Here is a 56117-nt window from a genome sequence, read left to right as displayed (position 1 = left end):
TGATCATCCTGACCACATTCGCAAGACCGGGGTATTTCGAAAGGGCCAAAAAAGCGAATGTACGCGGGTATTTATTGAAAGACAGCCCGAGTGAAACGCTGGCCAATTCAATCCGTCAGATTATGAAGGGCAAGCGCATTTATTCTCCGGAATTGATAGATATTGCCTTTGAATCCGAAAATCCTCTGACTCCCCGCGAGATGGAGATCATCCAGCTGCTCGGGGAAGGGAAGAAAACGAAAGCGATTGCAAAAGAACTCCATTTATCAGACGGGACGATCCGGAACTATGTGTCGAATACTCTGGATAAACTTGAAGTGGACAACAGAATTGAAGCGATAACGAAAGCCCGGGAAAAAGGATGGCTGAAATGAAAACAGATTCAGACCGTCTGATGATTTTTGCATAAAAATCAATGGGTACTGCTACAATGGTGAAGAGGTGGTTAGATGATGACATCAGAATCGAGTGTATCCATCCGGAATGTTTCAAAAAGTTTTGGGAGAAAAGCAATATTGAAAAATATTGACCTGGAAATACAAAAAGGGGAGATCTTTGGTCTTCTCGGCCCTTCCGGTGCCGGAAAAACGACACTGGTCAGGGAACTGGCAGGACTCGACAGCCCCACTGAAGGTGAAAATTACGTATTCGGAGAAAAGATGCCGAGTCTTAAATTGATGAAGAGGATCGGCTATATGGCCCAGGCGGACGCACTGTATGAAGACCTTTCGGCAGAGGAGAATCTGAAGTTTTTTTCAAGCCTCTACGGAATGAAGGGGAAGCATCAAAACGAGCGCATAAACGAGCTCATGGAGCTGATGGGCCTCTCAGATCATCTGAGTGAGAGGGTCGGACATTTTTCAGGCGGGATGAAAAGGCGGCTGTCACTTGTCATTTCACTCCTTCATGAGCCGGAAATGCTTATTCTGGATGAACCGACCGTAGGTATTGATCCGATACTCAGAAAAAGTATATGGAACTTCTTTTATGATTTGAATAAAAAAGGCACGACGATAATAATAACGACCCACGTCATGGATGAGGCGGCGAAATGCAGCAGGCTTGCCTTGATGCAGAGGGGAATCATTGTGGCGTCCGGGACACCTGAAAGTCTGAAGAAAGAAACGGATACCGAAACTCTGGAACAGGCGTTTCTTGTATATGGGGGAGATTAGTATGAAGGTGTTTGCATTATCAAAACGGATTTTGCAACAGCTGATCCGGGATAAACGGACGCTGGCTCTGCTTATATTTGCACCAATCCTGGTGCTGACGATGCTTTACCTCGTTTTCGACGGTGAAGAGTATGTACCTGAAATCGGTCTGGTGAACATACCGGAACCAGTCACTGAAAAAATGGAAATGTCGGATGCCGGGGTTACAGAGTATCAGAACGAGGTTGAGGCATACCACGGCGTGGCTTCCGGAAGGCTTGACGGATATATCAAAATCGAAGGCGGAGAACCGCTTGTATTCCTTGAAGGCAGTGATCCGGGAGTAAACAGTGAGGTCATCAAATGGGTCCAGAGCGCATTGGCCGGTCTCGAAGAAAACGGTAAAGTCGCAGATCTTGAGCTGGATTATTTATACGGTTCGGAAGATATCGGCACTTTTGACTATTACGGTCCTGTTCTGCTGGGATTCTTCATCTTTTTCTTCGTTTTCCTGACTGCCGGCGTTTCTTTCATCAGAGAGCGTACAACCGGTACGCTGGAGAGGCTCCTCTCAACGCCCATAAGAAAATGGGAAATCGTAATGGGCTACCTGATCGGATTTGCACTGTTTACAGTTCTTCAGTCGGCCATCATTGCATGGTACGCCATATATATACTCGATATGCTGATGGTGGGTGTGTTCATAGATGTACTGTGGATTATACTGGCGCTGGCACTGACTGCGCTCACGCTTGGCATACTTGTTTCGTCATTTGCAAATAATGAATTCCAGATGATCCAGTTCATCCCCATCGTCGTCGTTCCGCAGATTTTCTTCTCCGGACTGTTCAATCTGGATACGATATCAGATCTGCTGAGCTGGATCGGACCACTTACTCCACTTTACTATGCAGCGGAATCACTCCGGGATGTCATGATCCGGGGATACGGATGGAGTGATATTTATATGAATCTTCTCATCCTCCTGCTGTTCTCATTGATATTCATAGTGCTGAATATTCTTGTGCTCCGTAAATACCGGAAGATATGAATTGAAGTCAGGCTCGCATATATGTGAGCCTGACTTTTCTGTATTGAATTTAAGAACACTTTATTTGACTGAAAATTCAGACTCAATTATGATGGATTTAAAGTGGAATTTAAATGAATCTACTATATGATACCGGTTTTAATGATTTAAACAATATATTTGCAGAAAGGCCATCGAGCCCGGATGAGGCTGCTAATATCATTGCTTTTTCAAAAGGGAGAATGTTTATGAGCAAAGTGAATTTGGAAGTTGCTAAGAAGATCATTGCAGGTGCTGAAGAGGAAGCTTCAAATATCGGGGTGCAAATGGTGATTTCTGTATTGGATGAAGGAGGGAATCTGATCGCAACACACCGTATGGATGATGCGTGGCTCGCGAGTATTGATATCGCACAGAACAAAGCCTGGACTTCTGTTGCTTTGAAGATGCCGACATCGAATCTTGAAGAGGCACAGTGCCGAATGCTGAACTTTACGGGTTGAACACAACGAACCAGGGACGCATCGTCGTCTTTGGAGGCGGATTCCCGCTCGAGAGTGACGGAAAAGTCGTCGACGCTGTCGGAGTGAGCGGCAGCAGTGTCGAAAATGATGTGAAAGTTGCTGAAGCAGGCGTAAACGCATTTAACCAGATTAATTCATAATAAGCAGTGGGTTACACTGCGAGGAGGGGTACTATGGAAGGAAATCGTGGTGTTGTTTATACAGGAGCCGGCAGCGTTGAAGTACAGGATATTGAATACCCGGACTTGATTTTAAAAGATGGTCCCGGAGTGCCAAAGAGCAACGTCGGACGTAAGTGTGAGCACGGCGTAATACTTAAAGTGATTACGACGAATATTTGCGGGAGTGACCAGCATATGGTCCGGGGCCGTACGACTGCACCTGAAGGTCTTGTGCTGGGCCATGAAATTACGGGTGAGGTCATAGAAGTCGGAAGAGATGTGGAATTTGTCAAAAAAGGGGATATCGCATCTGTTCCATTCAACATCGCATGCGGACGCTGTGAGATGTGCCGAGAGCAAAAAACGCACATCTGTACGAACGTCAACCCGGAAAGACCCGGAGCGGCATATGGTTACGTGGATATGGGCGGCTGGGTAGGCGGCCAGTCAGAATATGTGATGGTTCCATATGCAGATTTCCAGCTGCTTGTGTTCCCTGATAAAGAGATCGCGATGGAAAAGATTCTGGATCTTACCATGCTGTCCGACATATTCCCGACAGGGTATCATGGTGCCTATACTGCGGGTGTCAGAACAGGATCCACAGTATACGTGGCAGGTGCGGGGCCGGTCGGTCTGGCAGCAGCCCATTCAGCACAATTGCTCGGTGCATCCCGCGTAATTGTGGGGGACATGAAGGCGGAGAGACTGAAACAGGCTGAGAGTTTCGGCTGTGAGACAGTGGATCTGACCAGACACGACAGGCTGGGTGAACAGATTGAACAGATTTTAGGTGTCCCTGAAGTCGACAGTTCGATCGACGCGGTCGGCTTCGAAGCATCCGGTCACGGCAAGGACGGCGGAGAACAGCCGGCAGCGGTATTGAACACGATCATGGATGTCACACGGGCAGGCGGCAGCCTGGGCATACCGGGCCTCTATGTCACAGAAGACCCGGGCGCATCGGATAAGGATGCGCAGGTCGGCTCGCTTAAAGTGAGATTCGGACAGGGCTGGGCAAAAGCGCACAACTTCGCAACAGGACAGACACCGGCGATGAAGTATAACAGAGATCTGATGAAATCCATTCTTTCCGGCAATGCGCAGATTGCAAAAGCGGTGAACGCAACTGTCATCAATCTGGATCAAGCACCGGATGGATACAAAGATTTCGACAGCGGTGTCGCAAAGAAATTTGTCATCGATCCCCATGGCATGCTTAAATGATCCGGATGATTTAAGCGTCTGAACTCTGATTTGTTATCTATATGTATATTGAACGGCCCCCTGTCAATCAGACAGGGGGCCGTTCAGAGTTGGAGAGGGGAAGTCATTTTTCGCCCCAATCAGCTTCCGAGGATGTATAGTCCCATACTCGAGAACAGCAGCACAGCACCCATGATCAAAGGGATGAGGGCTGTCATTTTGTACGCACTGTTGTCATTCATCATCCAGCGCTCCGGTTTAGCGGGATCATAATGGACATCAACGGTATCTCCAATTTCATAACCTACCTTATATGTAATCCTGTCTCCTTTCGCAACCCGTGTACTTTTGACGGCGGCGTTACGGCGTTTATATACAACGCCATCCACTTCATACTCCACTAATGGTGCCGGCAGGCCGCTGTCCCCGCTTAATGAGCGGCCTGTGACGACACCCTGGGTCAGGGCAGTGCATTTCTGCTTTTTACGGACCACTAGAATATAATAAAAGCATGCCCCGAGAAATAATATGGACAGTGCCGCTCCGCCCAGCAGTAATGCTAAAAAAGTCATTTCATTTTCCATGTCCTGAACCTCCGGAACTATATATTTTAACGATAGACTAATTATAGTATATATCAGGAGGGTTTAACCGAATGTTTTAGGAGAAGTTTATACCGGGAGTATTCAGTCTGTAAGCCACTCTGAAAATGACAGCAGATCGGGAAAATATTCATCTGCTTTTATCTTCTGCTTTCCATCATGGGTGATGAATACCGTCTTTGTTCCCGCATTTCTGCCGGCTTCGATATCGGGCTCCCGGTCGCCGGCCATGTAGCTTGAAGAAAGATCGATGGCATGTTTTTCCGCCAGATCGAGAAGCATGCCGGGTTTTGGTTTGCGGCAGCGGCAGCCGGATTGCGGCATGTGCGGGCAGTACGCAATATCATTTATATATGCCCCGCAATCCGCCAGCTGTTTTTCCATCTCCCGATGAACGTCACGAAGCGCTTCTTCTGTCATATATCCAAGGCCGACACCACCCTGATTTGTAACGACGAACACTTTCCAGCCTGCTTCATTGAGTTTTCTGATCCCTTCGCCTGCTCCGGGAAGGAGATGGAAATCCTCAGCCGTATTCACGAATTTCACCCTTTTGCTCAACACTTCATTGATAACGCCGTCACGGTCCAGAAATACTGCCTTATCCATCATACAGCCCCCTTTGGAACTTATGATACATCAAACCGGGACTCAATAATAAAAGAAAGCATTAATGCCGTTAATATTTCATCTGAGGGGTAAAGGGAAGAATAAAGGAAAACATAAACAATGATGGAAACAGGAGGAGTTTCAATGATCATAGCTCTTATTACACTGATCATACTTATACTGATCAATGCTTTTTTTGCCGCTTCGGAAATTGCACTGATCGGACTGAATGACAATAAAGTGAAAAAACAGGCCAACGACGGCAACAAGAAAGCAATACTTTTAAATAACCTCATTTCAGAGCCGAGCCGCTTCCTGAGCACGATCCAGGTGGGAATTACACTTGCGGGTTTTCTGGCAAGTGCATTCGCAGCCGATTTCTTTGCAGGTCCGCTTGCCGCCTTGCTGACTGATCTGGGTGTGCCGTTCTCTGCATCTGTACTTGAGACAGTGGCGCTGGTGGCAATCACTCTCATACTTTCTTATTTTACACTTGTATTCGGGGAACTGGTGCCAAAACAGCTTGCTCTGCAGAAAGCGGAAAGTATTTCAAATGTTGTGGCGGGGCCGCTGACAATATTGTTCAAAATCACCCTGCCTGTTGTTAAGCTTCTGACATTCTCCACAAACAGTGTCGTACGTCTCTTTGGAATTGATCCCAATGCCCGGAATGATGAGGCATCGGAAGAGGATATAAGGATGCTGGTCGAACTCGGCGGAGAGAAAGGGAATATTCAGCAGGCGGAGAGTATGATGATAAAAAATATTTTTGAATTGGATGATACGAGAGTGACCAGCATCAGCACTCACAGAACAGACATAGCAGCCATACCGCTTGATGCGGGTTTAGATGAAGTGATCTCCATTGTGAATCAGGAAAAGTATACGAGATTTCCGGTCTATGATGGGGATATTGATAACATCACCGGGATTCTGCGTTCCAAAGATCTGCTGGAACTTATGGAAGGCAGCGGACAAAAGGAGTTCGATCTCTCAAAATTATGCCATGAACCATTCTTCACTTCGGAAAGCCGAAGTATCGATCTTCTTCTCAGAGATATGCAGAAAAACAACGCCCACATCGCCATCATCCTTGATGAATACGGCGGGACAGAAGGACTGGTCACCATCGAAGATATTATAGAAGAAGTTGTCGGGGAAATATTATCGGAACATAACAATACAGACAAAGAAGAGAGGATTCAAAAAATATCGTCAGGTGAATATCGTATAAAAGGCACCATCCATCTGCTGGATGTGGAGGACTTTTTCGAAAAAGAGCTGCCGGTTGAGGAATATGAGACATTGAACGGCTTTATGATTGATCAGCTCGGGTATTTCCCCGAAACAGGGGAGCAGCCGGAACTCACATATAATAATCTTCATTTTAAAGTGGAACACTCAGGGGACAGGCCTATTGAAACGGTTCTGGTCTCAGTGGTGGATGGAGAAAAGTAGGCAGGAGTTTGTGAATTAAAGAGCCGGAATATAAAGGCCCGGATTCACAATTACGGTGGATCCGGGCCTTTATTAGGCATCAGTTCAAAAGCCAATATCCTGCATTTAGATACAAAGCAAAAAGCGTCCAGAGCAGATAAGGCAGCAGCAGCCAGAATGAAATTTTGCTGATCTTCTTAAACCGGCGCATCATCACAATGATTAAAACAATCAGAATCAGGATTTCAACCGCTGCAATGCCTCTTAAAGCAAGGGAAAAGAAGAGGAATGTCCATGCATAGTTGAAAAGCAGCTGGATGACATAAATTGTCCTGATATTCGGCATCTTTTCTTCTTTTGTAACAAAATAGTGTGCCAGTCCCATGAGGCCGTAGAGTATGGGCCAGACGACAGAAAAGGTGATGCCTGGCGGGTTCAGGGGCGGAGCAGTTAAACTGTCATAAATTGCGCCCGAGTTTGAGGCAGACATATAACCAATCAGAGATCCCAGGACAACAGGGATTAAAATATTCAATAAAAGTTTCAGAATCATTCACTCCTTACTTTTCATAAATATCAATTGTTCAGGGCGTATATTTCACGCGCCATGGATTCAAGTGTGTATATTACAGGAATCTGAGTGGTGATATTGGCATTTTCAAACCATTCTTCCGTAACGTAGTAGGAAATGTTCACATCCGATATTTTTGCGATGGTGGAGTGCTTGTGATTTGTAATGCTGATGATCGTGCTCCCCTCCTGCTTGAGCTGGTTGAGATGAGTGACGGTGAAATTATTTTCGCCCGAGACAGAGAGAGCTATCGTCACACTGTTATTCCGCAGGTTCGAGTGCACGGGAAAGTAAGGGTCCTTGATGTACATGGAGAACTTGCCGAGACTCGAAAAATATCTTGCGCCATATTCAGCAAGTATTCCGGAGCTGCCGATGCCGATGAAGATCACAGTGTCCGCGTCGTCTATAAGAGAAGCTGCGCTTTTTATTCTTTCGTCGATGTCCCCTTTTAAAGTGCGTTCAAAAAATTCCGAAACAGTGTACTGCGCATTTTTAAGGTCTGTCGTCTTTTCTTCCATGTGCATCTTGAGCCTGACTTTGAATTCGGAAAAACCTTCACACCCCGTCTTCCTGCAAAAACGCAGAATGGTTGAAGTGGACATATGAGTTTCCGCGGCTAGTTCCCGTATTCTCATATATGCGACCTTTTCCCTGTTTTTAACGATGTAGTTGTATAAAGAAGTTTCCAGTTCATTAAATGAAGCAATTTCTTCCTGTGTAAACATATATGCAGTACTCCTTCAATTCAGAGATATCCAATCATCACAAGCGTAACACAGCAGAAGGATGAAACACAGTGTTACATGTATGGAACAAATGTTTATCCGCGTCAATAAATTCTAAATCGACAATATGTATATATCACGGTCGGTGAGGCAGCTACAATTGAAGTATCAATAATCTATCCGGAGGTAATCATATGAATAAAGGGATTAAAATCGCAACAATCGGCGGGGGTTCCAGCTATACACCGGAGCTTGTAGAAGGGTTCATCAAACGGTACGATGAGTTCCCGGTCAGTGAATTATGGCTCGTGGACATAGAAGCCGGACGGGAAAAACTGAAGATTGTCGGTAATCTGGCCAAAAGGATGATTAAAAAAGCCGGTCTGCCTATCGACGTCCATCTGACACTGGACCGGAAGGAAGCGCTGAAAGACGCAGATTTTGTAACAACACAGTTCAGGGTCGGGATCCTTGATGCCAGAGCGAAAGACGAAAGTATTCCGCTTAAGTATAATGTACTGGGTCAGGAAACGAATGGACCGGGCGGTCTATTCAAAGGATTGCGTACCATTCCTGTCATTTTGGACATCTGTAAAGATATGGAGGCACTCTGTCCGGATGCGTGGCTGATCAATTTCACCAATCCTGCAGGCATGGTGACGGAAGCGGTGCTGCGCCACTCCAATATAAAAAAAGTCATCGGCCTGTGCAATGTGCCGATTGGAATGGAAATGGGCATCGCAAATCTGCTTGATGTCGAACATTCAAGAATCAGAATAGATTTTGCAGGACTGAACCATATGGTCTACGGCCTGGATGTCTATCTTGACGGCGGGAGTGTAAAAGATGAGGTCATCGAAAAGCTCTCCGACCCGGAAAACAGCAGCTTCGTAAAAAATATCGACGGCATGGGCTGGGAACCTGAATTCATGGAAGCTCTTGGGCTCATCACATGTCCGTATCATATGTACTATTATAAATCCGGTGAAATGCTGGAGAAGGCGAAGATCAGTGCCAAAGAAGAAGGTACACGCGCAGAGGTCGTGCAGCAATTGGAGAAAGAACTGTTCGAGCTTTATAAGGATGAGAATTTGGATATCAAACCGCCGCAGCTGGAAGAGCGGGGCGGTGCATATTACTCAGATGCAGCGGTCCGTCTGATTACTTCAATATACAATGACAAAAGGGATATCCAGCCGGTGAACACAATGAACCGCGGCGCGATTGCGAGCCTCCCGCATGGTTCTGCAATCGAAACCAGCTGTGTCATTACGAAAGATGGTCCAATCCCGCTCGCATTCGGAGACCTCCCTGTGGCAGTGCGCGGACTCGTGCAGCAGATCAAATCATTTGAGCGCATCGCGGCCGAAGCTGCTGTTGAAGGCGATTATAAAAAAGCGGTGCTGGCTCTGACAATCAATCCTCTGACACCATCAGACAAAGTTGCCAAAGAAATCGCCGAGGAAATGATGGAAGCGCATAAAGAACACCTCCCCCAATTTTTTCAGGCAGTAAAATAGACGAAATACAGTATAATGGAATGAAAGAACTGTTATTCGAGGAGGATTATTTTGCCGGTAAAACTAATTGCTGTAGATATGGATGGAACATTTCTGAATGATACAAAAGAATATGACCGCAAAAGGTTCGACGGTCTTTATTCGAAAATGAAGGACAGGGGCATCAAATTTGTTGTTGCCAGCGGAAACCAGTATTACCAGCTGAAATCATTTTACGGAGAAATCCAGGATGAAATCAGCTATGTCGCTGAAAATGGTGCGTTTGTCGTGGATGCGGGGGAGGAAGTGTCTTCCGTAAGTATTCCGAAATCGCATGTGGCAGCGGTGACGGGTGAAATTGCCAGACATGATAAATTATCCACGATAGTATGCGGCAAGGAAAGCGCCTATGTTCTGGATGATGTGACAGAAGAGTACTTCAACATGATCCAGAAGTTTTACCGCCGGCTGAAAAGGGTTGAAAGCTTTGATGACATTGAAGACCAGGTGCTGAAATTCGCCCTGTCATGCCCGGCGGAGGATACGGATGAACTGAAGGATTTCCTCGGGGATATTCTGGGGGAATACGTGACGCCGGCATCCAGCGGACATGGCAGCATCGATCTGATAGTTCCCGGCCATCATAAGGCGAAAGGTATAAAGGAGCTGCAGGAGCGCTGGAATATCAAAGACGCAGAAACGATGGCGTTCGGTGACGGCGGCAATGATCTGGAAATGCTGGCGCATGCCGAGTACAGCTTTGCCATGGAGAATGCCACGGATGATGTGAAACAGACCGCAAAATACACAGCACCGCATAATAACATGAGCGGAGTACTGGAAATCATAGATCAATACTTTAAGGGAGAAGGTCCTTTTAAGTAGATTGAACTGAGAAACTCCTTTGGGTATGATTGCCCAAAGGAGTTTTTTTAATAAAGTTATATGTAGAAGTTCAACAGCTGGAACCCGAAATAAAATGATACCAGTGACAAAATGCTGAAAACGAGGTTTTCAGGCATGCTTCCGGTCCGTATCGTTATCGGAAATTTGACTTTGAAGCTGATCGGGAAAAATAGCTGGATGCCGCTTTTAGTAGCCATATCCAGTATAAGATGGCTGATCATCCCTATCATCAGGCCGTTTTTAACCGCATCATAGGGCAGAAATCTGTCCATCAGAAATGATGCAAGCACTAAAAAGAGCAGGCTGTGGGTGAACGACCGGTGTCCGAATATCAGATTTATTATTTTGGACAGGATAGGAAGAGCTTTTCCCATCTTACTGCCACCGTGGCATATGTCGGGAATCAGAGCTCCTATGATGCCGGCTCCGACCGTGATGACAGGGTCGAAGTTTGAGAAATGGGCAAACGCAAGACTTGAGGCGATGCCTCCGACGATGTGTGTTTTACCTGTCATGATGTTCCCTCCTCCAGTCTATATATGATATCACGGCGGAGAACCCAATTACAGGAGATGTGTAATATTGATATAAAACAAGTTTTAGAAGACAAGAAGAAGTATCTGGACCTGCTGCTGCTCGCAGATGAACAGGAAAATATGATCGACCGGTATCTGGAAAGAGGGGAAATGTTCGTTTTGGAATCGGAAGATGTGAAGGCGGTATGTGTAGTAACCGATGAAGGTGACGGGGAATTCGAAATAAAAAATATTGCCGTGGAGCCCGGCTCCCAAAGATTGGGATACGGCAGAAGAATGCTCGAACATATTTTATTTCTTTATAAAGACAGAGGAACTGCCATGTATGTCGGCACCGGCGACAGTCCTCTGACTATCCCATTTTATGAATCAGCCGGTTTTAAAAAATCATATCAGATTGATAATTTCTTCACTGAACATTATGATGCACCGATATTTGAATCGGGCAGACAGCTGGAGCATATGATTGTATTGAAGAAAAAGCTGACTTAGCAGGCTGATGCACCGAGTTCTGCATTCTTTCCGGACTATTTTTCCAGTCTGTCCGGAATTCCGCTGTTGCTTCATCACAGCAGAATAGTCATTTTAAAAGGAGGATCCATATGAATACTATTGCCTGGATCGAGAATAGATTCAAAGATGCCGGCCGGATGGAGCGGGCTGCCGCGGATTACGATGTTGATGAGATGAAAAAAGCTGTGTCTTTCCACAGTTCAATGCCGCAGTATGATGAGACACCGTTTATTGAATTGAAAAATTTATCTGAAATGTTGGGAATCGCAAAAATCTATTTGAAAGATGAATCGAAAAGATTTGGATTGAATGCATTTAAGGGACTTGGTGTTTCCTATGCCATGGCAAAGTATTTTGCCGGTGAACTGGATGTGGATTTGAAGGATTTCACATTTGAAAAATTGCTTGAGAAAGTATCGGATTTGCCAGCCGCGACTTTCTCAACCGCCACAGACGGTAATCACGGTATAGGAGTGGCCTGGGCGGCGGAAATATTTAAACAGAATAGTAAAGTCTATATGCCCAAAGGTACTGCTAAATCCCGTCTGGATGCAGTATTGAAGTATGGTGCAGAAGGTACAATAACTGATCTGAACTATGATGAGACAGTTGAATTTGTCCGGGAACTCTCTCAGGAAAATGGCTGGATCCATTTGCAGGATACGGCGTGGGAGGGGTACACAGAGTTCCCAATGTATATTATGCAGGGATACACCACAATCATTGAAGAAATTGAAAGACAGCTGAAAAATTCATCACTGGGTGAAGTGTCCCATGTCATTCTGCAGGCAGGTGTCGGTTCATTTGCCGGAGCGATGGCAGCGGCCCTGTATAACCTCACCAATGGTAAGCCGCCACGGATTATCGTAGTGGAACCCGGGAAAGCCAATTGTCTGTATCAGTCAGCCGGCAGTGAAGAGGGGATGCCGGTCCGTGTCCATGGAGAGCTGGATTCAATGATGGCCGGGCTGTCATGCGGAGAACCAAGCCCGGTCGGCTGGGAAATTTTGAAGTCCATTACGGACTGCTTCGTATCATGTGATGATGCAATCAGTGCAAAAGGAATGCGGGTACTCGGAAGTCCGGCAGGCGGGGATGAAAAAGTAGTGTCGGGAGAGTCCGGCTCAGTTCCTCTTGGATTTCTGTATGAAGTGATGACCAACGAAGAATATGACGGTTTGAAAGAACAGCTCGGACTGGATGCAGCTTCAGAAGTGCTGATGATAAATACCGAAGGTGACACGGATCCTGAAAACTACAGGAAAGTGACAGGGGATGGATCAGGGGAATCTGAATAGTTAAGCGGGGATTTATGGTACAATCTGAATATCTTGCCAACTTTGAGGTCATGATATTTGATGTACAAAGGTCGAAAAATAGCGGAAGCGGCAGGTGTGAATGTACTTCTGGATGTGACATTGGAGATAAGAATTGACCCCAGGACAGTGAGTGAGGTGATTAATGATGTCAGGAACAAAAAGAGAGAATATAAAACCCGGACAGACAGTAAGAGTCGTCCAGAAACAGGATCAGAGATCGGGCAAGCTGACTGAAGGCGTTGTTTCGAGGATTCTTACGAATTCGGCTGAGCACCACCATGGTATCAAGGTAAAACTCGAAGATGGCACTGTGGGCAGGGTAAAAGAAATCCTGAATTAAATAATGATTTTTTAAATTAAAAATAACCTTTCCGATTATTGACGGAAAGGTTATTTTTGCTTTATGCGTTCGTATCAGGCTGTTCTGTTTTCAGATCTTCCATAGGCTTTGCCCGGTAGACGAAGAATGACATAATTACGGCGATGATGGAAATGGTGAATGCGATGAAATAGACAAGCTCGACGCCTGCGACCATCGCCTGATCGATTGTTGCTGGATCGGACGGGTTTTCCGAGTTCTGCAGGAAGTTCATCTGTCTCGCATTCATGATGCTGATGAACACAGATACGCCGATTGCGCCGGCTACCGGCTGCAGTGTTGAAACGACGGCGGTGCCGTGCGGATACAGTCTTTTTGGCAGCTGGTTCAATCCATTCGTCTGGGCCGGCATCATTGTTGCTGAAACAGAAACCATGAGCAGCATGAATCCGACGAGGATGACCCATGGTGAGCTTTCTGTATCGAGACGGCTCATCACAAACATTGTCCCGCTCAGTATGAGGGTTGCCGGGATCATCAGCGGACGGGGGCCGAGTTTATCGAACAATGCGCCCATGAACGGCGAGAGTGCGCCGTTGAGCAGACTGCCGGGCAGCAGAAGCAATCCGGCTGCGGCTGCAGTCAGCGCAAGCGGCCCCTGCATGTAGATCGGCAGGATGATTTCGGAGGCGAACATCGTCATGACGATGATCAGGAACAGTATGACGGCGTGGGTGTACATCGGGTATTTGAACACCCGAAGGTCCATTATCGGTTCTTCCAGCCTCATCTGTCTGAATGCAAATAATGCAATACCGACTACTCCGGCAGTGATTGCGATCAGCACTTCCGGATTTAAAAATCCGGCTTCGCTTTTTCCGACAGAACTGAATCCGTAAATCGTTCCGCCGAAACCGATGGTCGAGAACACGATGGACAGGATATCAATTTTCGGCTTAGTCACTTCAGAGACATTGATTAAGAAGATGAAAGCGAATATTATCGAAAACACTGAGAAAGGAATTACTGTGATGAATAAAAATCTCCATCCCAGATATTCGACGATGATTCCGGACAGTGTTGGCCCGATCGCCGGTGCGAACATGATGACGAGACCAACAATTCCCATGATCTTACCCCTTTTATTCGGCGGATAAAGAAGCAGGAATACGTTGAACATGATCGGCATCAGCATGCCGGTGCCGATTGCCTGGATCAGACGTCCTGAAAGCAGGATGGGAAAAGTCGGTGCCATTGCACAGATGGCGGTTCCGATGGTAAATATGATCATGGTCCCGAGGAACAGCTGTCTGGTTGTGAACCACTGCAGGAGCAGGGCGGATACAGGGATGACGATACCCATGACAAGCATGAAGCCGGTGGCCATCCACTGTACCGTCGGCAGCGTAATATCAAATTCCCGCATCAGAGTCGTAAGCGCAATATTCAGAAGTGTTTCGTTCAAAATCGCAAAAAAAGCGCCAATGATCAGCGAAAGCATTATAGGCAGTGTTTTGACATCAGGATTTTCGGATAAGTATTCGTATTTAGGTGCATTGCCTGTGTTGTCCATATAGGGAATCCTCACTTTAATGATCTATCGGCATCAAGTATGGATATACAGCTTAATTTTGCCGACAATAGATTATAATACGTGAATAAAATAATAACAATAAAAAGGTGTCTGAAACAGAAAAATAAATTTTTGAGCGTTACTATGACAGAAAGCTGACTTCTTACTAAAGCCGTGTTTGGTTATGTATAATGGGTGTATGGATATATAATTGAGGTGAATGCTATGGAAACAGCTTTTCTTTCAAAAAAGCCGCAATATAAAACTGAAGTCGCCAGAATTATATTTGAACGTTTTCATCTGGATGAAAGAAGAAAAGGGACGTTTAAAGAAACTGTAAAGTTTTTCTCACAATCAGGCATTGAATCGTATCCGATCACCATGATTGCACTCGAAGGCGGCAAGTGTATCGGTACAGTCTCCATCTACAAGAATGATCTTCCCGAAAGGCCGGAATATCAGCCCTGGCTCGCTGCTTTATATGTTCTGCCGGGATACAGGGGGCGGGGTGTCGCGGACAGGCTGGTCGGAGACATGCTGAAACACTTATCCGGGCTGGGATATGAAACCATCTATGCCAAGACAGAATCGGAAACAAAATATGACTATTACGCACAAAAAGGCTGGGAGATCCTTGAAACCCTGGACGTCGGCGGACATGATAACTATATTTTCAGGAAAAGGAACAATTGATATGAGATGCGGAACAAAATGCTTCGTCGTCACTGTCGAACAGAAGAATGAAATAATTACAGAAGAAGTAGCCGCCCGCTCGCAGATCGAGGCGAGGAAGATAGTGCGGAATCGGTATGGCGGAGATGCGAAAGTGAAATCTCTCAGGAAAAGATGATCCGGACATGAACGAATGATATGTCCGGATTATTTTATTCGTATTATGGCTGTTTAGTAAATTTAATTTCTGTTAGTATTGTATTTGGTAATTGAAAAACAAAGGAGGCGTTAGCTTGGCTGAATCGGCGATGGAATTAGTTAAACTCAGGAAAAAGATCGGATCAAAAGAAATCATCAAAGGTCTCGACTTTGAAATACATAAAGGCGAAGTGTTTGGTTTTCTCGGGCCGAATGGTGCAGGGAAAACAACGACGATAAGAATGATGGTCGGTCTGATGGGGATTACGGACGGCGATGTCAGGATACTGGGGAAAAGTGTAAAGTCAGATTTTAAGGGTGCAATCCGTGAAGTGGGCGCAATTGTTGAAAATCCGGAAATGTATCCTTTCATGACCGGAATGCAGAATCTGAAGCATTTCGCGAGAATGAGTCCCGGTGTGACGAAAGAACGCATCAAACAGGTAATTTCCCTGGTAGGACTGGAAAATGCAATTAAAACGAAAGTCGGCAGATATTCACTCGGGATGCGGCAGCGTCTCGGAATCGCGCAGGCTCTGCTTCACAGCCCTTCGGTATTGATACTGGATGAACCGACGAATGGTCTCGACCCGGCGGGTATACGTGAGATCCGGAAATATATCAGACGGCTTGCAGATGAAGATAATGTAGCAGTAATCATATCCAGCCATCTGCTTTCTGAGATCGAATTGATGTGTGACCGGATCGGTGTTATAAAAAATGGCGAGCTGATCGGCATTCAGTCTGTACATGAACAGCAGGCGGAGGAAGACCCTGAACGTCAGATCCGCCTTGAAGTGGATCCTGTGGACAGTGCTCTCAGAGTGCTTAAGACGCATCACGGCATAGACGCCGGAGAAGACGGAGGGTTCATCACCTTCAGTGCAAAGAAATCCCTCATGCCGAGTATTGTAACCAGCCTGGTTTCGGGTGACATACTGGTCTACAGGGTGGAAGTATCCAGCGCATCCCTCGAAGATAAATTCTTCGATCTGATTGGAGAGAATGTCATTGGCTAACATATTCGGTCTTATATGGAACGAAGTATCCAAAATATATATACAGAAATCAACCTGGATCATGTATATCTTTTTAGCAGTACTGATTATTGCCGTAGCTGCCATTACAGCGACAACTGACGGGGCGAATAAAGAATACGGTGAAGATTGGCAGGAGGAACTCCAGACTGAGAACGAGGCGCTGACAGAAGAGATGCAGGAAGAGGAATTCCTGGTCGACATGAATACTCAGAAGATTGAAATGAACCAATATCATATGGATAATGGTATTAAACCGGTCTCTTATGATGCCTGGCAGTTTGTTATAGAGAACGCAATGCTTTCTTCTGTCATCAGTCTGCTTACAATCATTGTTGCAGGTGGTATAGTGGCAAATGAATTCCGGTGGGGAACCATCAAGCAGCTTCTCATCCGTCCGATTTCGAGAACGGTCATCCTCTTGTCCAAGTATATTGCAGTGCTGATATTTGCGCTGATCACTCTGGCATTTCTGCTCATCCTGTCCTGGATCACCGGTGCTTTATTCTTCGGAGTCGCAGGCGGCAATCCGGAACTTGTCATCAGAAACAGCGAAGGCATTGCAAGTGTCACTGCCATCGGCGAAGTGATCAGCGGGTACGGTTTCAAGCTCGTCAATCTGTTCATGATGGCGACATTTGCATTCATGATTTCAAGCATTTTCAGAAACAGTGCGCTGGCGATCGGCATGGCGGTATTCCTGATGATGGCGGGAACTTCGATTGTCCAGTTCTTTGCTGATAAAGTGTGGTCCAAATTTATTCTGTTCGCGAACACGGACTTGACAATCTATGATTCACAGATCGGACCGGTCAGGGAAGAGATGACCATGGGCTTTTCAATCGGTGTGCTTGTTGTATACTGGATAATATTCATACTGGCATCATGGCTCGTCTTTACACGGCGTGATGTTGCAGGACAGTAATATCGGACCGGCGCCTTTGCGCCGGTTTTTTTGTTCAGCAGTAAGCTGTCCGGCTTTTAGTGTGATAGAGTGATAATAATATAATTTGAATCAGGTGGTTCCATGCTAGAGAAATTGAATGGTTTTATACAGAAGTGGATTGCCGTCATAACGCCTCTGAGTCTCGTCATCGGGGTACTGCTGGGTGATTTTGGTTCGCAATTTTTATTCCTGATCACATTCCTGTTTGCCTTCATGACGTTTACAGGCGCACTGGGCATGGATTTCAAAGACTTCAGAACAGTCATAAAGCATCCGGCAGCGATTGGTGTCACCCTTGTCTTCCTGCATATGCTTATGCCGGTGTGGGCCTGGCTTTTAGCATCATCCATATTTGATGATCCGTTGTACACCATAGGATTCACTTTGGCGGTTGCAGTGCCTACCGGTGTCACGTCGGTCATCTGGGTCACGGTGACGAGAGGGAATCTGCCGCTCACGCTGTCGATCATCCTGATCGATACGCTGCTTGCCCCGATCATCCTGCCGCTGATTTTAAGCGTCATATCAGGCGAAGCGGTCGCAGTCGATAACAGGGAACTTATCATGGGTCTGATCTGGATGATTGTGCTCCCCACACTTCTTGGGGTGACACTGAACCAATTGACGAAGGGGAGGGTACGGCACGCGCTTGGGAAACCCCTTGCCCCGTTTTCCAAAATCAGCCTGATGCTCATCATCATGATCAACGGCAGTGTGATTTCACCGTACTTCTATGATTTTTCCTGGGAAATCATCGGTGTTCTCCTGCTGGTCTTATTCATCACGGTATCAGGCTATGCCTTTGCACTGCCGGTCGGCCACTATCTTCTGAAGGACCCGGCAGTCATTACGGCATTCACTTTCAATGCAGGAATGAGGAATATATCAGTCGGTGTGGTCATCGCCACCGCCTACTTCCCGGCAAAAGTAGCCATGCCGGTGGTGTTCTGCATGCTGTTCCAGCAGGTCATGGCATCATTTTTCAGCAAGGTGATTGAAAAATATCAGTTTTCCCGGGGTTATTAATGCAGTTTGCATTTAATTCCAGTATGCGTTATGATAACAAACATAACATTTTATCAAATATTCAGAATTTGATATCTGATAAAATGTTATAAATAAAAGAACCATAAAATTATGGAGGCGACTTATTCAACATGTCCAAACTTTGGAACGCTGTGGACGACTATTTCAACGCAGAACTGAATGCCGATGACGAAGTGATAACAGGTATTCCGGCACATAATGAGCACAGAGAGGAGGTATTCTCCGGACAGAGTAAACACCTTCATCTGCTGGCCAAGATCAAAGAGGCTAAATCGATTCTGGAAATCGGAAGTCTTGGCGGCTACAGCACATTGTGGCTTGGAAAATCACTTCCTGAAGAAGGAAAAATGGCATCGCTCGAATCCAATGCGGAATATGCAAAATTTGCGGAAGCAAATATCGCAGCAGCGGGATTGGAAGACAAAGTAGAAGTGATTCATGCACCAGCGGAAGATACACTGCCAAAATTGCTTGAAAGAGGATATCCACGCTTTGATTTCATCTATATCGATGCAAACCAGGCACTTTATCCCGACTATTTGGAAGCGGCCATCGATATGGCAAAATGCGGATCCGTTATTATAACCGAACGTAAAATCGAAGATAAATTCGAAGAAGAGGCAAACGGAGCGGAAATGCAGCGGTTCCTTCAAATACTGAAAAACGAACCACGCATTGACGCAACTGCAGTACAGACAGTAGGTGCTAAAGGACATGACGGATTCATAATGGCAGTATTGGATTAGATACAAGAAAGAGAGCAGAGATTTGAAATCTCTGCTCTCTTTCTTGTCGTTTTATGTGATAAAACGGCGGCCGACAAATACACTTATCGGCCATCATCGCATCGTCCGCCACTCTTTAAATATTTTATTTCTTTTCAGACGGGCTGTTTGCGGAAACGGTGAACGCCATGGCCGTATGACTTACCACTTTTGAGACATTGGCGAAACAATTTTCCAGAATGCTGAAAATTTCCTTCACATCTCCATCCAGCCGTGTTGCCCCCTGAGCCGGTGTCACTTCAACTCCGGAATTTGTTGACAGGTCGATCTGGGCTTCGATCTTCTTCATATAATCAGCATCACCGAGTGGATAAAGTGAGAATTTGGCCCCGGCTTTCTGTTCAACTTTTGCGGAAGTTTCCCGGTTTAATGCCAATTTGTCAGAAGCCGTCTGGATTTTTTCTGACTTGCCGCCCGGACAGCCGACGGCTGTGGTTCCGCTTAAAGCGACATGCTCTCCGGTTTTGGCCGCATGCAGGAATATCGCCTGCATCACATCGAAAATATCTTCAATTGTTCCCCTGACTTCAGTATTGACATTGTCCGTTTTCATTTCAACATTGGATGTATCCACTTCATCAAGTGCACCAAGAATGATATCCACGAATCCATCGGACATCGGGAATAGCGTGAACTGTGCGTCTGCTGCTCTCTTTTCTGTCGTCATTCATATCCCTCCAGTAAATTTTGGAATAAAAAACCACATCCCGGCGGGATGCAGTCATCTATATTTATGAATGAGGCCATAATTGTCTTTGCTGCACTTTCCCACGCTGGTGTTATCCAGATCGGGTGATAGGGGTCCGGTTTTCCGTCTCAGCCTCTTTGAAGCGCCCCCAGTGATTTAAAAGTATGCAGTTTTTTATTCATCTTCATATTAACAGTAATGAGTTGAGAGAGTAAAGCAGAGAGGAAGTCGTAAACCTTTAACCGATACAATGAAATGCATATGTATTATAATAGAAGTAACTTTCATACAAAGAGGAAAGGACGGATGTGTATATGGATCGTTTTAAAGCGCTTGTCGTGGATAAAGTGGACGAGAAGATGGAGATGGAAGTGAAGGAGATTGGTTTCGAAGACCTTTCTGAAGGAGAAGTGACGATAAAAGTTGCATACTCGAGTGTCAACTATAAAGACGGTATGGTGGCAGTCAAAGGTGATTTGGCTGAAAAGCTGCCGTTGGTTCCCGGCATTGATCTGGCAGGCACAGTAATTGCATCGGAAGACACACGGTTCAAAGAAGGGGATGAGGTTATCGCGACAAGCTACTTCATAGGCACACGTCATACAGGCGGTTTCAGTGAAGTGGCAAGAATCCCGGCGGAATGGATTGTCCCATTGCCTGAAGGGCTTACCATGGACGAGTCAATGAAACTGGGTACGGCAGGATTTACGGCGGCCCTTTGTATACAGAGGCTTGAAGATAACGGTTTGACTCCGGATAAAGGCAGGGTTCTGGTCGATGGGGCGAGCGGCGGTGTAGGCAGTATTGCAGTCAATATGCTGTATGACCGTGGATATGAAGTTGTTGCGAGTACCGGCAGAACCGAAGAGGCTGAGTATTTGAAATCGCTCGGAGCGTCCAAAGTGATCCACAGGGATGAGGTGACGGACTTCAGGGGACGGGCAACACGTACCAGACAGTGGGCGGCTGCAATCGATCCTGTTGGCGGAAAAACGCTGCAGTATATACTGAGCAGTCTCGATTACGGAGGTTCCGTTGCGACATGCGGTCTGGCAGGGGGCGTTGAGGTGCAGACGACAGTTCTGCCGTTCATTTCCCGCAATATCAACTGGCTCGGCATTGATTCAGTCAAACATCCGATGGAGCACAGGCTGAAAGTATGGGACAGGCTGGCGGATGATATGAAACCATCTGCCCTGGAAACGGATATTTCACATGAAATCACCCTGGAAGACCTGCCGGATACACTGCAGAATATTTTAAAAGGTAAAATACGCGGCAGAATCATAGTAAAGATGTAAAACACAAGAAAAACGCGCCGGTCCTGATGGATCGGCGCGTTTTATCTTATTTTGCATAGTACTCTTCTTCAAGCTTTTGAATCTGTTCTCTGACAAACTCGGAAGAAAGTTTATTTTCAATCACATATCTGTTTCTCGGGCTTTTAGTGCATTCAATTGAGCAGCCGCCCAGATGTTTGTCCTCATTCTCTTTCGAAGCAAGAATCTGCGCGTTGCAGTCAGGATCTGCACAGTTGATGTAGCGTTCACACGGGGTGCCGTCGAAATGATCTTTACCGACTACTGTATGCTCGACCTGGTTGACAGGCACTGTAAGCCTTTCATCAAACACATACATCATGCCGTCCCAATTCTGGCCTTTTGCTTCAGGGTCTTTGCCGTAAGTGGCAATGCCGCCATGCAGCTGGCCGACATCTTCAAATCCTTCCCGCTTCAGCCATCCTGAAAATTTCTCACAGCGGATACCGCCGGTGCAGTATGTCAGTATACGTTTGCCTTCCAGCATTTCACGATTTTCCTCAACCCATTCCGGAAGGTCGCGGAACGTCTCCACATCCGGACGGATGGCTCCCCTGAAATGGCCCACATCATATTCATAAGTGTTCCTGGCATCAAGGACGATTGTATTATGGTCCTGCATCTGTTTCAGGAATTCAGCCGGTTCCAGATACTCGCCTGTCAGTTCCCTTGGGTCGATATCTTCTTCCAGACTCAGGTTTACAAGCTCCTGTCGCGGACGGACATGCATTTTCTTGAAAGCATGGCCTTCAGACGGATCGATTTTAAATACGATGCCATTAAATAATGGATGATTCTCCATATATTCCTTATATTTTTCTGTGTCTTCCACGGTACCTGAAACGGTGCCGTTAATACCTTCTCCTGCTACAAGAATACGACCTTTAAGGTTCATGCTCTTGCAGAGTTCAAGGTGCTCTGCAGAAAATTCCGCAGGGTCTTCAATGTCTGTGTAATAGTAGTAAAGTAAAACTTGATATTCCATATTTAGTTTCCACCTATCAATTATATTTGCAGGATATACCTGATAGAACGCATGAAATTTGTTTCATGCAATATTAGATTATACCAAGTTTACAATGATTTTTAAAGTGTTTTTACAATTACTTGAGACCCCTGGCATCTCCGGGACGCGGGGAATCCGCTACACCGTACAGCAGCTGGCCGTTGGTCTGATCGATCATTATGGCCTGTACATCCCCAAGCCTCGTATCCGCAGATTCCACTCTGAAGGACTGATTGAATTCATGTCCCAGTGATTCGAGTTTCTGCAGTGTCTCCTCATCTATACCGTCTTCCCACTGTGTTTCAAGATCCGGCGTGGTGTAGAGCCGGGGTTCTTTAAGTGCATCTTCTAGGGGCATATTGTATTCTATGACATTCAGGATTGTCTGGGCGACAGATGCAACAATCGTCGGTCCTCCGGGTGACCCGAGTGTGAAGAATGGCTTATCATCATGGAACATGATGGTAGGACATTTGGAACTCGTCGGATATTTACTGCCGTTCGGTTCATTGACCTGCCCCGGTACAGCCTGGAAATCAGTCAGATCGTTGTTCAATAAAAATCCGTAGTGCGGCACCATGATGCCTGACCCGAATATTCTCTCTATGGAAGATGTACAGGAAGCGATGTTTCCCCATTTGTCCACTGCGGTAAAGTGGGTGGTTTCATATCCTTCATTGTCTTCGTAATGATTGGTCTGGATTTTTCCTTCTTTGCTTTCCTGGTATGCCCAAGGGTCTCCGGGATCCACTTTTGCTATATTTTTATCCAATGAGATCTGCCTGCAGCGCTCTTTAATATATTCCGGATGCAGCAGGCCGTCCATCGGCAGATGATGGAATTTCGGATCGCCGATATGCGCCTGGCGGTCCGCCAGGGCAAGCTGGAGTGTCTGTGAAACTAAATGATACTTTTCCCATGAGTGCGGTTCATACTGGGAAATGTCCAGTTCCTCGAAAATCTTAAGCTGCTGTGCGACTGCCACTCCGCCGCCGCTCGGAGGGGCGGGGAATGCAATTTTATAATCTTTGTAGGTACTCCAGAGCGGCTCGTCTATTTTCACATGATAGTTGAGCAGATCCTGGTGGTTAAGCAGGCCGCCATGTGCCTCTACAGTATCCACGATAGCGTCCGCAATCTCTCCTTCATACACTGCATTGAAGCCCTTTTCCCTGATGATTTCCAGTGTTTTCGCGAGATCCAGCTGGGTGATGCTGTCTCCTTCCCTCAGCGGCTTGCCGTCTGGAACGAATTTTTGACGGCCGGTCTCTCCCAGACGGTGTTTGAATAACTGGATCGTACGATCCCAGAGCGAGTTGACCCTGAACTCATTTTTTGCAAGCGTGATAGCAGGGTCGATCAGCTGTTCAAGCGGCAAAGTGGCATAATGTTCATGGAGATATTCGAGTCCTTTCATTATGCCGGGCACCCCGATGGACCTTGCACTTTTTGTACGTTCGACAAACGGAACAGGTTCTCCGTCATCATCGATGAAACAGTCTTTTGTCAGCCCGGCAGGTGCTCGGGAATGGGCATTGACCACTTTCGTTTCCTTGTTTTCGTTATCATAAACCAATATGAAACCGCCTGCGCCGATCCCGGTATTCATCCCTTCCACAACCGCAAGTGACAGCTGTACAGCAATCAAAGCGTCAAAAGCATTCCCGCCATCCTCAAGCATTTTATTGCCGGCTTTAGATGCTTCCTTGATCGCACTGGCCACCATGCCGTTATGGCCCGTATCCCCCTTATGCTCATTATTCATTTTGTATTCTTTCTGCACTTTGAATATTTCTTCTATATTAGCCAATTTGCATTCATCTCTTTCATATAATGATTTGATTGTCGATTATCTCTTAATTACCTGAAATTGAAGAAATTAAACAAAATCATATATTTTTTTGGAAACAATCCATGAAGTGGAAATACCCGGTGAAAATTGTTAAAATCATATAATTGGATCTTGAATCACAGAGGAGTCGTTAGAAGATGAATGAGAAAAAAGCACTGGTCGTATTTTCCGGCGGTCAGGACAGTACGACATGCATGTTCCATGCGCTTGAAAATTATGAGGAAGTCGAACTGGTAACGTTTGAATATGGACAGAGGCACAGCCTTGAAATAGAGATCGCGAAAAGCATTGCGGAGGAGCACGGATTGAAGCATCATGTGCTGGATATGTCGCTCCTTGGCCAGCTGAGTCCGAACGCCCTGACCCGGCATGATATGACAATCGGACAGGACGGGGCAGCCCGAGTACCCAATACGTTTGTACCCGCAAGGAACATGCTGTTCCTGTCGTTCGCCGCGGCCCTGGCCTATCAGATTGGCGCGAAAACGATCATTACAGGTGTATGCGAAACGGATTTCAGCGGTTATCCGGACTGCAGGGACATTTTTGTCAAATCGATGAATATTACAGCTAATCTGGCGATGGACAGGGACTTTGTCATCGAAACTCCGCTTATGTGGCTGGATAAGAAAGAGACATGGGCGCTTGCAGACAGGTACGGCAGACTGGACTACATAAGGGAAAAGACGCTGACATGCTACGAGGGTGTCATCGGTGACGGCTGCGGTGAATGCCCGTCCTGCAGGCTGAGGAACGAGGGGCTGCGCGCATATTTGGAGGAAAGGGGAACTGACGCATGATGTATCAGACACCATCGCATGACTTTGAATACGAACTGAATAAAGATCTCAATTTTTCAGCTGCCCATCACATACCGGATGCACGGGCAGGGAAATGTGCGAAAATCCATGGGCATACTTATTTTGTGAATATGACGATAGCGGGAGATACTCTGGATGACCTCGGTTTTCTTGTGAATTTCTCTGATATAAAAAAATTGATTGATGAAGCTTTTGACCATACGCTGCTCAATGACCATACACGCTTCAGTGATATACCGCCGACGTCAGAAACGATGGCAAAAACGATATATGACATGGTGGAAGAATATCTGGACCGTTTGGACAACCGGCCTGTATGTCTGCAGGTTGTCCTGAGGGAGACGCCGACAAGCTATGTTGTCTACCGTCCGAAGGAGTATAGAAAATGATGAAAGTACCCGTGCTTGAAATATTCGGTCCGACGTTCCAGGGGGAAGGCGCGGTCATCGGCCGGAAGACGATGTTCGTCAGGACTGCCGGCTGTGATTACAGCTGCAGCTGGTGCGATTCTGCATTTACATGGGACGGCAGCCAGAAGGAAAATATCCGGATGATGTCGCCGGAAGACATCTTCGGGTCGCTGGACGAACTGGCAGAAGGAAATTATAATCACGTCACAATTTCAGGCGGCAACCCGGCACTGCTTAAAAATATGGAGGCGTTTGTGGAAAAGGCGAAAGGCAAAGGCATCGAACTCGCCATGGAAACACAGGGGACTGTGTTCCAGGAATGGATGAAACAGGTTGATGATGTCACTGTCAGCCCCAAGCCGCCGAGCTCTAACATGAATACGGACTTTGACCGGCTGGATCGTGTGTTAGCCGGACTGGACGGGGGAGACGGTTCATACAATCTGAAAGTGGTCGTATTCGATGATGGGGATTTCGAATACGCAGCCACGGTCCATCTGAAATATCCATCCATTCCATTCTATCTCCAGGTGGGAAACCCGTATCTCGGGAACAACGTGGAAAACCATACGCAGAAACTGCTGGAGCGATACGGAGAGCTGGTGGAGAAAACGATGGAAGATCCACGGATGAATGATGCACGGGTGCTGCCGCAGCTCCATACACTGCTGTGGAGCAATAAACAGGGCGTCTAGTGTCAGGCAATCTATGAGATAAAGAAGGTTCAACCTGTTACACTATATATAAAATAACCGGATATATTATCAATACCGGCAGGGAGGTATATTATGAAAGTGGAAATCTGGTCGGATATCGGCTGTCCGTTCTGTTATATCGGCAAGAAGAATTTTGAAGCGGGTGTCAGCGAATTTGCAGGAAAAGATGACCTGGAGGTTATATACAGAAGTTTCCAACTTGATCCGACTGCCAAAAAAGAGCCGGATGAGTCGATGGCGGAACTGCTCGCAAAAAAATACAACAAGAGCGTCAAAGAAGCGGAAATCATGAACAGTCAGGTGGCTGATGCGGCAAAAGCGGCGGGACTCGATTTCAATATGGAAAAAGTGGTGCCGTCAAACTCCATGGACGCCCACCGTCTTGTAAAACTTGCTTCAGAGGAAGGCAAAGAGGGCGAAGCGATGAACCGTCTTTACAAAGCATATTTCACAGACGGCCTCAATGTTGCTGACACTGAGACATTGGTGCAGATCGGTACTGAGATCGGTCTTGACAGTGATAAAATACGCGCAATGCTGTCAGATGATCTGTATAAAGAAAAAGTGATCGAGGATCAGAATGTAGCGAACCAGCTTGGCGCGCAGGGCGTCCCGCTTTTTGTCATCAACAGAAAATACGGTGTTTCCGGAGCGCAGCCGCCTGAAGCATTCAAAGAAGCGCTGACAAAAGCCTACGAAGAATAGTTTGCAGAAAATCCTGCTTTCAATTTTAAACCAGATATAGTATAATTTTGCAAAAGCAAATGAATATGAAGAGGTTCTTAGCCCAAACCCTCTATAAAAAACTAAGCCACGGATCAATCATCGATGCCATGCGCCTTAGAAGGGGTGCATGGCTTTTTTAATGCAAAAATGCCGTTTTATCTGTAAAGGAGAATCAAGATGAGTGAAGAGTACACTGAAAACCTAAGCCTGCTGGGCAGCCGGGAGGTCAAGTATGACTTTGACTATAATCCGGAGGTCCTGGAGACATTTGATAATAAACATGAGGGCAGGGATTACTTCGTAAAATTCAACTGTCCGGAATTCACGACATTATGTCCGATTACGAACCAGCCTGATTTCGCAACACTTTACATCAGTTACATACCGGATGTGAAGATGGTGGAGAGTAAAGCGTTGAAGCTGTATTTATTCAGCTTCAGGAATCACGGCGGCTTCCATGAAAACAGCGTGAACATGATCATGGACGACCTGATTGAATTGATGGATCCGAAATATATTGAAATATGGGGCAAGTTCACGCCGCGCGGCGGCATCTCGATCGATCCGTACTGCAACTACGGCCGTAAAGGCACCAAGTACGAAAAGATGGCGGACCATCGTATGATGAATCATGATATGTATCCGGAACACGTGGATAACCGTTAGTTTTTAGAGGGCCGGCAGGGATTTCTTCCTGAAAATTTAAGGAGGAAGAGATATGTTATTTTATTTGACCGCACTTTTCTCAGGTTTGCTGGTCGTATCCAATATTCTGGGAGTTAAACTGTTCGCGGTGGGGGATTTCATGCTCCCGGCTGCAGTCATCGTTTATATGGCAACTTTTCTGATTACTGATGTCATCGGTGAAGTATATGGCAAGAAGAATGCGAGGCGGACAGTACAGGCGGGGTTCTTCACGCAGGTCGTCGTTTTATTTTTCATATATCTGGCAATTGAATTGCCGCCCGCCCCCGCCTTCACCATGCAGGCAGAATACGAAATGATACTCGGCGGGAGCTTCCAGGTCATCGTCGCAAGTCTTGTGTCATACATGGTGAGCCAGCATCTGGATGTATCGATATTCCATAAGTTGAAAACACGTCACGGCACAAGGAAACTGTGGCTGCGCAACAACGCATCATCAGGAGTTGCCCAGCTGGCAGATACGGGGATATTCATAACTATCGCCTTCTGGGGCGCCGTGCCGGTCAGTGCAATGTTCGGAATGATCCTGGCACAATATGTTGTCAAGATGATCATCGTACTGCTTGATACCCCGATTGTCTATCTGCTCGTCAAAATTGCGCGCAGCAGAAATTGGGATGACGATAATGACTATGGCGAAGCCCGGATGTCGGTATGATATTTGAATGGTGTCCCGGACGGAAGTCCGGGTTTATGTTTATGCAGACAAAAGAGCCGGCACCCCATCTGTGCCGGCTCTCTATTGATTGTGTATCAGTTTTCTGCTGTTTCTGTTCCTCTGCCAAACGTGATTGCTTTATACAGGTGGTATACTGCTCCGTATACTACCATCAGCGGCACGATTATAAGCACCAGGAAGAAGAGCATGCCTCCCAATTTACGTAAGCCGACTGAAGCGAAAAAGTCGCCTGAAGTCACTTCTGCTATTGGTGGATAGAAACCATATACATAAATAAGACCGATCACAACCAGAGTAAACAGATAGAAAATCATGTTTGAGATGTGATAGGCTCTGGTGTACTTATCAAATTTAAACATTTTACCAAACCCCTCTGTATTAATTCTCAATCACATTATACACTATTGGTATGCATATATGAATGGGAAAATAGTGAAAATAAAGAGTTGTCAAAAAATTAAGGAGCTGTCTTTATGAGTTTGAGAAAAGCAGAAAGAAATGATCTCTCAAAAGTGATGGAAATAACGCGGGCGGTTGTACCCTTGATGCAGGCATCCGGTAATACCCAGTGGAGTGAGGTATATCCGGACATGCCCCGCTTCGAAGCAGATCTTGAAAATGGTTCACTTTATGTTTATGAAGCGGATGACGCTGTAAGAGGATTTGTCGTCGTGGACGATGAACACCCTGAAGCCTACGGGGAGATCCGGTGGGAAGTTTCCCGCACTTCCAGCGCTGCAATGCACAGAATGGCAGTGGATCCCGAATGCCAGGGGAAAGGATTTGCGGGAATCATGATTAAAAGTGTAGAATCCTTATTAGTGGATGAAGGGTATCAAGGCATCCATACTGATACATCATTGGAAAATGAAAAGATGCAATATCAGTTTGAAAAGAATGGATTTGAATTCAAAGGGCGGTTGCATTTGGATGAAAATGAGGATGATTGGTACGTTGCATATGAAAAGGTTTTCAGAAAAGATGGATAATGGAATGGAGAGGAATGACCTTCTGTTATTTATACCGATGGTGTAATATAGAAGTATTACATAGGTAGGGGGAATTTTAAGTGAAGTTATTATTCAAACTGATTGTCGGTATCATTATTGGTATCACAGTCGGTTCACTTTATTATGGGGTAGATGCAACAGGAGGGCTGGATACGTTTCTGACATTCCTGGCAAGGCTTTTTGTAACACTGGAATCTATACTTGGCAGTTTTATATTCTTTATGATTCCGCTGATTATCTTATTCTTTATTGCGAATGGTATTTCTAAAATTGGTGCGGGATCCGGCAAGGTGGTTGGTGCGACATTGGGTACGGCGTACCTTTCCACTTTGGGTGCAGGGCTTTTGGCATATGCAGTATCGATGTTCATAATGCCTAAAATCACTGATGGCGGAAGTGTCCCTGAAGAGGGAACCGCGCTTGAGCCGTTCTTCGAATTTGAAATTGCACCGATCATGGATATTCTGACAGCTCTCGTCCTGGCATTTGCTTTCGGTATCGTCATTACACTGACGAAATCACAGCTTATGGAAAAATGGTTTGAAGAGGGAAAGAACATTGTTGAATTTCTCATTGAAAAAGTGGTTATTCCGCTTCTTCCATTTTATATCGCGGGCGTGTTCGCCGGAATGGCTTCACAGGGTACGATCTTCAGAACGCTTGCAGTGTTCGGGGTGGTACTGCTGGTTGCAGTAATTCTGCACTGGGTATGGATTACGATACAATATACAATCGCCGGCATTGCACTCGGTAAAAATCCATTTAAAATGATCAAAACGATGATTCCGGCCTATTTCACGGCGCTGGGGACCATGAGCAGTGCAGCAACAATTCCGGTGACCCTCAGACAGACGAAGGAGAATGGCATCCGTAACAGGATTGCTGACTTTGTGGTTCCGCTCTGTGCGAACATCCATCTGTCAGGAAGTACGATTACAATCGTCAGCTGTTCAATCGCGGTAATGACCGTATTGCCGGAATATCAGCTACCAGGATTCATGTCCATGTTTGGAACTATTCTTCTGCTCGGCATTGTAATGATTGCGGCACCGGGTGTGCCCGGCGGGGCGATCATGGCCGCAAGCGGAGTCCTGATGACAAATCTTGGCTTCAATGAAGCGGCAGTTGCCTTCATGATCGCGCTTTATATGGCGCAGGACAGTTTCGGTACAGCTACGAATATCACAGGTGATGGTGCTGTGAGTGCAATCATCGACGCCTACGAGCAAAAATTGAATAAAAAAGCATAAATGATTCAGCCACTGGTTAACGCTCGGTTATTCGGTGGCTGGATTTTTATTATTGTATTTGTACCGAGACGGCAGGTCTAGCCGGCTGAATTATTTTTTGTGATTTCACTGACAAAAATCACCGTCGGTGTCACAATGCCGAGAAAACCTTCAAACAGTGAAATATAACGTACGGCACCAAGCGGGTTCAAGTCCCCGTAACCGATGGAGAGCAATGTTGCACCGCTGTAATAGATCATTTCGGCGAAGTTATGATTCTGGACGATTTTGCCCTGATTGCTGTCTATGAGTATGGGCGAGCCAAAGGAAGCTATGTAATAAATGATGGCAAAACCCAATGTCAGAGACAGCATTACTGTAAAGATGTACAGGTAGAGCGGCCAGTGTAGAGTAAAATTATGAGTGTTCTGCATCTCACCTTTTTTCTTGGCGAATGCACCGAGCTGGAACAGGAAAAAAATAATGAACAGTGCCAGAAGCGCCCGAGCCATCTAATCCCCCCTGGGATAAAAAATTGTTTATAATATGAGATAGTATTAAAAAAATGAGTTAAAGGATAATTAAAATGCATAAATTTCTATATATCATTATCGTCATATGCTTCCTGGATCTATTCATCCAGTTGCCGATCATAACCCCTTTTGCCATCTCTTTGGGTGCGAGCGAATATACCGCCGGCATCATTGTTGCTGTATATTCCCTGTTTAACATGGTGGGAAACGTATTCGGGGGCTACTTTTCAGATAAGATAGGCAGAAAGAATATGCTGCTTCTGGGAATGATACTCCAGGTCGTCATCATACTGACATATACCATCGTTCCATCGGTAAGCCTTCTTATTGCAATCCGGGTCGTTCACGGCTTCTCAAGCGGACTCCTCACACCGGCGGCATTCAGCCTTGTTGCGGATATCTCCAAAAAGGCGACAATCGGCCGTTCGATGGCATTGACGGGAGTCTCAATAGGTACTGCGGCAGTAGTGGGGCCGGCACTTGGAGGAATCATCTCCAGCCAGGCAGGCTATCAGGCCGTTTATCTTTTACTGGCGGGAATATTCGTCTTTGGGATTCTTCTGTTGCTGCTGACAGTGAAAGAAAGTACGACTGAAGAAAGCAGAGACATCCATTATTCTACAAATTACTGGCAGATCATAAAACGGCCATCGCTCATTGTTGCCTATGTTTCTGCGTTTACACTGATGGTTTCCAACGGTTCTCTTGCTTTCGGACTGCCTTTGAAGACAGCTTCACTGGGATTATCCGACCAGTCCACAGGTGTGATGCTGAGCGTCTTTGGCATTACAGCCATCATTGTCTTTGCTTCGCCGCTCAACAGGGTCTATACCAGATACAGTCCGGTGGTGCTTGTGGCTTCGGGTATTTTCATTGTCGGCTTTTCAATGATACTGCTCCATATGGTCCCTTCGACGTCACTGGTCTATATGACGATGGTCATTTATGGCGCGGGATTCAGTCTCATTTTCCCATCCATGAATAAGATCATAGGTGAGAATACGGAGATGCATGAGCGAGGGAAGGCCAACGGGATATTCTATTCCTATTTTTCCATCGGTTCGGTTGCAGGGTCGTTCCTGTCCGGGATTTTCGCGACTTATTTCGAGACGCCTTTCCTGTTCATCGGAATCACGATCATCCTGCTGCTCAGCATCATATTCATTGCACATAAAAAATCAGTGGAAAATAAAGGCGCGCTGCAGTAATGTTTTTAAAGCAGACCCGTTCGGGTAATCAGTAATAAGTAAGGAAGTGACTTTATGGAAAATCTGCTTTTAATGGGAATACACGGAAGAATAGGGCAGCATCTCTATCTTGAACTGAAAGACAGCTATAATCTGTATGCCTTCTCAAGTCCGAATCAGAAGGATACGGGCCTTGATATCACACTTCTTAAAAATGATCTGTTCATACTTCCGGAAGTGGAAAAAGCGCTCGCGGATATTGATGTGGTCATCTTTTTCGAAGACCCCATAATGAGACTGAACCGGCTGACGCAGGGACGTTTTGAAGATCTGTATGTATTGATTGCGGATAATATTGCACGGGCATGCGAGATAAATGAGGTCCCGCAGATCATATTTGTTGCTGACGAAGTCAGTCCGGACTACATGAAAGATGTGCTCGGGGCATACGGTGCAGATGTGAATGTCACCTCTACTCCGGTAAAGAGATACGGTAAAAACCTTTCATATAAGACATCTGATTACAATAACGTCAGAAGTGTCCAACGGGCGCCGCTGCCGCCGCGGTGGAATGTAAAGGATGTCGGAAGGTATTATTTCGAATGGCTGGATGAGATTCTATATGGTCTGATCAATGTGGAATTTGCAGGCCCGCTCATAAAGGTGCATTTTGCGAAAATGGACCATCCGGTACTTGTTATCGAGTACGACAGTGCATCGAGCTATAACGGTGTGGAAATCTACCGTATAAAAGGCGGCGGCCTGTCCAAAAGGGAGCCTAATAAAACACCGAGGCTAGAATTCCGCTCCCTTCCGGGAAGGAATGAATTCATCATAGCGCTGCATGATTTTGAACCGAAGCTGCCGTGGGGCATCTATCTGATGACGCAGGCCCCGATCCACAGCCTGGTCAACCGTATTTATCAGGTCGAGATGATCATCAACACCGAGGCACCGAGAAGCGAGGGACGGCAGCATAGAAACGGCGGTTGATGCCGTTTTGATCAGAAGACCCCGCAGGACTTTTGTCCTGCGGGGTCTTCGTATATTAATGTATGAAATTGTGTCCGGATACCTGGGATGCACTGATTGTTCTGAATGTCTTGACACCCTGGCCGCTGCCGAAGTTCATTTCAGATACGAGGATGGAGCCGTCGGAGTTGATTCTCTCAACTATTGCTACATGTCCCATGCCCCATGCAAAGTTAGTCCATGCATTCGCCTGCAGGATCGCACCTACAGAAGGTGAGCTGCTGACTGAGTAGCCCTGGCTTCTTGCAGCATTATCCCAATTGGATGCATTGCCCCAGTTGTTGCCGACCGGTTTGCCAAGCTGCTGGCGGCGTTCGAAAACATACCATGTGCAGTCTCCCCAGTAGTAGTAGTTCGTACCGTAGGAAACGCTCGTTGGTGACGGTGCAGAGACGGACGTGCTCTTGACTTCTTCTTTCTTTGAAGCTGTTGAATTGCTTGAAGAAGAGGCGGAGCTGTCGGAACTGCCTGCAGAACTTCCGTTCACTGTAAGCTTCTGTCCAGGATAGATCAGATGTGATGAAATATTATTGTTGTTCATAAGGGTCCTGTAATTCATGCCGTGCGCCCTTGCGATGCTGCTGAGAGTATCGCCGGATTTTACAGTATATGTACCGTTTCCTGAAGTGCCCGCGCTGCTTGAAGATGAACTGTTTGCAGAAGAGCTGCTGGAAGAAGTGGTGTTTTCTGCAGACGCGTTTGAAGCGCTGCTTCCGCCGACTGTCAGTGTCTGGTTGACCAGAATCAGGTCTGAAGACAGGTTGTTCCAGGATTTGAGCTGTGATACCGTCACGCCGTTTTCCTGTGAGATTTTCCAGAGTGTATCCCCGCTCTGTACTTTATATGTAGATGATGCTTCAGCGTCGTCCGCCATACCGTATGCGGCAAAGGCAGCTGTTGCTGTGAGTGTCGTGATGACCTTTTTCATTTGATTTGTTATCCTCCTGGTTTTCTAATAATATTATATGTATTCAGGTATTGGGTTTATGTTTATAAAACTGTAAGATGACTGTAGTTCACTTTGAATATAATAGCAGATAACTGAAGACAATTTCACATTGTAATGAAACTGTAATACAAATAAAATATTTGGTATAAAATCTGAAAATTCCAGTAATACAGTAACTGGTCTGAAAGGATTATACAGAAAATTTCAGGGTATTGGAAAGACATGTGAAATTTGATGGAGGTATACGATGGGGAACTCAAAAAATTTACGGCTTGTATGGCTTTATTTTGCCTATTACTGGATTATTTTCGGTATCGGGGCTTATTTCGGACAGTATCTGCCTGAGGCATGGCGGCCGACAGCTTCCATGGTGCTGTTCGGTATCATGATGGTTTCATTGTTTGTACGCGGGTTCAACCGCAGCGGGCCGGTCATCAGCCATATTTATGCAATTCTGATCGGTCTGGTTTCCTATGGTCTGTTCGAATCCTTCATCCGCGATTTCGGACCGTCGGTATTCTACCGTATCGTACTATTGGGGATACTTGTGTTTATATTCTTCGGTATCATTGGATACTTTTTTCTGAGAGACATCACCCATTGGGGAAAGTATCTGTTCATTGCCCTGCTGATACTTATATTCACTTCACTGATGAGTTTCTTCATAGACCTGCCTTACCTGCATCTGGGCATAACGGTCGTGGGCCTCGTGCTTTATATACTGTTCACGATGTATGACTTCAACAGGATGAAGAATAAAAGATTTTCCGAGCGGGAAATGGGCTTCAATCTGTTCATCAACCTGCTCATCATCATAAAACGGCTGCTCCGTCTGTACCGTTATATGAATAAAAACCGCTGAAATGGTATATTATATTAAAGAAATCTGTTTTGAAGGAAGATGAGAGTATGGGAAGAAAATGGAATAACATTAAAGAGAAAAAAGCTCAGAAAGACCAGAGCACCAGCCGTATAAATGCGAAATTCGGCCGTGAAATATATGTGGCAGCCAAAAAGGGCGAGCCGGATCCCGAAAGCAACCAGGCGCTTAAAGCGGTACTTGACCGTGCAAAAACGTATTCCGTGCCAAAGCATATCATCGACAAGGCGATCGATAAGGCGAAGGGCAGCGATGATGAGACATTCGATGAACTGCGCTACGAAGGATTCGGACCTGACGGTTCCATGCTGATTGTTGATGCGCTGACTAACAACGTAAACAGGACCGCTTCCGATGTCCGTGCGGCATTTGGCAAAAACGGCGGTAACATGGGAGTCAGCGGTGCAGTCAGCTATATGTTCGAGTCGAGGGCGGTATTCGTCTTCGAAGGCTTCGATTCTGAAGAGACGATGATGTACCTGATGGAAAACGATGTGGATGTGGAAGATGTAACTGAAGAAAACGGATATACTGTCGTTTATGCAAATGCACAGAGTTTTCATGAAGTGAAACGTGCACTCGATGAAATGGGCGTTGATGAATATGAAGTTGCTGAGCATACGATGATCGCCCAGAACGAAGTGAATCTGGATGATGAGGCACTGGAGCAGTTCGAAAAACTGTTTGAAGCACTGGACGACCTTGAAGATGTGTCCAGCATTCATCACAATGTCAACTTGGGTGCGTAGAATACAGGAGGGGAAAACATGGATTTTGGATATGAAGGCAAAGTTGCAGTGATTACGGGATCCAGCAAAGGAATCGGCCGTAAAACCGCAGAACAGATGGCAGGGCTCGGTGCGAAAGTGATGCTTGTTGCCAGAGGTGAGGAAGACCTTGTAAAAGCCAAAGAGGAAATTTCGCATCATGGGGAAGTGGACTATGTCCAGGCGGATGTGACCGAAGAAGGGGCGGCGGATAAGATCATCGGACGCACAGCAGACAGATTCGGAAGGATTGATGTACTCATCAACAATGCCGGCGGCTCGTTCGCAAAAGCTTTTGATCAGCTGGAAATCTCCGACTGGGAGCAGGATATCGACCTCAAACTGATGGCGGCGGTCAAAATGTCGAAAGCCGCCATGCCCTATCTGAAAGAGAACGGTGGAGCAATATTGAACATGACAGCAGTACTCGGGAAGACACCTCCCGCCTCGTCCTTGCCGACGACGGTCTCCCGCGCAGCCGGAATGGCGATGACCAAAGCGATGAGCAAAGATCTGGGCCAATACGATATCCGCGTGAATACCGTGTGTATCGGTCTGATAAAAAGCGATCAGATCATGCAAAAATGGAAAAATGAAGAACCCGGCCTGAGCTGGGAGGAATATGCGGGACTCGACAAGCATAATATCCCGCTCGGCCGCATCGGGGATACTGAGGAAGCGGCCAACGTCATTACGTTCCTCTGCTCAGACCTTGCCTCCTACGTAAACGGGGTTGCTGTCAATGTTGATGGCGGCTCCGGACATGCTTTATAGAAAAACACCTTCGGGTGTTTTTCTTATTGCCAAAAATCAGTACTAACTGTATTATTATACGTAATACAGTTAGTGCAGGGAGGTGTCCATGTGTTCAATCTGGATTTGAAAAGCAGAATCCCAATTTACGAACAGCTGACGCAAAAGATCAAGCAGCTGATCATCCATGATGTTCTGAGACCGCATGAGAAGCTTCCGTCTGTAAGAAGTCTGGCACAGGAGCTGACGATTAATCCGAACACAATCCAAAAGTCCTATCGTGAGCTCGAGAGGGAAGGGTATATTTATTCGTTGCCAGGAAAGGGGAGTTTTGTGAACGAAATGAAAACAGGGGCCGACCAGGAGCAGATCAGGGAACTTTCGCAAGAATTGGAGAAGATTATCAGACAGCTTATGAAAATGGGCGTGCCTAAAGATTATTTGAAAAATCTGGTGGAGCATGTGGATAATGGAAGGGAGGATACCGATGAGACTTGAAACCAGTGTACTTGATAAATCATTCGGCAGACAGCAGGCAGTCAATAACATAAATCTCGAAGTGAGGCCCGGAACAATCCATGGACTTCTGGGTTCCAACGGAGCCGGAAAGACGACCTTCATGAAACTGCTGGCAGGCATTTACAAGCCGGATGCAGGAGATGTTCTTTATGACGGACAGAAAGTATTCGAAAACCCCGGGGTTAAAAATGATGTGATTTTCATTCATGATGTGCCTTATTTTTTCAGCGGCGTGAGTCTCGATGATATGGCTTCATTCTATAAAGGGATGTATTCGAACTGGTCCGGGAAACGGTTTGCCCAGCTGACGGATCATTTTAAACTGGACCCGAAAAAATCACTTTCGCAATTATCAAAGGGAATGAAGCGGCAGGCTTCCTTCGTGCTCGCATTCTCTTCATGTCCCAAAGTGATGCTGCTGGATGAACCCTTCGACGGCCTGGATCCCATCATCCGCCACCAGGTGAAAAATATCATGATGCAGGATATTGCAAACCATGGCATGACGGTAATCGCTTCAAGTCATAATTTAAGGGAGATGGAGGATCTGTGTGACTCCGTCTCCATCATGCACCATGGGGAACTGCTGTTCCACAGGGACCTCAATGAAATCAAAGGTACACACTGCAAGCTTCAGATGGCATTCAATACGTTGCCCGATCAGGCATTCTACGAAAGTCTCGGAGTAGTCCATCATGAAGTCAAAGGAAGGGTAGTCACATGCATCATCAAAGGTGATCTGGAGAACATAGAGAAGAAAGTGACGAAGTATGACCCGTTGATGTACGATATCCTGCCTTTGACACTTGAAGAGATATTTACTTATGAAATGGGGGAGAAAGGCTATGAAATCAGCAACATCATTGTTGAATAAAACACTGCTTCGTCATTTCATGGGCAGTGTCTTCTGGCTTACGATCCTCTATCTGATTGGAAATATTCTCGTTCAGCCATTCGTCCTGTGGATCCTGTCCACCAATATGAATGGCATGACTGCTGCAGACAGTGGATATCTCCCGGCGGATCCATTGGATATGGCAGCACCATTCCAACTCGCCGGCGGGATGATCTACGCTGTACTTCTGGCGCTCTTTTTATTCAATTACCGCAATAAGGAAGATGCCATTGATTTTATGCACAGTCTCCCGGTTAAAAGACATAAAATAATGAGCCATGCGATCCTCGCGGGAATCATCCATATTACGATTCCGCTTTTGATTACCGCCGCCATCCTCTTTTTTGAGAGGTATATTTTAAATTTTGATATTGCATTGGCAGACCTGTTCCTGTGGCTGATCTACTCACTGTTCGTAATATATACAGTCTTTGCGATCTCGATCTTTGCAGGCATGTTCGTCAACAGCATATTCAATCATCTGCAGCTGGTGCTGATCATATTTTTCCTGCCTGTCATTTTCTGGGGCCTCAATGTCTCCACGGCAGACATGCTGTTCGACGGCATTACAGAGGGGCTGGGCACGCAAGGGCCTGGCAACAGTGGCATAATGGGCATTGTTATAGACAATACTTTTCCGGTATTCGCGATACAGCAGATCACCGAAGGGTATGAATTATGGAAGATGATTCTCTGGGTACTCCTCGCGGTTGTACTCACCGTCCTGTCCTATATGCTTTACAGCAGAAGTAAAAATGAAAATGTGCATCACAATTTCAATCATGGGTGGGTAAGGAATACACTCGCTGCCCTGATTTCGATAACGGGGATGCTCCTGCTCGGAATCATGATTTCCTTTGCCCTTCCGGTTTCAACCGTGATTACAGTCCTTGCATTTGGCACCGGGCTTTTATTCTCCTATATCGTTACAGAAATGTTCTTCCAAAGAACGGCCGGAATCTGTTTCAAACGTTCATCGATCATTACGGTAATCATATTCCTGGCAACATTCTGGACAGTCTTCATCATTGGGTGGAACCAGTATGTTTCATACGTGCCGCCGGCGGATGAGGTGGCAGGGGTCAGTCTGAGCGCTGATTACAGCATTGATAATTACGGAACCTACAGCCGCGGGTCTGATGCGGTGAGTGAGGACTTTCTGTATATGGACGGCAGAAATGTTATTGAAAGTACGCGTGGATTACATCAGGATGCAATAGACAGCGAAGAAGTCCGTAATCATGAAACTCAGGGTGATCTGTTCATAGTCAGTTATAAGATGAAGGACGGCAGCTATGTGAACAGGGAATTCAGCAAATTTGAGATGGAGCCGGAAATGCGAAGAGAGATCTCCAGCGTGGTCAATGACAGCAGTCACGCTGAAGTATATGATATTCTTTTTAATATTGAGAAACCGGAAGCTGCGGAATCTGTGGAAATAAGAGGGATGAACGGACTGGTCCATATCGACGATAAAGAAGAAGTGGAGGCGTTCATCAGGGATTATCAGACGGAGGCACTTCAGATGCCTGAATCTCCGCTTCTGACGCTTGCTGGTCAGAATACATCTCTTGCATGGACGAATGTCTATTTCTCCCGTGCAGATTATTCCGGAGATGCATCCGTCTATAATGAAGCTCTGCTGGAGCGTATCACAGCGGTTCAGGAGCTGACAGATTATCTTGGACTGAATGACGCGGAGAGCGTATATGCGGTTTCGCTGTCAGATGGTGAAAAAGAGGCATTCTTCAGAGATTATGATGCACTGACTTTTTCACAGCTTGAAAATGAATATGGCCTGGAAGAAGTGAAACATGCTGATAAAGACGTGCTCCTTGAATCCATCAATGAAGGAAACCTTGATGTGACGGGGGACAAAGTGCTGCTTTATAAACCGGCGGGGACGGAAGAATTTTATTCCGGAAATGAAGAAGAAGCTGCCGAATTAGAGGCTTCAGCTGAATACATGATACTTGGTGTTGAATAGTGCCGTCCTCCCGGGGCGTATCCCTTCACATTCTTTCCTCAATTTCTGTATAATTGGGGGAAGGAGATGAGTGTGATGAAGACCAAGTATCTCGATAAAAGAGGGTGGAGACGTCTCCTCCAATCCGATTACCATGAAAAGATCATTCAATATAAAGGCGAAAAAATGCTGACCGGAATCATAGAAATCAAAGCAGTCCGTTCACCGCTCACCGTCCCCATACTTAATAAGAAGGTGCTGGTTTGTGATGCGGGGTACCGCTGGCTTCAGATACTGCCTGAGAATCGGGATTACAGTATTACTGTGATGTACGACAGGCAGTGGCGGATCCTCCAATACTATTTTGACATCAATCTTAAACATTTTCTGGAACCGGGAAATGCGAGGAGGCTGGATATTTATCTGGATGTGCTTGCGCTGCCTGACGGCCGGTACGAACTGGTGGATGAAGCGGATATTAAACGTGCCCGTAAGCGCAGGGAAGTGTCAAAGGAGCAATTCGATTTCGCCTACAGTACTGCACATGATGTCATGGATGAGTTGGAGAAGGATTTTAGTCAATTCGAGAGAATGGCGTCATACTGCTTAAATGAACTGGATATGAAAAAATAAACGCCGGTCCCAGGGACCGGCGTTTTGATTTGCACATATTTAAGTTGTCATGAAGTCCCCGCCGTTGACGTGGATGACCTGTCCCGTCATGTAACTGGCATCGGCCGATGCGAGGAACACGTAGCTTGGTCCAAGCTCGCTTGGCTGGCCGCGGCGCCCCATCGGTGTAGTGCCGCCGTGCTTTTCAACTTTCTCCTGGTCGAAGCTTGCAGGAATCAGCGGTGTATAGATCGGACCTGGGGCGACGGCGTTCACTCTGATGCCGTCTTTTGCCAGATTGCCGGCGAGAGAACGGGTCAGTGATGTTATGGCTCCGTTTGTTGCGGAATAGTCCATAAGTTCAGGTGAACCATTATAGGCGGTTATGCTCGTCGTATTGATGATGCTGTCCCCTTTGCCAAGATGCGGAAGAGCGGCCTGGGTCAGGAAAATGATGCCGTAAATATTGGTTTCGAATGTCTCCCTGACCTGCTCTTCCGGAATGCTCACGAAATCCGTAGTGGGATACTGCACCCCTGCATGGTTCACAAGGATGTTCAGTTTGCCGAATTTCTCCAGTGTGTAATCGACAAGCGCGGTGCACTCCTCTTTTTTCTTTACATCGAAAGGATAGAGCTCGCATTTCACACCGTGTGTTTCCACCATCGCTTTAGTATCTTCTGCATCTTTATGCTCATCAAGATATGCAAGTACAAGATCGGCACCTTCCTTGGCGTAAAGGAGTGCCACTGCACGTCCGATGCCGGAATCTCCGCCGGTGATGATTGCGGTCTTGCCTGTCAGCTTGCCGCTGCCCTTGTAGTATTCCGCTTCATAAATGGGTTTCGGCTCCATATCCCTTTCGAACCCGGGCTGCCTCTCCAGAGTATAGCCTTCAATCTGCTCGTCTATTTTCTCAAATTTGTTTTTTTCTGCCATTTAAAGATCAACTCCTGTTTTAGTATGTTTAATGCATATACCCAGGTCACGTCAATTCCACACCAAATGACAGCTGGAAGATTGAAAGTGGCGGATTTTATGATAAGATTTTCTTATGTATGAAAGGATGTTGGCCATGAAAGTCGATGATTATAAATTGCTTGTAACATTGGATGAAACGAAAACTCTGAGACGGGCGGCAGAAAAGCTCTTCATTTCGCAGCCGGCAGTCAGTCAGAGGCTAAAGTCCATCGAGGACGAGTGGGGTGTGAAAATCTTCGTCAGGACAAAAAAAGAGCTTTATGTGACCGGGGAAGGGGAAAAGATCATTGAGCACGCCAGAAGTGTGGTGGAAAAGGAAGCGCTGGTAAAAGAGTATATAAGGATCAATCAGAATTCCATACAGGGTAATCTTTCCATCGGGGTTTCCTCATTGATCGGGCATACCATCCTGCCGGAAATCGTAGCGCAGTACCTGAATCTCTATCCGAATGTAAACATTAAGATCAAGGTAGGATCTTCCCAGCAGATCGTGGAGGAGCAGAATGATTTTCATATTTCAATCGTCCGCGGAAACCGCATGATGAATAAACAGAATGAACTGCTGTTCATCGACCGCCATTATCTCGTGACACCGAAGTCGAATGAAGGGGACAAATCACTGCCCATCATTGAATTCCAGGCGGATCCGATTTATCTGAGTGAGATAGAGCAGTTTTTCGAACAGCGGTTCAACAGAAAGTATGATCCGCAGATCAAAGTGGACCAGATCGCAACATGCAGGGCGCTGCTCCTTGAAGGCATCGGTGTCACTGTGCTGCCTGAAATCGTACTGGATGATTTTGATAAGGATAAATTCAATTTGGATGAAGTCCTGTTTGATGGCCGGCCGATCACGAGGGAGACCTACATCGCATTTGATAACAGTGTGCTCGAACTCCCTCAGGTCAAAGCATTTCTGACGCTCGTCAGAACGTTCGTCAATGCCTCCTGAGATAAAACGAAACGGAAGAATGGTGTGTAAATGATCAGAGATCTTTTTCAAATACAGAACTATAAACTGTTTTTATTCAACATGACCCTGCTTGGCATGGCCGTCTCCCTGACTGCACCGTTCCTGGTCATCTTCATGACGGAGACACACGGCATGCATACTTCGACCTACGGTATTTTCATGGCGCTTGTAGCCGTCGGCAGTTTTTTCATGAATACGGTCATAGGAAGAAAAAGCGATGCCCTCACCTTCGACCGGAAATATCTCATCATCGGGGCGCTTGTAATGATGGTTGTTGCTTTTTCGAGCTTTCTTCTCATCGGTAATCTCTGGCTTCTTGCTCCGGCATATATTTTATTCGCATCTCTCGGTGCACCGGCCATGCCGCAGCTTTATGCTTCCGCCCGTGAGTCGATCAACGCCTACCGTTCAAGCATTGCGGTGATGGCCAACACGGTCCTCCGGTCCATGTTCTCATTCGGTTTCTTGTTCGGGCCGCTGGTCGGCTCCGTGCTCCTCGGCATATACGGGTTCCGGGGGCTTTTCACCGGTACTGTCATCATGTTCATAGTAGTATTGGGGCTGTCCTTTCTGATCAAACCGGCAGCCAAAAAAGAAGTGCCTGAGCGCTCAGTTGACATTATGAACTACGAAGAGCCGAAAGCACCGAACCTGATGAGGAACATGATGCTTCTGATTCCATTTGCGGCATTCACCATGCTGCATGTGGGACAATGGATGTATCTGCTTAATATGCCCCTGTATGTTACGAACTACCTGGGTGAACCGGAAAGCGCAGTCGGAATACTCGCGAGTCTGTGTGCAGGGCTTGAGGTGCCTTTCATGATCGCCATCGGTTATATCGCCGGAAGGGTGAGTTCAAAAACACTGCTGATCATCGCCGGTTTCCTGGGGAGCATGTACTTCCTTTCAATCGGGGTTTTCAATGATTTTACTGCAATGGTAATCGGCCAGGTGCCGCTTGCATTGTTTCTCGCCGTACTGCTGGGACTCGGAATCAGTTATTTCCAGGATCTGCTGCCGCAGTTTCCCGGATACGCGTCCACATTGTTTGCGAATGCAATGATCATCGGACAGCTGCTGGGCAACCTGCTTGGCGGGGTGGCGAGTGATATAGTAGGCTTGGAGAACTCGTTTTTCATTTCCGGCGGATTTTTATTCGCAGCATTCTTATTATTTTTCTTCACTAAATCTGAAATTAAAAAAGGAGAAGTTTGATGGATATACTTTGGTGGATTATTATTGCAGCTTCGTTCATCCTCGGTTTTGCCGGGCTTATATTTCCGGTATTGCCGTCCATACTCATGTTCTGGATCGGTTTCCTGGTGTTTCACTTTGCAGTTGACGGTGAGGCGTTGTCATGGATGTTCTGGATTATTGTGTTCATTCTGACGCTGCTCGTACTATTCAGTGATTTCATTGCAAACAGTTACTTTGTCAAAAGATATGGAGGTACAAAAAAAGGGGAATATGCAGCGATTGCGGGTGTAATCGTCGGTATGTTTGTATATCCGCCGTTCGGTGTGATCTTTGTACCGTTTCTGTTTGTGCTTATTGTAGAAGCGGTCGGCTCCAGGGATATGAACCAGGCATTCAAAGCTTCGGTAGGTTCATTGCTTGCATTTCTTTCGAGTACGATATTCAATGCACTGATATATGTGTTTATGACAATCTGGTTCCTGCTCGATGCCCTCGTTTTCTAAATACAGTTTAAAATACCGCCGGCGCAGTTCATACAGTGAACTGCGCCGGCGGTATTTTAATTATTCTTTAGCTTCTTCAAGTTGCTTTGAATCGCCTTCGTTGCCCGTGCCTTCTTCATCAAGGACTTTACGGACATTTGTCATTTCATATTTAGGTTTGTGTTTGCCCTGCTGTATATCGAGGGCATAGTGGCATGCCACCGTATGCTCACCGTCGTAGATTTCATCTTTCGTTTCCAGTACAGGAATCTCTTCGCGGCACTTATCCGTTGCGAAAGGGCACCTTGTATGGAATCTGCATCCCTCAGGCGGATCGATTGGCGACGGCACATCCCCGCGTATGTTCCTTTATGAAATGATTACAGACGTGGAAGCTGTGGATGATTATACTGTTGAAATTACTACAGAGTATCCATTCGGACCACTGCTTGCCCATCTCGCACATGACGCCGGTGGTATGCTGAGTGAAGAAGTCATCGATGCAGACTACGAGCAGGCACTGTCTGATCAGGATATGACTGTGGAAGAATATTACGAACTGCGTGAAGAAGGCGGAGAAGCCCACGAAGAAGTTGCAAATGCAATCGCTGATAATATGGGCCAGCATGTATCGGATAATGCTATAGGTACAGGTCCGTTTAAAGTACAGTCCCGTGCTCCGGGTGAAAATGTAGTGCTTGAAAGAAATGATGATTATCACGAAGACCCGGTTGCACTTGATACTGTAACTTTCAAGGTCATTCCTGAAACAGCTGCGCGTATCGCAGAGCTGGAAACAGGTTCAAGTCATATTGCGGGACAGGTGGGATCCAGCAATATGGAGCGTGTGGATTCCCATCCGGATACAACGCTCGATAATACTGAATCAATGTCACTTTCATATATCGGGTTCAATGTTGAAAAAGAACCTTTGAATGATAAAAAAGTGCGTCAGGCAATCTCTCATGCAATCGATCGCCAGGCGATCATCGACGGTGTGTATGACGGTGTCGGCACACCTGCAAAAGGACCGCTTGCACCTGATGTATTCGGTTACGATGAAAGTGTGGAAGGTCTTGAGTATGACATCGAACGCGCTAAAGAACTGATGGCCGAAGCGGGATATGAAGACGGCTTTTCAATCGACCTCTGGACGAACGACGAACAGCAGCGTATCGATACTGCAGTATACCTTCAGGAAGCACTCAAAGAAATCAATATTGATGTGAATGTTGAACAACTCGAGTGGGGTGCGTATCTTGAAAGGACGGCTCAGGGCGACCATGACATGTTCATTCTCGGCTGGTCCACTGTAACAGGTGACGCTGACTACGGCATGTATCCACTCTTCCATTCCGAAATGGCGGGTGCCCCGGGTAACCGTTCATTCCTTGAGAATGAAGAGCTTGATGCACTGCTTGAAGAAGGCCGTAAATCAACGGACCCTGAAGAAAGACTCGCAACTTATAAAGAGGCACAGAAAATGCTTGTGGATATCGCTCCTATGGCATACATCCATCACCAGAACTATCTGACAGGCGTACACAATTCAGTTCAGAACTTTGAAGTGGACGCACTTGGTATCTATCAGCTGGATGAAGTGACTATAGGTGAGTAATAAAAAGAGATCTTCTGCGTTATGCAGGAGGTCTCTTTTGTTTTTGGTTGAAGTTTCGCAAGCGTACATTGAAGTGCTATAATGTTAGTAAGATGCATGAAGGGTGATTGTATGAAAAGATTTGTTGGACTTGTGCTGGTGTCCATACTGGCACTGGCTGGCTGCGGCGGCGAAGAAAGCCAGGCTGAGAAAGATCTGGATAAGATCAATGGCCAGATTACGGAACTTGAGAATAAGATTAAGAATCTCAAAAGTGAGAATGATCAGCTGCAGAAAAATATTCAGATAAAAGAAGAAGAACTTCAAAAACTGCAGGAAGCAGAACGCAGCGGTGAGACCTCCGGAGAAGAAGAAAATGCGGAAGAATCTGATGAAAAGGAAACTTCCGGCGAAGAGGACTCCGAAGCATAAACGATTATAAAGCTGTCCAAACGGGAATGAATACTATATGAAACTGATGAGAGCGAGGAGATTTTAATGCACGAAAATAAATTTAATATCGTGGAAGGCAAAGTCATGTCTTTGGAAGAGCTGGGACATGAAGTTGAACAAATTACCGGCATGAAGGTAAAAAAGTTCGATGGCCTCGAATCCAGAGTGGTGGCTCAAAAGCCAAGTCCGGATCAGGAATTTGAAACTTTCAATGCACGGTTTGATTTTGAAGAATCGTATGATTTTGTCGATGTTGTATTCACAACAGATAAAAAAAGCCGCATGGAAGATTATGACTTGAAGAAAGATGAAGTCAAAGTCCAGCTTATGTCCTATAAAAGAATGGATGCACCAAAAGAGAACGAAAGCGGGAAGGTGGAAGAGTAGGAGAGTATTTTCTTCTTTCTCTTTCATTTTTATTTGAAGTTGACGGTTTGGGTCAATAAAAAATAATAGTAGAGAGTGGCTGAGATGCGTCATGAAATATATCAAGACAAAAAGGCTGATAATGAGAGATTGGAAGCAGAGCGATATTCCGGAATTCGTGAAAATGAACAGGGATCAGGATGTAAGAAGGTATTTCCCGAACATGCTGTCAGCAGAAGCCTCTGAAAAACTGGCTGTGGATATTCAAAAAGATATCGAAGACAGGGGATTCGGACTGTTTGCGGTGGAGCGCCGCGACACAGGGGAATTCATAGGTTTTACCGGTATGCAGGTACTTGAGGAGAATGGACCGTTCCGTCTGGAGATACTTCCGTGCATTGAAATAGGATGGAGGTTCTCCAAAAAACACTGGAACCAGGGCTTTGCCACAGAAGCAGCCCGCGGGGTCCTGAAGTTTGCCGAGCGGCATACCGACATAAAGAAAGTATATGCGCTTGCAGCAGAGCGCAATGTTCCATCCATCAATATCATGAAGAAAATCGGTATGGAAAAAGTGGATGTGTTCAACCATCCGCAGATCATTGACGGTCATTCATTGAAAAAACACGTTATATACGATATAGAATTGGAAAAACGCCGACGATTTTCATTATAATCATCGGCGTTTCATATTGTCATATGTTCTTATTTCCACTGGTGTAAATGAATTGAATTTCTCGAGGATTTCTGTGCCGTTACCGCCTGTGAAAAGCTGGTTCAAATATTTCTCCTGCAAAAATCCTTCATCAATCAATTTTCTGAACAGCTGGAGGAGTTCATCGTAGAAATCATTGACGTTCAAAAGGCCGATCGGCTTTTTATGAAGACCGATCTGTCCCCATGTAAACACTTCGAAAAACTCTTCAAGTGTGCCGGCACCGCCGGGGAGTGAAATGATTGCGTCACCGAGCTCTTCCATCATTTCTTTCCTCTTATGCATTGTCTGGACAATTTCCATATGCTGGACTTTGGGATGTGCCATCTCGCGATCTACAAGAAACTGGGGAATGACCCCGGTCACTTCTCCCCCGTGTTCCAGAGCTCCGTTCGCAACAGCGCCCATCAATCCGACAGCCCCGCCGCCGTATACGACGCCTATTCCCCGGTCAGCGAGGAATGCCCCGAGCTCATAGGCACTCTTTTCATACAGAGGATTTCTTCCTGTGCGTGCACCGCAAAAGACAGTGATCTGTTTTATTTCCATTCAGTAAACTCCTGTCATATAAAAATGTTCTCCATCCAGTTAAGAATGATGTTTATCCAAATGTTTGTTTATCTTCTTTTCAAGTTTCTTCTGATATTTTGATTTTGACATCGCACTCTCAAGACCGGTTCTGCGCCCATGCTCAGTCACTTTCTGTTCCTGCATGTCACGATGCCGGTTGAACAGCGAGTCCTCTCTCTCGATTTTCCGTGTCTGTTTATATGAAGTGCCGCGCGGATCGAGCTTTTGCTTGTGCTTTTTAAAAAGGTCTCCGCTTTCAAAGTTTTCCTCAGGATGTCCTTTTACTTTTTCTTCGATATATGGATTGATGCTCATTGTCATGTTGTCCATTCCTTTGTCTGTATTATTGTTGTCGCTGAAATTCTCTTCATCATCCAGATCAAGTCTGTCTTCATCCGTGCTGTCGAGGCTTGCACGAGTATCCGACTGATCTTCATAGTATACTGCTGCAATGCCGTAATTATCGGGGAATGATTTTTTCTCAGCATAAACCTCCGGCTCTGTAGATGTGGCTTCCACATGTTCACTTTCGACTGTCATCCGGTCGGATTTTTCATCATTATCCGGTTGGGAATGGGGCTGCATGATTTTCGGGACTTTGACTTCCGATTTCTCAGACAGGCGTTTTTTGCGGTGTTTTGTTTTCTCTTTTTCAAACTGCCTGAGAAGGGAATCTTCTTCCTTCAAACTTTTCTGATATGATTTCATCTCTTTTTTATAAGCCGTTTCATGACGTCTGTCGGAAATGGCATTGCCGATGGTGGACACTGCAGATTTACTTGTATTGTATGTGGTGGCACCGGCGTTTCTGACCGCATGGGCCGCATGTGTCCCTTTGTCTTTAGCCGTGCTGTACGCAGTGGCCGATGCAGATCCAAGTTTCTGCATATCCGGATGTTCTTTTATACGGTTCCGCTCGTTAAAGAGAGGGACGAGCAGGACAGGTAACAAAGTTACAGCCATTCTCACTTTATCATTCATCAATTCTACCTCCAACATTACTTATATCATGATTATAATATACCCATGCAAATGTTGCATTAAACTGAATGCCGGTACATCATTCCCTGTTTAAGATTATCGTGATTAAGGTATTAAGAATAGTAAATGAGGAGGAATGCATGGTGAAAACAATAACTGGAAGCATGACACTGGCGGAAGTCGTGACCGAAGTCCCCAAATCGGGCGATATACTGCGAGAACTGCATATAGATTTTGTGAATGGAGGAAACAGGAAACTTGTTGATGCGGCATTTGAACAGGGCGTTCCGCTGGAGAATATCCTGTATGAAATAAATGAGCTTGATACGGAAAATACAGACGGCATCGATATAAAATACATGGATGAACTGAGCATCATCAAATATATACAAAGGCGCTACCATGAAGATCTGAGGGACGAATTGCCGGTTCTTGCGCCGTATGTGGAAAAAGTGGCGGAGATGAATCCGGATCTTGAAGAAGCCGGAGAGATTTTCAGAAGCCTGAAGAAATCCATGATGGACCATAGCGAAGAAGAAGATGTGAATGTCTTCCCGCTGCTCGAATCGTATATCGAGAGTCCGACGGAGAGCAAAAAAGAAGCACTCAAACCCCGTGTGGAAAAAACCAGGAATGAACATAAGGATGTCACTGATTTCTTCTTCAGATTGCGGGAAGTGACTAATGACTTCACACCTTATGAAGGTGCTCCGGGTGTACTGAGACTTGTATACGACCGTCTGGAGAGATTGGAGAGGGACACATTGGATCATATCCATCTCGAGAATAATATATTGTTCCCAAGATTGAAGGAAAAAGTCTAAAGACAGGGGAAAGTCGAACCGGATCTGGATTATCAGGTCCGGCTTTTATTTTGGCGTGGTTCCAGGCGCCGTTCGGAGCGACGGAACCGGTGCCGGATCCGGAGAAAGGCGGAACAATAAAAAACGGCATCCGCGAGGATGCCGTTCCGATTATCTGATCTAATTTCCCTGATTCTGCGTTTTCGGCAGTATGACAGTGATGGTTGTTCCTTCGTCCTCGGCGCTTTCGATTTCTATTCTTCCCTTGTGGGATTCTATCAGGTGTTTCACTATTGCAAGGCCGAGGCCCGTACCGCCTGAATGGCGGGACCGGGCTTTATCGACTCTGTAGAAGCGTTCGAATATGCGTCCGAGGCTTTCTTCAGGGATGCCGATTCCGTCGTCGGTTACAATCAGCCGGATTTCATATATGTTTTCCCTCAGGCTGACTTCGATTGTACCGCCTTCATGGGTATAGTTGATGCCGTTTGCTATGAGGTTCAATATGATCTGTCTGATGCGGTCGCGGTCAGCTTCAAGAATGACCGCTCTGTCCTCTTTCGGCAGGACCAGATTTGTCTGCTTCTGTTCTGCGGAACCCTGCAGAGTGACGGCTGTTTCATGCACCAGTTCCGTAAGGTTGACTTTTTCGACATTGAGCGGTATTTCCTGCCTTTCAATCTTCGAAAGGTTCAGAAGATCCCGGATCAGACGGTCGAGACGCTGACTTTCATCATGGATGATTGTCAGGAACTGCCTTACTGTCTCTTCGTCTTTGACCTCGCCGGAAAGCAGTGTTTCCGAGAATCCCCGGACGGAGGTCACCGGTGTTTTAAGCTCATGCGAAACATTGGCTACGAAATCACTGCGCATTTTCTCGAGACGCCTGATGTCCGTAATGTCATGCAGGACGATGATGACGCCTTTCTGCTGCCAGCCCTGACCGTAATAAGGGGCAAGGTGTGCATCCATTATCCGTTCCTCCGGATAGTATGAATGGACTTCGTCATGCACTTTTTTATTTTCCTCGAACACCTGGCGTATCAATTCCCCGAGACCGATGCCCTCGCCGACTTTGTCGAATGTCTGCCCCACAACATTCTCAGAATGCTGGGAAAAGAATTTTTCCATAGCGGAGTTGACGAGCTCGACTCTGCCGTCCTGGTTGATGAGCATGACGCCGCTGACCATGTTGGACATGATGCTGGTGAGCTGTTGTTCGTTTTCCTGAATTTCCTTCATCTGGCGCTGGAGGCTCGCGGCCAGGGTGTTTACAGCTGAAGAGAGTTCGCCGATTTCACCGCTGACCCTTGTGTTTACACGGCTGCTGTAATCTTTTTCAGTGAGCCGCCTTGTGACATCCATGACGCTGTCGATCGGTTTAGTAATACTGCGGGCGATGAGGATGCCTGCGCCGGTTGTCAGCAGCAGCATGATACCGAGTATCAGTGCAAGGGAAAGCCAGAGTTTACGCATGGCTTCATCTATTATCTGAAGCGAAAGTGACGTCCGGATTGCACCGACGGTTTCCCCGTCCGAGACTACCGGCGTTGCAATATACATCATATTGAGATCCTGAGTTTCGCTGTAGCGGATGGTTTCCCCATATTCATTTTCCGCAGAGAGCACAGCTTCGAATTCCGGACGGTTCCTGTGGTTATCCATTGTGTCCGGATCATTTTCCGAATCTGCAACGACTGTCCCGTCTTCATCTATTACTGTGAACCTCATTTCAATGGGGCCATCAAAATTACGGATCCATTCCTGGAGCCTTTCACCGTCATCAATCGCTTCTGTGGCGATGATGATCTGTGAAACCATCTCGGCATTCTCAATGAGGTGGTCTCTTGTGGTTTCCGTGTAGGCATTTTGCATAATCGATGCCAGGAGGAACCAGAGTACCAGTGTCAGAGCAAGGATGAGCACGAAAAATGCCAGGGAAATTTTCAGCCAGAGGCTTTTCATTCTACGGGTCCTTCGAGTTTATAACCGAATCCACGTATCGTGCGGATGTATTCCGGACGTTTGCTGTCCTCTTCAATTTTTTCACGTAAATGGCTGATGTGTACATCCACAATCCGTGTATCTCCGTCATAATGGAAATCCCAGACGCCGTTAAGCAGCTGGTCACGGCTCAATACTTTACCTTTATGGTTCGCCAGATAAAGCAGAAGTTCAAATTCCTTCGGTGTGAGAACAAGCAGTTCCTCTTTGTAATAAACATCGTATTTGTCCAGATGTATTTCCAGGTCCCCGATGCTGAACACTTCTTCCGCGGCTTTTTCAGCGAGTGCCTCCACCTGACTTCTTCTCAAAATTGCCTTGACACGGGCGACGACTTCGCGCGGACTGAATGGTTTTGTCATATAATCGTCGGCACCGAGTTCAAGCCCGAGAATCTTATCAAATTCTTCATCTTTTGCCGTAAGCATCAGGATGGGTGTGTTCATCTTCTCCTGGCGCAGAGTTTTACAGACATCCATGCCGTCCATACCGGGAAGCATCAGATCAAGTACGATAAGGTCCGGCTGTTCAGTGAGTGCGAGATCTAGCCCCGTGTTGCCGTCTTCTGCAGTCAGGACCGAATACCCGGACTGCTCAAGGTTAAATTTCAAAAGCGTTACAATTGATGGTTCGTCATCAACAACCAGTATACTTCGCATGCCAGTGGCTCCTTTCATTCCGGGAAAATTTATTATATTTATATGCTTCAACTGTTACAGTTTATCATAGCTTAACGGAAGTATACGAAATCTTTACATTACTGTAACATACTCTTGAAAACACAGGTATAGAAGGCATATTTCCACGGTAAACACTAAACTTTCTGATTTCATTTGGAATGGTATATAATGGTGTCAAGTAGATTTACGATATATAAGCTTATGCAGGATGAGTGTGATGATGTGAAACAATATTCAAGACAGGTCTTATACAGGAATATAGGCAGGGAAGGACAGCAGAGGATAATGGATGCGACGGTGCTGATTGTCGGTTCCGGTGCTCTGGGTTCAGTATCGTCGGAAATGCTCGCCAGGGCAGGCGTGAAGAAGATCATCCTGGTGGACCGTGATTATGTCGAAGCGTCCAATCTGCAGAGACAGACGCTTTTTACAGATCGTCATGCCTCGGAAAAAACACCGAAAGTCGTGGGGGCCAAAGAAAGGCTGCTCGAAATACGTCCGGATCTCGAACTCGATGTCCATATCAGTCACTGTGATGCAGCTATGCTTGAAACACTTGCCGGTGAAGCGGATATCATTCTGGACGGGACGGATAATTTTGATACGCGGCTTCTGATCAATGATGTGGCCTGGAAACTCGGCATTCCGTGGGTATACGCAGCATGTGTCGAAGCATCATACAGCAGCTGCGGTTTTGTACCGGGTGCGACCCCGTGCTACCGCTGCCTGGTGCCGGTGCTTCCGTCGACGACATTGACGTGCGACACGGCGGGTATCATTGCACCGGCCGTGCAGATGGCGGTTTCCGAACAGGTGACGACAGCGATGAAAATACTGACCGGCCGGTTGGAAGCCCCGCACTATATGCGTATAGGGGATATATGGGAATCCGAACACAGCAGATTCGGCATCGATCAGATGAAGGAGGAGACGTGTCCATCCTGCGGGAACAACAGGACATATCCTGCATTGAACGAGTCTCAGGATCAGACGATGAAACTGTGCGGCCGGGATACAGTCCAGGTAATGGACGCACGGATTACCCAAGCGTCTGTGGATGAAGTGATTGAAAAACTGGATATAAAAGTGAACAGGACCCCGTATTTCAGTGAGTTCCACTTTGATGGGACACGTCTGGTCTGCTTCAACAACGGCAGGATCCTGATCCATGATACCGAAGGCATCAACAAAGCGAGGACGCTGATTGACCGGCTGTTCGGTTAGAGGACGTAATCTGGAGGAATGGATATGAGTATTATAGATAAGATTGAAGAAAATATTAAAACGGCCGTCATTACCGTCAGTGATACCCGGACAAAAGAGACGGATAAAGGTGGAAGGCTGGCAATCGGATATTTGAAGGAGACGAACGCTGTTATCGATGAAGCGGACTATATCATCGTCCCTGATGATCGAGAGGAAATTACCCGCACAGTGAAGAACCTTCTCGGCAGGGGCATCGATGCAATCATCACCACAGGCGGGACGGGCATTGCCCGGCGCGATGTGACGATAGAGGCGGTGCGGCCTTTATTCGATAAGGAAATTGAAGGTTTCGGGGAGATATTCCGGATGCTGAGCTTCACGGAGGATATCGGTTCGAGAAGTATATTATCCCGCGCTGTGGCCGGGACATCCGGCAGGACAGTGATTTTCACACTGCCGGGTTCAACGGGGGCGGTGGCACTCGCGATGGAGCGGCTGGTCATCCCCGAACTGAACCACTGCGTGCATGAGCTGAATAAATAACTCAGTCCCGTCTGTAGTCGCCTGACTTTCCACCTGTTTTTTCCATCAGCTGTGTTTCCCTGATGACCATGCCCTTATCCAGGGCTTTGCACATATCATAGATGGTCAGCGCAGCAGCCGAAGCGGCTGTCAGGGCCTCCATCTCGACACCTGTTTGGCCTTTGGTCTTCACAGTTGCCGAAATGTGCAGAAGATGCATTTCTCCTGTTTCCCACTCAAAGGAAACATCGATGCCGGACAGAGGGAGCGGATGACACATCGGGATGATCTGATGTGTATTCTTGGCTGCCATGATGGCTGCCACCTGCGCTACTGCAAGAACATCCCCTTTTTTGACAGTGCCCTCTGTAATGCCCCGGTAAATCCCGGGACTGACTTCAAGTATGCTTTTGGCTACGGCAGTCCGTACAGTCACGTCTTTATCTGAAACATCGACCATGCGTGCTCTGCCCTCTTGGTTAAAATGACTGAATTCTGACAATATCAACACCCTTTCCGTTATAATGAGTATAACAAAATAACTGTGATGAAAGTAGGAATACCATGACGATCAACCGTATACCAATCAGTGTCTCTGAAGCGCTCGGCCGTGTGATATCCAGGGTGGATACACTGTCTGAAGAGGCTGTGCCTTATACAGAAAGCTACGGGCGGATACTGGCGGAGGATCTGAGAGCGACAAATGATGTGCCTCTGTTTACGAAATCCGCCATGGATGGTTTTGCGATCCGTTCAGAGGACAGCGCCGGGGCCGGCGGTGAAAACCGGATTGCCTTTGAAGTGGTTGGAGAAGTGCCGGCGGGCGCAAGCAGCGATTATGTGCTTGGACCCAATGAGGCGTTCAGAATCATGACGGGTGCTGAAGTGCCCAAAAGTGCGGATGCTGTTGTAATGTTTGAACAGACCAAAGAGACAGAGACAGGCTTTACCATCAGAAAAACCTTCCGTCCGGATGAAAATATTGCGATGCAGGGTGAAGAGTGCAGGACGGGGGAAGTGATTGTGCCGAAAGGGACGCATATCAACCCGGGAACAGTTGCTACACTCGCAACTTTCGGCTACAGCCGGGTGAAGGTATACAGGCAGCCGGTCGTCGGTATCATGTCGACGGGAAGCGAACTGCTTGATGTGGAGGCGCCGCTTGAGAGAGGGAAGATCCGCAATTCGAACGGACCGATGATTTTAAGCCAGCTGAAGCGGATGAATATTGAAGGCAGACTCTACAGGCTGGAAGCCGATGATGTGGATACGCTGCTCTCGCGGATGGAGGAAATGCTCCGCGAAGTGGACGTGGTAATCACCACAGGGGGCGTGTCTGTAGGAGACTATGATCATCTGCCCGAATTATACAAAAAGCTCGGTGCCGTTGAACTGTTCAATAAAGTCGGCATGAGGCCAGGAAGTGTGACGACGGTAAGTTTCCTGGGAAATAAACCGTTGTTCGGACTGAGCGGCAATCCTTCGGCATGCTATTCGGGGTTCGAACTGTTTGCAAGACCGGCGCTTCTTAAAATGATGGGGCACGATAAGATTTTTGCGCCGGTGGTGGAGGCCGTGCTGGATGAGGACTTTAAGAAGCCGAATCCATTCACCCGTTTCATCCGCGCTGAAGTGGATTATGTGGAGGGCAGGGTCCATGCACGCCCTTCCGGATTCAACAAATCCAATGCGGTGACTTCCATTGCCAGGAGCAACGGTGTAATTGTACTGCCGGGAGGCACCCGCGGGTTTGAAAAAGGGGACGGCGTGAAAGTGATGCTGACTGATATGACGACGGGAACGGACCGTTTTGATATATGAAGGTACTGCAGATTACCGGATATAAAGACTCAGGCAAGACGACGGTTGTAAATCAGATGGTTGCCCGTCTGAAGGGAAACGGGCGGACGGTTGCCGTCATCAAACACCATCATTCCGATGATGTAGTGATGCAGAAC

65 protein-coding genes, 1 pseudogene and 2 riboswitches (2 of these 68 only partly in view) are annotated in these 56117 nt (G+C 46.5%); of the genes and pseudogenes, 47 read left to right on the top strand and 19 right to left on the bottom strand.

Features of this window, described 5'->3' with window-relative positions; genetic code table 11:
- The 5 genes and pseudogenes from BM271_RS10375 to fdhA all read left to right on the top strand — a co-directional run.
- Positions 1-374, top strand: partial view of a response regulator transcription factor gene (locus tag BM271_RS10375; protein WP_046789302.1) — the 3' portion only. The gene continues 226 nt to the left of window position 1, outside the view; only the last 374 of its 600 coding nucleotides appear in the window; its start codon lies off the left edge, out of view; it ends in the stop codon at positions 372-374.
- A 75-nt stretch (positions 375-449) separates the two neighbouring features.
- Entirely contained in the window at positions 450-1175 is a 726-nt protein-coding gene (locus BM271_RS10370) for an ABC transporter ATP-binding protein (protein ID WP_046789303.1), read from the top strand.
- A gap of 1 nt (position 1176) precedes the next feature.
- The gene (locus BM271_RS10365) at positions 1177-2205 is read left to right on the top strand and encodes an ABC transporter permease (protein ID WP_046789304.1); all 1029 of its coding nucleotides are present in this window, start codon (positions 1177-1179) and stop codon (positions 2203-2205) included.
- A 227-nt stretch (positions 2206-2432) separates the two neighbouring features.
- Positions 2433-2848, top strand: a pseudogene (locus BM271_RS10360) (GlcG/HbpS family heme-binding protein).
- A 33-nt stretch (positions 2849-2881) separates the two neighbouring features.
- Positions 2882-4096, top strand: coding sequence for a formaldehyde dehydrogenase, glutathione-independent (gene fdhA / locus BM271_RS10355; protein WP_046789305.1), 1215 nt, complete (start codon positions 2882-2884; stop codon positions 4094-4096).
- A 119-nt stretch (positions 4097-4215) separates the two neighbouring features.
- Here fdhA and BM271_RS10350 read toward each other — a convergent pair whose 3' ends face one another.
- The gene (locus tag BM271_RS10350) at positions 4216-4659 is read right to left on the bottom strand and encodes a DUF3592 domain-containing protein (protein WP_046789306.1); all 444 of its coding nucleotides are present in this window, start codon (positions 4657-4659) and stop codon (positions 4216-4218) included.
- A 102-nt stretch (positions 4660-4761) separates the two neighbouring features.
- Positions 4762-5286 (bottom strand): D-glycero-alpha-D-manno-heptose-1,7-bisphosphate 7-phosphatase, encoded by a 525-nt coding sequence (locus BM271_RS10345; protein WP_046789307.1) that lies wholly within the window; start codon positions 5284-5286, stop codon positions 4762-4764.
- A gap of 144 nt (positions 5287-5430) precedes the next feature.
- On the opposite strand from BM271_RS10345, the gene BM271_RS10340 reads away from it, so the two are divergent.
- Entirely contained in the window at positions 5431-6744 is a 1314-nt protein-coding gene (locus BM271_RS10340; protein ID WP_046789308.1) for a hemolysin family protein, read from the top strand.
- A 79-nt stretch (positions 6745-6823) separates the two neighbouring features.
- On the opposite strand, the gene BM271_RS10335 is transcribed toward BM271_RS10340, so the two are convergent.
- Together BM271_RS10335 and BM271_RS10330 are read right to left on the bottom strand one after the other, a co-directional pair.
- Positions 6824-7258, bottom strand: coding sequence for a TspO/MBR family protein (locus BM271_RS10335; protein WP_200795342.1), 435 nt, complete (start codon positions 7256-7258; stop codon positions 6824-6826).
- A gap of 41 nt (positions 7259-7299) precedes the next feature.
- Complete coding sequence (locus BM271_RS10330) at positions 7300-8022, bottom strand: MurR/RpiR family transcriptional regulator (protein WP_046789310.1); 723 nt, start codon at positions 8020-8022, stop codon at positions 7300-7302.
- Between the two features lie 194 nt (positions 8023-8216).
- Between BM271_RS10330 and BM271_RS10325 the strand changes: the two genes are divergently transcribed.
- Both BM271_RS10325 and BM271_RS10320 read left to right on the top strand, forming a co-directional pair.
- Positions 8217-9542, top strand: a complete 1326-nt coding sequence (locus BM271_RS10325) for a 6-phospho-beta-glucosidase (RefSeq protein ID WP_046789311.1) — start codon at positions 8217-8219, stop codon at positions 9540-9542.
- A gap of 51 nt (positions 9543-9593) precedes the next feature.
- Positions 9594-10406 carry a Cof-type HAD-IIB family hydrolase gene (locus tag BM271_RS10320; RefSeq protein ID WP_046789312.1) on the top strand — a complete coding sequence of 271 codons (813 nt, stop codon included), beginning with the start codon at positions 9594-9596 and terminating at the stop codon, positions 10404-10406.
- 56 nt (positions 10407-10462) lie between these two features.
- On the opposite strand, the gene BM271_RS10315 is transcribed toward BM271_RS10320, so the two are convergent.
- Complete coding sequence (locus BM271_RS10315) at positions 10463-10942, bottom strand: metal-dependent hydrolase (RefSeq protein ID WP_046789313.1); 480 nt, start codon at positions 10940-10942, stop codon at positions 10463-10465.
- 57 nt (positions 10943-10999) lie between these two features.
- On the opposite strand from BM271_RS10315, the gene BM271_RS10310 reads away from it, so the two are divergent.
- From BM271_RS10310 to BM271_RS10300, 3 genes are all read left to right on the top strand, one after another.
- Positions 11000-11455: a GNAT family N-acetyltransferase gene (locus BM271_RS10310; RefSeq protein WP_046789314.1), complete on the top strand. Its 456-nt coding sequence runs from the start codon at positions 11000-11002 to the stop codon at positions 11453-11455.
- Between the two features lie 110 nt (positions 11456-11565).
- Positions 11566-12774, top strand: a complete 1209-nt coding sequence (locus tag BM271_RS10305) for a diaminopropionate ammonia-lyase (RefSeq protein ID WP_046789315.1) — start codon at positions 11566-11568, stop codon at positions 12772-12774.
- Positions 12775-12940: 166 nt separating this feature from the next.
- The gene (locus tag BM271_RS10300) at positions 12941-13135 is read left to right on the top strand and encodes a YwbE family protein (protein WP_046789316.1); all 195 of its coding nucleotides are present in this window, start codon (positions 12941-12943) and stop codon (positions 13133-13135) included.
- A gap of 61 nt (positions 13136-13196) precedes the next feature.
- Here BM271_RS10300 and BM271_RS10295 read toward each other — a convergent pair whose 3' ends face one another.
- Positions 13197-14687, bottom strand: coding sequence for an MDR family MFS transporter (locus BM271_RS10295; RefSeq protein WP_046789317.1), 1491 nt, complete (start codon positions 14685-14687; stop codon positions 13197-13199).
- Positions 14688-14912: 225 nt separating this feature from the next.
- Here BM271_RS10295 and BM271_RS10290 point away from each other — a divergent pair, with 225 nt between their 5' ends.
- The 6 genes from BM271_RS10290 (at position 14913) to BM271_RS10270 (ending at position 19333) form a co-directional block, all read left to right on the top strand.
- A complete protein-coding gene (locus BM271_RS10290) occupies positions 14913-15380 on the top strand; it encodes a GNAT family N-acetyltransferase (protein WP_046789318.1) in 468 nt (155 codons plus the stop codon).
- A gap of 1 nt (position 15381) precedes the next feature.
- The gene (locus BM271_RS14385; protein WP_200795341.1) at positions 15382-15537 is read left to right on the top strand and encodes a hypothetical protein; all 156 of its coding nucleotides are present in this window, start codon (positions 15382-15384) and stop codon (positions 15535-15537) included.
- A 115-nt stretch (positions 15538-15652) separates the two neighbouring features.
- Positions 15653-16576, top strand: coding sequence for an ABC transporter ATP-binding protein (locus tag BM271_RS10285; protein WP_046789319.1), 924 nt, complete (start codon positions 15653-15655; stop codon positions 16574-16576).
- Positions 16569-17519: an ABC transporter permease gene (locus tag BM271_RS10280; RefSeq protein WP_074924568.1), complete on the top strand. Its 951-nt coding sequence runs from the start codon at positions 16569-16571 to the stop codon at positions 17517-17519. Before BM271_RS10285 ends, BM271_RS10280 begins: the two co-directional genes overlap by 8 nt.
- 102 nt (positions 17520-17621) lie before the next feature.
- Positions 17622-18566, top strand: a complete 945-nt coding sequence (locus BM271_RS10275; RefSeq protein ID WP_046789321.1) for a bile acid:sodium symporter family protein — start codon at positions 17622-17624, stop codon at positions 18564-18566.
- A 131-nt stretch (positions 18567-18697) separates the two neighbouring features.
- The gene (locus BM271_RS10270) at positions 18698-19333 is read left to right on the top strand and encodes an O-methyltransferase (RefSeq protein WP_046789322.1); all 636 of its coding nucleotides are present in this window, start codon (positions 18698-18700) and stop codon (positions 19331-19333) included.
- Positions 19334-19457: 124 nt separating this feature from the next.
- Here the strand turns inward: BM271_RS10270 and BM271_RS10265 are convergent, their stop codons facing one another.
- Entirely contained in the window at positions 19458-20039 is a 582-nt protein-coding gene (locus tag BM271_RS10265) for a YkoF family thiamine/hydroxymethylpyrimidine-binding protein (RefSeq protein ID WP_046789323.1), read from the bottom strand.
- Between the two features lie 81 nt (positions 20040-20120).
- A riboswitch (TPP riboswitch) is annotated at positions 20121-20220 on the bottom strand.
- Between the two features lie 154 nt (positions 20221-20374).
- On the opposite strand from BM271_RS10265, the gene BM271_RS10260 reads away from it, so the two are divergent.
- Positions 20375-21361 (top strand): acrylyl-CoA reductase family protein, encoded by a 987-nt coding sequence (locus tag BM271_RS10260; RefSeq protein ID WP_046789324.1) that lies wholly within the window; start codon positions 20375-20377, stop codon positions 21359-21361.
- Positions 21362-21407: 46 nt separating this feature from the next.
- On the opposite strand, the gene trhO is transcribed toward BM271_RS10260, so the two are convergent.
- On the bottom strand, positions 21408-22364 hold the full coding sequence (gene trhO, locus BM271_RS10255) for an oxygen-dependent tRNA uridine(34) hydroxylase TrhO (RefSeq protein ID WP_046789325.1): 957 nt from the start codon (positions 22362-22364) through the stop codon (positions 21408-21410).
- Between the two features lie 118 nt (positions 22365-22482).
- Positions 22483-24195 (bottom strand): gamma-glutamyltransferase, encoded by a 1713-nt coding sequence (ggt, locus tag BM271_RS10250; RefSeq protein WP_052749804.1) that lies wholly within the window; start codon positions 24193-24195, stop codon positions 22483-22485.
- A gap of 179 nt (positions 24196-24374) precedes the next feature.
- Between ggt and queC the strand changes: the two genes are divergently transcribed.
- From queC to BM271_RS10220, 6 genes are all read left to right on the top strand, one after another.
- Entirely contained in the window at positions 24375-25037 is a 663-nt protein-coding gene (gene queC, locus BM271_RS10245) for a 7-cyano-7-deazaguanine synthase QueC (protein ID WP_046789327.1), read from the top strand.
- Positions 25037-25447: a 6-carboxytetrahydropterin synthase QueD gene (gene queD / locus BM271_RS10240; RefSeq protein ID WP_082103713.1), complete on the top strand. Its 411-nt coding sequence runs from the start codon at positions 25037-25039 to the stop codon at positions 25445-25447. Before queC ends, queD begins: the two co-directional genes overlap by 1 nt.
- Complete coding sequence (gene queE, locus BM271_RS10235; protein WP_046789329.1) at positions 25444-26163, top strand: 7-carboxy-7-deazaguanine synthase QueE; 720 nt, start codon at positions 25444-25446, stop codon at positions 26161-26163. Before queD ends, queE begins: the two co-directional genes overlap by 4 nt.
- A gap of 93 nt (positions 26164-26256) precedes the next feature.
- The gene (locus BM271_RS10230) at positions 26257-26889 is read left to right on the top strand and encodes a DsbA family oxidoreductase (RefSeq protein WP_046789330.1); all 633 of its coding nucleotides are present in this window, start codon (positions 26257-26259) and stop codon (positions 26887-26889) included.
- Between the two features lie 64 nt (positions 26890-26953).
- Positions 26954-27000, top strand: a riboswitch (PreQ1 riboswitch).
- A gap of 87 nt (positions 27001-27087) precedes the next feature.
- Complete coding sequence (gene queF, locus BM271_RS10225; RefSeq protein ID WP_046789331.1) at positions 27088-27576, top strand: preQ(1) synthase; 489 nt, start codon at positions 27088-27090, stop codon at positions 27574-27576.
- A gap of 52 nt (positions 27577-27628) precedes the next feature.
- Positions 27629-28273 (top strand): queuosine precursor transporter, encoded by a 645-nt coding sequence (locus tag BM271_RS10220; RefSeq protein WP_046789332.1) that lies wholly within the window; start codon positions 27629-27631, stop codon positions 28271-28273.
- Between the two features lie 95 nt (positions 28274-28368).
- On the opposite strand, the gene BM271_RS10215 is transcribed toward BM271_RS10220, so the two are convergent.
- Complete coding sequence (locus tag BM271_RS10215; protein WP_046789333.1) at positions 28369-28653, bottom strand: hypothetical protein; 285 nt, start codon at positions 28651-28653, stop codon at positions 28369-28371.
- 114 nt (positions 28654-28767) lie between these two features.
- Here BM271_RS10215 and BM271_RS10210 point away from each other — a divergent pair, with 114 nt between their 5' ends.
- Positions 28768-29283 (top strand): GNAT family N-acetyltransferase, encoded by a 516-nt coding sequence (locus BM271_RS10210; protein WP_046789334.1) that lies wholly within the window; start codon positions 28768-28770, stop codon positions 29281-29283.
- Between the two features lie 80 nt (positions 29284-29363).
- Positions 29364-30554 (top strand): dicarboxylate/amino acid:cation symporter, encoded by a 1191-nt coding sequence (locus BM271_RS10205; protein WP_046789335.1) that lies wholly within the window; start codon positions 29364-29366, stop codon positions 30552-30554.
- Positions 30555-30631: 77 nt separating this feature from the next.
- On the opposite strand, the gene BM271_RS10200 is transcribed toward BM271_RS10205, so the two are convergent.
- On the bottom strand, positions 30632-31045 hold the full coding sequence (locus BM271_RS10200; protein ID WP_052749805.1) for an ion channel: 414 nt from the start codon (positions 31043-31045) through the stop codon (positions 30632-30634).
- 74 nt (positions 31046-31119) lie between these two features.
- Between BM271_RS10200 and BM271_RS10195 the strand changes: the two genes are divergently transcribed.
- Together BM271_RS10195 and BM271_RS10190 are read left to right on the top strand one after the other, a co-directional pair.
- Positions 31120-32274 carry an MFS transporter gene (locus tag BM271_RS10195; RefSeq protein WP_046789336.1) on the top strand — a complete coding sequence of 385 codons (1155 nt, stop codon included), beginning with the start codon at positions 31120-31122 and terminating at the stop codon, positions 32272-32274.
- 54 nt (positions 32275-32328) lie between these two features.
- The gene (locus BM271_RS10190; protein WP_046789337.1) at positions 32329-33246 is read left to right on the top strand and encodes a Rossmann-fold NAD(P)-binding domain-containing protein; all 918 of its coding nucleotides are present in this window, start codon (positions 32329-32331) and stop codon (positions 33244-33246) included.
- A gap of 55 nt (positions 33247-33301) precedes the next feature.
- On the opposite strand, the gene BM271_RS10185 is transcribed toward BM271_RS10190, so the two are convergent.
- Positions 33302-34213, bottom strand: coding sequence for a LysM peptidoglycan-binding domain-containing protein (locus BM271_RS10185; protein ID WP_046789338.1), 912 nt, complete (start codon positions 34211-34213; stop codon positions 33302-33304).
- A gap of 268 nt (positions 34214-34481) precedes the next feature.
- Here BM271_RS10185 and BM271_RS10180 point away from each other — a divergent pair, with 268 nt between their 5' ends.
- The 7 genes from BM271_RS10180 to BM271_RS10150 all read left to right on the top strand — a co-directional run bounded on the left by BM271_RS10180 (position 34482) and on the right by BM271_RS10150 (position 40647).
- A complete protein-coding gene (locus BM271_RS10180; RefSeq protein ID WP_046789339.1) occupies positions 34482-35096 on the top strand; it encodes a Bax inhibitor-1/YccA family protein in 615 nt (204 codons plus the stop codon).
- 47 nt (positions 35097-35143) lie between these two features.
- Complete coding sequence (locus tag BM271_RS10175) at positions 35144-35863, top strand: YebC/PmpR family DNA-binding transcriptional regulator (RefSeq protein WP_046789340.1); 720 nt, start codon at positions 35144-35146, stop codon at positions 35861-35863.
- Between the two features lie 18 nt (positions 35864-35881).
- A complete protein-coding gene (locus tag BM271_RS10170; protein WP_046789341.1) occupies positions 35882-36655 on the top strand; it encodes an SDR family NAD(P)-dependent oxidoreductase in 774 nt (257 codons plus the stop codon).
- Positions 36656-36745: 90 nt separating this feature from the next.
- Positions 36746-37132, top strand: a complete 387-nt coding sequence (locus BM271_RS10165) for a GntR family transcriptional regulator (RefSeq protein ID WP_046789342.1) — start codon at positions 36746-36748, stop codon at positions 37130-37132.
- Entirely contained in the window at positions 37122-38027 is a 906-nt protein-coding gene (locus tag BM271_RS10160; protein WP_046789343.1) for an ABC transporter ATP-binding protein, read from the top strand. The genes BM271_RS10165 and BM271_RS10160 overlap by 11 nt, the downstream gene beginning before the upstream one ends.
- On the top strand, positions 37999-40035 hold the full coding sequence (locus BM271_RS10155; RefSeq protein ID WP_046789344.1) for an ABC-2 transporter permease: 2037 nt from the start codon (positions 37999-38001) through the stop codon (positions 40033-40035). The genes BM271_RS10160 and BM271_RS10155 overlap by 29 nt, the downstream gene beginning before the upstream one ends.
- Before the next feature lie 75 nt (positions 40036-40110).
- Complete coding sequence (locus BM271_RS10150) at positions 40111-40647, top strand: ribonuclease FAU-1 family protein (RefSeq protein ID WP_046789345.1); 537 nt, start codon at positions 40111-40113, stop codon at positions 40645-40647.
- Between the two features lie 39 nt (positions 40648-40686).
- Here the strand turns inward: BM271_RS10150 and BM271_RS10145 are convergent, their stop codons facing one another.
- Entirely contained in the window at positions 40687-41565 is an 879-nt protein-coding gene (locus BM271_RS10145; RefSeq protein ID WP_046789346.1) for an SDR family oxidoreductase, read from the bottom strand.
- 136 nt (positions 41566-41701) lie between these two features.
- On the opposite strand from BM271_RS10145, the gene BM271_RS10140 reads away from it, so the two are divergent.
- Genes BM271_RS10140 through BM271_RS10130 form a run of 3 tightly spaced genes read left to right on the top strand, consistent with a single transcriptional unit; the run spans position 41702 to position 44283 of the window.
- A complete protein-coding gene (locus BM271_RS10140) occupies positions 41702-42559 on the top strand; it encodes a LysR family transcriptional regulator (protein ID WP_046789347.1) in 858 nt (285 codons plus the stop codon).
- A 30-nt stretch (positions 42560-42589) separates the two neighbouring features.
- Positions 42590-43798, top strand: a complete 1209-nt coding sequence (locus tag BM271_RS10135) for an MFS transporter (protein ID WP_046789348.1) — start codon at positions 42590-42592, stop codon at positions 43796-43798.
- Entirely contained in the window at positions 43798-44283 is a 486-nt protein-coding gene (locus tag BM271_RS10130; RefSeq protein ID WP_046789349.1) for a DUF456 domain-containing protein, read from the top strand. The genes BM271_RS10135 and BM271_RS10130 overlap by 1 nt, the downstream gene beginning before the upstream one ends.
- A gap of 60 nt (positions 44284-44343) precedes the next feature.
- Here BM271_RS10130 and BM271_RS10125 read toward each other — a convergent pair whose 3' ends face one another.
- On the bottom strand, positions 44344-44613 hold the full coding sequence (locus BM271_RS10125; protein WP_046789350.1) for an oligopeptide/dipeptide ABC transporter ATP-binding protein: 270 nt from the start codon (positions 44611-44613) through the stop codon (positions 44344-44346).
- Between the two features lie 10 nt (positions 44614-44623).
- Here BM271_RS10125 and BM271_RS10120 point away from each other — a divergent pair, with 10 nt between their 5' ends.
- From BM271_RS10120 to BM271_RS10105, 4 genes are all read left to right on the top strand, one after another.
- Positions 44624-45880 (top strand): ABC transporter substrate-binding protein, encoded by a 1257-nt coding sequence (locus BM271_RS10120; RefSeq protein ID WP_338054664.1) that lies wholly within the window; start codon positions 44624-44626, stop codon positions 45878-45880.
- A 111-nt stretch (positions 45881-45991) separates the two neighbouring features.
- Positions 45992-46291, top strand: coding sequence for a hypothetical protein (locus BM271_RS10115; RefSeq protein WP_046789351.1), 300 nt, complete (start codon positions 45992-45994; stop codon positions 46289-46291).
- A gap of 66 nt (positions 46292-46357) precedes the next feature.
- Positions 46358-46699, top strand: a complete 342-nt coding sequence (locus BM271_RS10110) for a hypothetical protein (protein WP_046789352.1) — start codon at positions 46358-46360, stop codon at positions 46697-46699.
- A gap of 121 nt (positions 46700-46820) precedes the next feature.
- Positions 46821-47354, top strand: coding sequence for a GNAT family N-acetyltransferase (locus tag BM271_RS10105; protein ID WP_234960537.1), 534 nt, complete (start codon positions 46821-46823; stop codon positions 47352-47354).
- Here BM271_RS10105 and BM271_RS10100 read toward each other — a convergent pair whose 3' ends face one another.
- Positions 47355-47942, bottom strand: coding sequence for an LOG family protein (locus tag BM271_RS10100; RefSeq protein ID WP_052749806.1), 588 nt, complete (start codon positions 47940-47942; stop codon positions 47355-47357).
- A gap of 39 nt (positions 47943-47981) precedes the next feature.
- The gene (locus BM271_RS10095) at positions 47982-48944 is read right to left on the bottom strand and encodes a hypothetical protein (protein WP_046789354.1); all 963 of its coding nucleotides are present in this window, start codon (positions 48942-48944) and stop codon (positions 47982-47984) included.
- A 140-nt stretch (positions 48945-49084) separates the two neighbouring features.
- Between BM271_RS10095 and BM271_RS10090 the strand changes: the two genes are divergently transcribed.
- Positions 49085-49768: a DUF542 domain-containing protein gene (locus tag BM271_RS10090; protein WP_046789355.1), complete on the top strand. Its 684-nt coding sequence runs from the start codon at positions 49085-49087 to the stop codon at positions 49766-49768.
- A 159-nt stretch (positions 49769-49927) separates the two neighbouring features.
- On the opposite strand, the gene pnpS is transcribed toward BM271_RS10090, so the two are convergent.
- Together pnpS and BM271_RS10080 are read right to left on the bottom strand one after the other, a co-directional pair.
- A complete protein-coding gene (gene pnpS / locus BM271_RS10085; protein ID WP_046789356.1) occupies positions 49928-51712 on the bottom strand; it encodes a two-component system histidine kinase PnpS in 1785 nt (594 codons plus the stop codon).
- Positions 51709-52410, bottom strand: a complete 702-nt coding sequence (locus BM271_RS10080; protein WP_046789357.1) for a response regulator transcription factor — start codon at positions 52408-52410, stop codon at positions 51709-51711. The genes pnpS and BM271_RS10080 overlap by 4 nt, the downstream gene beginning before the upstream one ends.
- A 222-nt stretch (positions 52411-52632) precedes the next feature.
- On the opposite strand from BM271_RS10080, the gene BM271_RS10075 reads away from it, so the two are divergent.
- Together BM271_RS10075 and BM271_RS10070 are read left to right on the top strand one after the other, a co-directional pair.
- Positions 52633-53655, top strand: coding sequence for a ThiF family adenylyltransferase (locus BM271_RS10075; RefSeq protein ID WP_046791404.1), 1023 nt, complete (start codon positions 52633-52635; stop codon positions 53653-53655).
- Between the two features lie 24 nt (positions 53656-53679).
- The gene (locus BM271_RS10070; RefSeq protein WP_046789358.1) at positions 53680-54180 is read left to right on the top strand and encodes a MogA/MoaB family molybdenum cofactor biosynthesis protein; all 501 of its coding nucleotides are present in this window, start codon (positions 53680-53682) and stop codon (positions 54178-54180) included.
- A 1-nt stretch (position 54181) separates the two neighbouring features.
- On the opposite strand, the gene moaC is transcribed toward BM271_RS10070, so the two are convergent.
- Positions 54182-54661 (bottom strand): cyclic pyranopterin monophosphate synthase MoaC, encoded by a 480-nt coding sequence (gene moaC, locus BM271_RS10065; RefSeq protein ID WP_046789359.1) that lies wholly within the window; start codon positions 54659-54661, stop codon positions 54182-54184.
- Between the two features lie 62 nt (positions 54662-54723).
- Here moaC and BM271_RS10060 point away from each other — a divergent pair, with 62 nt between their 5' ends.
- Both BM271_RS10060 and mobB read left to right on the top strand, forming a co-directional pair.
- Positions 54724-55980 carry a molybdopterin molybdotransferase MoeA gene (locus tag BM271_RS10060; RefSeq protein ID WP_046789360.1) on the top strand — a complete coding sequence of 419 codons (1257 nt, stop codon included), beginning with the start codon at positions 54724-54726 and terminating at the stop codon, positions 55978-55980.
- Positions 55977-56117, top strand: the beginning of a protein-coding gene (gene mobB / locus BM271_RS10055) for a molybdopterin-guanine dinucleotide biosynthesis protein B (protein WP_046789361.1). 321 nt of this gene lie beyond the right edge of the window; 141 of the gene's 462 nt are visible here — the first part of the coding sequence; the start codon lies at positions 55977-55979; its stop codon lies off the right edge, out of view. Before BM271_RS10060 ends, mobB begins: the two co-directional genes overlap by 4 nt.

This window comes from Salinicoccus halodurans (genome assembly GCF_900114445.1).
Lineage (GTDB): Bacteria > Bacillota > Bacilli > Staphylococcales > Salinicoccaceae > Salinicoccus > Salinicoccus halodurans.
This window is presented reverse-complemented; position numbering and strand designations above follow the sequence as displayed.

Bases quoted from the DNA above. Each gene is read 5' to 3' on its own strand.
- BM271_RS10220 (WP_046789332.1), top strand. From the start codon at position 27,629: ATGTTATTTTATTTGACCGCACTTTTCTCAGGTTTGCTGGTCGTATCC.
- BM271_RS10175 (WP_046789340.1), top strand. From the start codon at position 35,144: ATGGGAAGAAAATGGAATAACATTAAAGAGAAAAAAGCTCAGAAAGAC.
- BM271_RS10290 (WP_046789318.1), top strand. From the start codon at position 14,913: ATGGAAACAGCTTTTCTTTCAAAAAAGCCGCAATATAAAACTGAAGTC.
- BM271_RS10170 (WP_046789341.1), top strand. From the start codon at position 35,882: ATGGATTTTGGATATGAAGGCAAAGTTGCAGTGATTACGGGATCCAGC.
- queE (WP_046789329.1), top strand. From the start codon at position 25,444: ATGATGAAAGTACCCGTGCTTGAAATATTCGGTCCGACGTTCCAGGGG.
- BM271_RS10110 (WP_046789352.1), top strand. From the start codon at position 46,358: ATGCACGAAAATAAATTTAATATCGTGGAAGGCAAAGTCATGTCTTTG.
- BM271_RS10365 (WP_046789304.1), top strand. From the start codon at position 1,177: ATGAAGGTGTTTGCATTATCAAAACGGATTTTGCAACAGCTGATCCGG.
- BM271_RS10100 (WP_052749806.1), bottom strand. From the start codon at position 47,942: ATGGAAATAAAACAGATCACTGTCTTTTGCGGTGCACGCACAGGAAGA.
- BM271_RS10060 (WP_046789360.1), top strand. From the start codon at position 54,724: ATGACGATCAACCGTATACCAATCAGTGTCTCTGAAGCGCTCGGCCGT.
- BM271_RS10180 (WP_046789339.1), top strand. From the start codon at position 34,482: ATGGGGAACTCAAAAAATTTACGGCTTGTATGGCTTTATTTTGCCTAT.
- BM271_RS10120 (WP_338054664.1), top strand. From the start codon at position 44,624: ATGTTCCTTTATGAAATGATTACAGACGTGGAAGCTGTGGATGATTAT.
- BM271_RS10190 (WP_046789337.1), top strand. From the start codon at position 32,329: ATGGAAAATCTGCTTTTAATGGGAATACACGGAAGAATAGGGCAGCAT.
- BM271_RS10155 (WP_046789344.1), top strand. From the start codon at position 37,999: ATGAAATCAGCAACATCATTGTTGAATAAAACACTGCTTCGTCATTTC.
- BM271_RS10210 (WP_046789334.1), top strand. From the start codon at position 28,768: ATGAGTTTGAGAAAAGCAGAAAGAAATGATCTCTCAAAAGTGATGGAA.
- BM271_RS10080 (WP_046789357.1), bottom strand. From the start codon at position 52,410: ATGCGAAGTATACTGGTTGTTGATGACGAACCATCAATTGTAACGCTT.
- BM271_RS10270 (WP_046789322.1), top strand. From the start codon at position 18,698: ATGTCCAAACTTTGGAACGCTGTGGACGACTATTTCAACGCAGAACTG.
- BM271_RS14385 (WP_200795341.1), top strand. From the start codon at position 15,382: ATGAGATGCGGAACAAAATGCTTCGTCGTCACTGTCGAACAGAAGAAT.
- BM271_RS10230 (WP_046789330.1), top strand. From the start codon at position 26,257: ATGAAAGTGGAAATCTGGTCGGATATCGGCTGTCCGTTCTGTTATATC.
- BM271_RS10130 (WP_046789349.1), top strand. From the start codon at position 43,798: ATGGATATACTTTGGTGGATTATTATTGCAGCTTCGTTCATCCTCGGT.
- BM271_RS10140 (WP_046789347.1), top strand. From the start codon at position 41,702: ATGAAAGTCGATGATTATAAATTGCTTGTAACATTGGATGAAACGAAA.
- BM271_RS10150 (WP_046789345.1), top strand. From the start codon at position 40,111: ATGAAGACCAAGTATCTCGATAAAAGAGGGTGGAGACGTCTCCTCCAA.
- BM271_RS10135 (WP_046789348.1), top strand. From the start codon at position 42,590: ATGATCAGAGATCTTTTTCAAATACAGAACTATAAACTGTTTTTATTC.
- BM271_RS10370 (WP_046789303.1), top strand. From the start codon at position 450: ATGATGACATCAGAATCGAGTGTATCCATCCGGAATGTTTCAAAAAGT.
- BM271_RS10195 (WP_046789336.1), top strand. From the start codon at position 31,120: ATGCATAAATTTCTATATATCATTATCGTCATATGCTTCCTGGATCTA.
- BM271_RS10185 (WP_046789338.1), bottom strand. From the start codon at position 34,213: ATGAAAAAGGTCATCACGACACTCACAGCAACAGCTGCCTTTGCCGCA.
- BM271_RS10105 (WP_234960537.1), top strand. From the start codon at position 46,821: ATGAGAGATTGGAAGCAGAGCGATATTCCGGAATTCGTGAAAATGAAC.
- BM271_RS10295 (WP_046789317.1), bottom strand. From the start codon at position 14,687: ATGGACAACACAGGCAATGCACCTAAATACGAATACTTATCCGAAAAT.
- BM271_RS10315 (WP_046789313.1), bottom strand. From the start codon at position 10,942: ATGACAGGTAAAACACACATCGTCGGAGGCATCGCCTCAAGTCTTGCG.
- BM271_RS10260 (WP_046789324.1), top strand. From the start codon at position 20,375: ATGGATCGTTTTAAAGCGCTTGTCGTGGATAAAGTGGACGAGAAGATG.
- fdhA (WP_046789305.1), top strand. From the start codon at position 2,882: ATGGAAGGAAATCGTGGTGTTGTTTATACAGGAGCCGGCAGCGTTGAA.
- BM271_RS10090 (WP_046789355.1), top strand. From the start codon at position 49,085: ATGGTGAAAACAATAACTGGAAGCATGACACTGGCGGAAGTCGTGACC.
- BM271_RS10340 (WP_046789308.1), top strand. From the start codon at position 5,431: ATGATCATAGCTCTTATTACACTGATCATACTTATACTGATCAATGCT.
- BM271_RS10310 (WP_046789314.1), top strand. From the start codon at position 11,000: ATGTGTAATATTGATATAAAACAAGTTTTAGAAGACAAGAAGAAGTAT.
- queC (WP_046789327.1), top strand. From the start codon at position 24,375: ATGAATGAGAAAAAAGCACTGGTCGTATTTTCCGGCGGTCAGGACAGT.
- BM271_RS10095 (WP_046789354.1), bottom strand. From the start codon at position 48,944: ATGAATGATAAAGTGAGAATGGCTGTAACTTTGTTACCTGTCCTGCTC.
- BM271_RS10265 (WP_046789323.1), bottom strand. From the start codon at position 20,039: ATGACGACAGAAAAGAGAGCAGCAGACGCACAGTTCACGCTATTCCCG.
- BM271_RS10070 (WP_046789358.1), top strand. From the start codon at position 53,680: ATGAGTATTATAGATAAGATTGAAGAAAATATTAAAACGGCCGTCATT.
- trhO (WP_046789325.1), bottom strand. From the start codon at position 22,364: ATGGAATATCAAGTTTTACTTTACTACTATTACACAGACATTGAAGAC.
- BM271_RS10350 (WP_046789306.1), bottom strand. From the start codon at position 4,659: ATGGAAAATGAAATGACTTTTTTAGCATTACTGCTGGGCGGAGCGGCA.
- BM271_RS10345 (WP_046789307.1), bottom strand. From the start codon at position 5,286: ATGGATAAGGCAGTATTTCTGGACCGTGACGGCGTTATCAATGAAGTG.
- BM271_RS10200 (WP_052749805.1), bottom strand. From the start codon at position 31,045: ATGGCTCGGGCGCTTCTGGCACTGTTCATTATTTTTTTCCTGTTCCAG.
- BM271_RS10330 (WP_046789310.1), bottom strand. From the start codon at position 8,022: ATGTTTACACAGGAAGAAATTGCTTCATTTAATGAACTGGAAACTTCT.
- BM271_RS10325 (WP_046789311.1), top strand. From the start codon at position 8,217: ATGAATAAAGGGATTAAAATCGCAACAATCGGCGGGGGTTCCAGCTAT.
- queF (WP_046789331.1), top strand. From the start codon at position 27,088: ATGAGTGAAGAGTACACTGAAAACCTAAGCCTGCTGGGCAGCCGGGAG.
- BM271_RS10145 (WP_046789346.1), bottom strand. From the start codon at position 41,565: ATGGCAGAAAAAAACAAATTTGAGAAAATAGACGAGCAGATTGAAGGC.
- BM271_RS10075 (WP_046791404.1), top strand. From the start codon at position 52,633: ATGCAGGATGAGTGTGATGATGTGAAACAATATTCAAGACAGGTCTTA.
- BM271_RS10160 (WP_046789343.1), top strand. From the start codon at position 37,122: ATGAGACTTGAAACCAGTGTACTTGATAAATCATTCGGCAGACAGCAG.
- BM271_RS10275 (WP_046789321.1), top strand. From the start codon at position 17,622: ATGCTAGAGAAATTGAATGGTTTTATACAGAAGTGGATTGCCGTCATA.
- queD (WP_082103713.1), top strand. From the start codon at position 25,037: ATGTATCAGACACCATCGCATGACTTTGAATACGAACTGAATAAAGAT.
- pnpS (WP_046789356.1), bottom strand. From the start codon at position 51,712: ATGAAAAGCCTCTGGCTGAAAATTTCCCTGGCATTTTTCGTGCTCATC.
- BM271_RS10300 (WP_046789316.1), top strand. From the start codon at position 12,941: ATGTCAGGAACAAAAAGAGAGAATATAAAACCCGGACAGACAGTAAGA.
- BM271_RS10305 (WP_046789315.1), top strand. From the start codon at position 11,566: ATGAATACTATTGCCTGGATCGAGAATAGATTCAAAGATGCCGGCCGG.
- BM271_RS10215 (WP_046789333.1), bottom strand. From the start codon at position 28,653: ATGTTTAAATTTGATAAGTACACCAGAGCCTATCACATCTCAAACATG.
- BM271_RS10115 (WP_046789351.1), top strand. From the start codon at position 45,992: ATGAAAAGATTTGTTGGACTTGTGCTGGTGTCCATACTGGCACTGGCT.